This window comes from Bradyrhizobium oropedii, assembly GCF_020889685.1.
Classification (GTDB): Bacteria; Pseudomonadota; Alphaproteobacteria; order Rhizobiales; family Xanthobacteraceae; genus Bradyrhizobium; species Bradyrhizobium oropedii.
Window position 1 is genome coordinate 1 of record NZ_JACMYO010000046.1, and the last position, 50,997, is coordinate 50,997.

42 protein-coding genes are annotated in these 50,997 nt (G+C 60.4%); 35 read left to right on the top strand and 7 right to left on the bottom strand.

Going from position 1 to position 50,997, the window contains the following annotated elements; all coding sequences use genetic code 11:
• Positions 1-112: 112 nt before the first annotated feature.
• Entirely contained in the window at positions 113-862 is a 750-nt protein-coding gene (locus H8A95_RS15150) for a hypothetical protein (RefSeq protein ID WP_163152927.1), read from the bottom strand.
• Positions 863-1,596: 734 nt separating this feature from the next.
• On the opposite strand from H8A95_RS15150, the gene H8A95_RS15155 reads away from it, so the two are divergent.
• Positions 1,597-3,741: a type I secretion system permease/ATPase gene (locus tag H8A95_RS15155; RefSeq protein ID WP_229183861.1), complete on the top strand. Its 2,145-nt coding sequence runs from the start codon at positions 1,597-1,599 to the stop codon at positions 3,739-3,741.
• On the top strand, positions 3,728-5,143 hold the full coding sequence (locus H8A95_RS15160) for an HlyD family type I secretion periplasmic adaptor subunit (RefSeq protein ID WP_229183862.1): 1,416 nt from the start codon (positions 3,728-3,730) through the stop codon (positions 5,141-5,143). Before H8A95_RS15155 ends, H8A95_RS15160 begins: the two co-directional genes overlap by 14 nt.
• A 141-nt stretch (positions 5,144-5,284) precedes the next feature.
• On the opposite strand, the gene H8A95_RS15165 is transcribed toward H8A95_RS15160, so the two are convergent.
• The 3 genes from H8A95_RS15165 to H8A95_RS15175 all read right to left on the bottom strand — a co-directional run bounded on the left by H8A95_RS15165 (position 5,285) and on the right by H8A95_RS15175 (position 8,150).
• The gene (locus tag H8A95_RS15165; RefSeq protein ID WP_229183863.1) at positions 5,285-6,385 is read right to left on the bottom strand and encodes a glycosyltransferase; all 1,101 of its coding nucleotides are present in this window, start codon (positions 6,383-6,385) and stop codon (positions 5,285-5,287) included.
• An 89-nt stretch (positions 6,386-6,474) separates the two neighbouring features.
• Complete coding sequence (locus H8A95_RS15170) at positions 6,475-7,779, bottom strand: glycosyltransferase family protein (RefSeq protein ID WP_229183864.1); 1,305 nt, start codon at positions 7,777-7,779, stop codon at positions 6,475-6,477.
• A gap of 194 nt (positions 7,780-7,973) precedes the next feature.
• Positions 7,974-8,150 (bottom strand): hypothetical protein, encoded by a 177-nt coding sequence (locus H8A95_RS15175; protein ID WP_163152925.1) that lies wholly within the window; start codon positions 8,148-8,150, stop codon positions 7,974-7,976.
• Here H8A95_RS15175 and asnB (H8A95_RS15180) point away from each other — a divergent pair.
• The 29 genes from asnB (H8A95_RS15180) to H8A95_RS15320 all read left to right on the top strand — a co-directional run bounded on the left by asnB (H8A95_RS15180) (position 8,130) and on the right by H8A95_RS15320 (position 44,298).
• The gene (gene asnB, locus H8A95_RS15180; protein WP_229183865.1) at positions 8,130-9,881 is read left to right on the top strand and encodes an asparagine synthase (glutamine-hydrolyzing); all 1,752 of its coding nucleotides are present in this window, start codon (positions 8,130-8,132) and stop codon (positions 9,879-9,881) included. The genes H8A95_RS15175 and asnB (H8A95_RS15180) overlap by 21 nt on opposite strands.
• A gap of 76 nt (positions 9,882-9,957) precedes the next feature.
• Complete coding sequence (locus H8A95_RS15185; RefSeq protein ID WP_229183866.1) at positions 9,958-11,181, top strand: glycosyltransferase family 4 protein; 1,224 nt, start codon at positions 9,958-9,960, stop codon at positions 11,179-11,181.
• A gap of 130 nt (positions 11,182-11,311) precedes the next feature.
• Positions 11,312-11,950: a winged helix-turn-helix transcriptional regulator gene (locus tag H8A95_RS15190; protein ID WP_229183867.1), complete on the top strand. Its 639-nt coding sequence runs from the start codon at positions 11,312-11,314 to the stop codon at positions 11,948-11,950.
• Between the two features lie 5 nt (positions 11,951-11,955).
• Positions 11,956-12,465, top strand: a complete 510-nt coding sequence (nusG, locus tag H8A95_RS15195) for a transcription termination/antitermination protein NusG (RefSeq protein ID WP_229183868.1) — start codon at positions 11,956-11,958, stop codon at positions 12,463-12,465.
• A 116-nt stretch (positions 12,466-12,581) separates the two neighbouring features.
• A complete protein-coding gene (locus tag H8A95_RS15200) occupies positions 12,582-13,520 on the top strand; it encodes a Gfo/Idh/MocA family oxidoreductase (protein ID WP_229183869.1) in 939 nt (312 codons plus the stop codon).
• Positions 13,517-14,110 carry an acyltransferase gene (locus H8A95_RS15205; protein ID WP_229183870.1) on the top strand — a complete coding sequence of 198 codons (594 nt, stop codon included), beginning with the start codon at positions 13,517-13,519 and terminating at the stop codon, positions 14,108-14,110. The genes H8A95_RS15200 and H8A95_RS15205 overlap by 4 nt, the downstream gene beginning before the upstream one ends.
• 5 nt (positions 14,111-14,115) lie before the next feature.
• A complete protein-coding gene (locus tag H8A95_RS15210; RefSeq protein WP_229183871.1) occupies positions 14,116-15,111 on the top strand; it encodes an NAD-dependent epimerase/dehydratase family protein in 996 nt (331 codons plus the stop codon).
• A 55-nt stretch (positions 15,112-15,166) separates the two neighbouring features.
• Positions 15,167-17,038 carry an asparagine synthase (glutamine-hydrolyzing) gene (gene asnB / locus H8A95_RS15215; protein WP_229183872.1) on the top strand — a complete coding sequence of 624 codons (1,872 nt, stop codon included), beginning with the start codon at positions 15,167-15,169 and terminating at the stop codon, positions 17,036-17,038.
• Positions 17,039-17,065: 27 nt separating this feature from the next.
• Entirely contained in the window at positions 17,066-17,929 is an 864-nt protein-coding gene (locus H8A95_RS15220; protein WP_229183873.1) for an ABC transporter permease, read from the top strand.
• A gap of 31 nt (positions 17,930-17,960) precedes the next feature.
• Entirely contained in the window at positions 17,961-19,232 is a 1,272-nt protein-coding gene (locus tag H8A95_RS15225) for an ABC transporter ATP-binding protein (RefSeq protein WP_229183874.1), read from the top strand.
• On the top strand, positions 19,232-20,062 hold the full coding sequence (locus H8A95_RS15230) for a class I SAM-dependent methyltransferase (RefSeq protein ID WP_229183875.1): 831 nt from the start codon (positions 19,232-19,234) through the stop codon (positions 20,060-20,062). The genes H8A95_RS15225 and H8A95_RS15230 overlap by 1 nt, the downstream gene beginning before the upstream one ends.
• Positions 20,059-22,596 (top strand): GNAT family N-acetyltransferase, encoded by a 2,538-nt coding sequence (locus H8A95_RS15235; protein WP_229183876.1) that lies wholly within the window; start codon positions 20,059-20,061, stop codon positions 22,594-22,596. The genes H8A95_RS15230 and H8A95_RS15235 overlap by 4 nt, the downstream gene beginning before the upstream one ends.
• Positions 22,597-22,598: 2 nt before the next feature.
• Positions 22,599-23,294, top strand: a complete 696-nt coding sequence (locus H8A95_RS15240) for a metallophosphoesterase family protein (RefSeq protein ID WP_229183877.1) — start codon at positions 22,599-22,601, stop codon at positions 23,292-23,294.
• Positions 23,291-24,346 (top strand): ATP-grasp domain-containing protein, encoded by a 1,056-nt coding sequence (locus H8A95_RS15245; protein ID WP_092115534.1) that lies wholly within the window; start codon positions 23,291-23,293, stop codon positions 24,344-24,346. Before H8A95_RS15240 ends, H8A95_RS15245 begins: the two co-directional genes overlap by 4 nt.
• A gap of 50 nt (positions 24,347-24,396) precedes the next feature.
• Entirely contained in the window at positions 24,397-25,551 is a 1,155-nt protein-coding gene (locus tag H8A95_RS15250) for a class I SAM-dependent methyltransferase (protein ID WP_229183878.1), read from the top strand.
• A gap of 64 nt (positions 25,552-25,615) precedes the next feature.
• Entirely contained in the window at positions 25,616-26,749 is a 1,134-nt protein-coding gene (locus H8A95_RS15255) for a DegT/DnrJ/EryC1/StrS family aminotransferase (protein ID WP_229183879.1), read from the top strand.
• A 54-nt stretch (positions 26,750-26,803) separates the two neighbouring features.
• The gene (locus H8A95_RS15260; protein WP_229183880.1) at positions 26,804-28,231 is read left to right on the top strand and encodes a glycosyltransferase; all 1,428 of its coding nucleotides are present in this window, start codon (positions 26,804-26,806) and stop codon (positions 28,229-28,231) included.
• A gap of 78 nt (positions 28,232-28,309) precedes the next feature.
• Entirely contained in the window at positions 28,310-30,256 is a 1,947-nt protein-coding gene (locus H8A95_RS44150) for a glycosyltransferase (RefSeq protein WP_229183881.1), read from the top strand.
• Between the two features lie 47 nt (positions 30,257-30,303).
• Positions 30,304-31,713: a glycosyltransferase family 4 protein gene (locus H8A95_RS15270; protein ID WP_229183882.1), complete on the top strand. Its 1,410-nt coding sequence runs from the start codon at positions 30,304-30,306 to the stop codon at positions 31,711-31,713.
• 101 nt (positions 31,714-31,814) lie between these two features.
• A complete protein-coding gene (locus H8A95_RS15275; RefSeq protein WP_229183883.1) occupies positions 31,815-33,152 on the top strand; it encodes a glycosyltransferase in 1,338 nt (445 codons plus the stop codon).
• A 25-nt stretch (positions 33,153-33,177) separates the two neighbouring features.
• Positions 33,178-34,764, top strand: coding sequence for a glycosyltransferase family 4 protein (locus tag H8A95_RS44155; RefSeq protein WP_229183884.1), 1,587 nt, complete (start codon positions 33,178-33,180; stop codon positions 34,762-34,764).
• Positions 34,765-34,800: 36 nt separating this feature from the next.
• Positions 34,801-35,601 carry a polysaccharide deacetylase family protein gene (locus H8A95_RS15285; RefSeq protein WP_229183885.1) on the top strand — a complete coding sequence of 267 codons (801 nt, stop codon included), beginning with the start codon at positions 34,801-34,803 and terminating at the stop codon, positions 35,599-35,601.
• Entirely contained in the window at positions 35,602-36,549 is a 948-nt protein-coding gene (locus tag H8A95_RS15290) for a methionyl-tRNA formyltransferase (RefSeq protein ID WP_229183886.1), read from the top strand.
• 72 nt (positions 36,550-36,621) lie between these two features.
• Positions 36,622-37,755 carry a glycosyltransferase gene (locus H8A95_RS15295; protein WP_229183887.1) on the top strand — a complete coding sequence of 378 codons (1,134 nt, stop codon included), beginning with the start codon at positions 36,622-36,624 and terminating at the stop codon, positions 37,753-37,755.
• A 6-nt stretch (positions 37,756-37,761) separates the two neighbouring features.
• A complete protein-coding gene (gene asnB / locus H8A95_RS15300) occupies positions 37,762-39,624 on the top strand; it encodes an asparagine synthase (glutamine-hydrolyzing) (protein ID WP_229183888.1) in 1,863 nt (620 codons plus the stop codon).
• A gap of 187 nt (positions 39,625-39,811) precedes the next feature.
• Positions 39,812-40,771, top strand: coding sequence for a class I SAM-dependent methyltransferase (locus H8A95_RS15305; protein WP_229183889.1), 960 nt, complete (start codon positions 39,812-39,814; stop codon positions 40,769-40,771).
• 6 nt (positions 40,772-40,777) lie between these two features.
• Positions 40,778-41,689, top strand: a complete 912-nt coding sequence (locus tag H8A95_RS15310; RefSeq protein ID WP_229183890.1) for an NAD-dependent epimerase/dehydratase family protein — start codon at positions 40,778-40,780, stop codon at positions 41,687-41,689.
• Positions 41,690-41,697: 8 nt separating this feature from the next.
• On the top strand, positions 41,698-42,753 hold the full coding sequence (gene wecB, locus H8A95_RS15315; protein ID WP_274617417.1) for a non-hydrolyzing UDP-N-acetylglucosamine 2-epimerase: 1,056 nt from the start codon (positions 41,698-41,700) through the stop codon (positions 42,751-42,753).
• A 240-nt stretch (positions 42,754-42,993) separates the two neighbouring features.
• Entirely contained in the window at positions 42,994-44,298 is a 1,305-nt protein-coding gene (locus H8A95_RS15320; protein WP_229183891.1) for a nucleotide sugar dehydrogenase, read from the top strand.
• 71 nt (positions 44,299-44,369) lie between these two features.
• On the opposite strand, the gene H8A95_RS15325 is transcribed toward H8A95_RS15320, so the two are convergent.
• Positions 44,370-45,731 (bottom strand): hypothetical protein, encoded by a 1,362-nt coding sequence (locus tag H8A95_RS15325; protein ID WP_229183892.1) that lies wholly within the window; start codon positions 45,729-45,731, stop codon positions 44,370-44,372.
• A gap of 349 nt (positions 45,732-46,080) precedes the next feature.
• On the opposite strand from H8A95_RS15325, the gene H8A95_RS15330 reads away from it, so the two are divergent.
• From H8A95_RS15330 to H8A95_RS15340, 3 genes are read left to right on the top strand one after another with little or no spacing between them, the layout of a single operon-like run.
• Positions 46,081-47,142: a Gfo/Idh/MocA family protein gene (locus tag H8A95_RS15330; protein ID WP_229183893.1), complete on the top strand. Its 1,062-nt coding sequence runs from the start codon at positions 46,081-46,083 to the stop codon at positions 47,140-47,142.
• A complete protein-coding gene (locus H8A95_RS15335) occupies positions 47,139-47,606 on the top strand; it encodes an acyltransferase (RefSeq protein ID WP_229183894.1) in 468 nt (155 codons plus the stop codon). Before H8A95_RS15330 ends, H8A95_RS15335 begins: the two co-directional genes overlap by 4 nt.
• A 10-nt stretch (positions 47,607-47,616) precedes the next feature.
• Positions 47,617-48,714 (top strand): DegT/DnrJ/EryC1/StrS family aminotransferase, encoded by a 1,098-nt coding sequence (locus H8A95_RS15340; RefSeq protein ID WP_229183895.1) that lies wholly within the window; start codon positions 47,617-47,619, stop codon positions 48,712-48,714.
• 31 nt (positions 48,715-48,745) lie between these two features.
• Here the strand turns inward: H8A95_RS15340 and H8A95_RS15345 are convergent, their stop codons facing one another.
• Positions 48,746-49,273: an HAD family hydrolase gene (locus H8A95_RS15345; protein WP_229183896.1), complete on the bottom strand. Its 528-nt coding sequence runs from the start codon at positions 49,271-49,273 to the stop codon at positions 48,746-48,748.
• Positions 49,274-49,376: 103 nt separating this feature from the next.
• A complete protein-coding gene (locus tag H8A95_RS15350) occupies positions 49,377-50,600 on the bottom strand; it encodes a phenylacetate--CoA ligase family protein (RefSeq protein ID WP_229183897.1) in 1,224 nt (407 codons plus the stop codon).
• 95 nt (positions 50,601-50,695) lie between these two features.
• Here H8A95_RS15350 and H8A95_RS15355 point away from each other — a divergent pair.
• The coding region (locus H8A95_RS15355) for an AGE family epimerase/isomerase (RefSeq protein WP_229183898.1) at positions 50,696-50,997 on the top strand (302 nt) is incomplete at its 3' end.

The following is a 50,997-nucleotide window of genomic DNA, read 5'->3' on the forward strand; positions in this document are numbered from 1 at the left end:
CCCTGTACGGAGAGATGGCCTCGTCTTGCCCGTCACTTTGCCGCTCGAATGTCCAAACGGCCATTCGACGGCAAAGCGCGGTGCATTGAAAAGTGTAGAGCTATCCGTTTCGTTATTCGGGTCGGATAAACTGCGCCTGCAGATCTCCTGTAAACGTCACCGGGCCGGTGTGGTTCAATTTGCTGAACGTATCGAGCCAGATCTCGCCGCCGAGATCGCGCCATCGCCGGCAGAACGCATAATCCTCCGAAAGGTATTCCTTAGTTTCGGGATCAATCATGCAGTCGAACAGGGCCCAGCGGGGGCTGTTTTCGGGTACGTGCCCCGCATAGACCGGAGCTATGTGACGAAGCTCGGGATAGGCGTCGCACATCCGCTCGATGACATTGCGTCGGATGAGGAGGAAACCTGTGCCGATGCGCTTCACGGGCGCGAAGCCGTCCCTCGCCGTGATTGCGGTGCTATCCTCCCAAGCCAGTACATAGTGCAGTGCCGCGGTTTGGACATTGGAACGACCGGCCTTGATGGCGCGTTCGGCCTTGGCCCAGTCGACTTCTTTCAAGGGATAGGCGCCCGCCGCAACGTCGACGTTGAACTTCAGAAGTCGCAGCACCTGGTCGGGCGAGAATCCGATGTCTGCATCGATGAACATCAGGTGCGTTGCGTGCTCGTGTGCCAGAAACTGGCGGACAAGCTCGTTGCGTGCGCGCGTGACCAGCGAGTCACTGAAGAAGCGAACGCCCATGCCAACGCCGAGCTCGAGGCACGTCGTTTGAAGCGTCAAAAGTGAGGTTATGTATGAAGTGGTCGCCAATCCTCCGTAGGTTGGGGTGGCGACAAGAATATAGGGCGGTTGCGACATGATACCCCTCGGTGGACGCGAACGAAGGAATTCAAGCTCTTTCGCTCGCGGCATTTACCTGATGCGGATCGTGAGTTACCGGCATCTTGCATTCGTCGTTTGAGATGGCCGGCCAAGATCCTTGATAGTTAAGCTAGCAGCCTAGCTTACCGAATACGGCCTTTGGGACACCAGCGGAAACGGACACTGGTTCGCAGGCAGCACGCTGGAGCCTGCCCTGCGAGACGGCGGCACCGGTGGCGTTCCGAGGCAGCACCGGAAGCTCAGGCGTTGCAGCTCCGCGAGCTTCAGTGGGAGCGTTGCGGGCAGGGCGGCGCCAAGCACCGTCCACTTCGCCGACATCAACTTCGTATCGGTCCAATCCCGCCCATACCGGGAATACTACGGGTGGCCCGCTGACCGGGACCGATGGTAGGCATATGGCGGCATTTCGCTGCTCGGCCGCTATCTGGCCTCGAGCTTTGCAGCCTCGCGCGACCGACACGTAGGAGCCTCGGTTGTCGCCACGTTCGACCAGCGGTGTGCTGACCACGCTGCATCACGCGTAGGGTGATCGCGCAATCTGTATGGAAAACCCGTCCCCCCCCCCGAGCGAAGGAGATCGCTCCAGGGGGACGGGCATTGAATTAAGTATTTTTGACAACCAGGGCTGGTAGCCTAGCTCAAATACTTGCAAATTAGGCCGTTCTCGCAATATCAGGGAGCTTATTGTTATTCATATTTCAGGAAGACAGGTGTCCGAAGGCCCGGACCAGCACAACGCAACCGACGAAGGGCTGATCGCGCTCGCCCGTCTGCTCCAGCTCAATGGCTTTGCTGCGGATCCCAAGCAGATTCAGCACGCGCTGGGAAATGTCGGCATTGGCGTCCCCGAGATGCTCCGCTTTGCGAGGCAATCGGGCTTCAAGGCGCGGGCCTTTCGAACGAGCTTCAAGCGGCTGCTCAAAACGCCGCTTCCGGCAATCGCCACCCTGCGCGACGGTGGATTCCTGATCCTGGGCAAGGCGGCCGAGGGCAAGGTTCTCGTTCAGTCCGCCAAGATTGCCGTGCCGCAGATCCTCAGTCAGGCCGAGTTCGAGAAGATCTGGGACGGCCAGATCGTCTTGTTCACGCGTCGTGCACGCCTGGTCGAACTGACGCGGCGCTTCGACATCACATGGTTCCTGGCCGCGATCGTGAAATATCGCGCGCTTCTGGCCGAAGTCCTGGTCGCATCCTTCTTTCTCCAGCTGTTTGCGCTGGCTTCGCCGCTGATATTCCAGGTCGTCATCGACAAGGTGCTGGTGCATCAGAATCTCAGCACGTTGGACGTGCTGATCTTCGCCTTCTTTGCGATCGTGCTGTTCGAAACCATTCTCGGCACGTTGCGGACCTACGTCTTCTCGCACACGACAAATCGCATCGACGTCGAGCTCGGAGCGAGACTCTTCCGTCATCTGCTGGCGTTGCCGCTGTCTTATTTCCAGGCCCGCCGGGTCGGCGATTCCGTCGCCAGGGTACGTGAGCTGGAGAACATTCGGAATTTTCTCACCGGCTCCGCGCTGACGCTCACCATCGACCTGTTCTTCACGTTCGTCTTCCTCGCCGTCATGTTCGTCTACTCGCCGCTTCTGACGCTGGTCGTCGTCGGCTCGTTGCCGTTCTATGTGGCCCTGTCGATGAGCGCGACACCCGTCTTCCGCCGGCGCCTCGACGAGAAGTTCAGGCGGGGAGCCGAAAACCAGGCTTTCCTGGTGGAGAGCGTAACCGGCATTGAAACGCTGAAGTCGATGGCGATCGAGCCGCAGGCGCAGCGCAAGTGGGAGGAGCAACTCGCCGGCTACGTCACGTCGAGCTTCCGCGTTTCCAACCTCGGAAATGTCACGAGCCAGGCGGTCCAGTTCGTCAGCAAGGCGACCACCGCGATCACGCTCTATCTCGGCGCCAAGGCGGTGATCGAAGGCAACCTGACCGTGGGCGAGCTGGTCGCCTTCAACATGCTGGCGGGCAGGGTCAGTCAGCCGGTGCTGCGGCTGGCGCAGATATACCAGGACTTCCACCAGGCGCGGCTGTCGGTCGAGCGTCTCGGCGACATTCTCAACACGCCGGCGGAGCCGACCTACAATCTCAGTCGGTCAACACTCCCCGAAATATCCGGAGCGATCAAATTTGATCGGGTCGGATTTCGCTATCAGCTGGATGGCAGGGAGGTTCTGAAGGACATCGATTTTGAGATTCCCGCAGGGCAGGTGGTGGGGATCGTCGGATCGTCGGGATCCGGCAAGAGCACCATCGCAAAGCTCGTGCAGCGGCTCTATGTGCCGGAGCGCGGCCGGGTTCTCATCGACGGCGTCGACCTCGCGGTGGTCGATCCGTCCTGGCTGAGGCGCCAGATCGGCGTGGTGTTGCAGGACAATGTGCTGTTCAATGCAAGCATACGCGAGAACATCGCGGTGGCCGAGCCGGGCATGCCGATCGAGCGCGTCGTGGCGGCCGCAAAGCTTGCCGGCGCGCATGAGTTCATCCTCGAACTGACCGATGGATACGATACGACCGTAGGCGAGCGAGGTTCGACTCTGTCTGGTGGTCAGCGGCAGCGCATCGCGATCGCGCGCGCGCTCGTGACCAACCCGCGGATTCTGATCTTCGATGAAGCCACCAGCGCGCTGGATTACGAAAGCGAGCAGATCATCCAGCAGAACATGCTTCAGATCGTGCGGGGACGCACCGCCCTGATCATCGCGCACCGGCTGTCCACGATCCGCCGGGCCAATCGGATTTTGACGGTTGAAAACGGGTCCATCGTCGAGGACGGCACGCATCAGCAGCTGATCAGCGTCAACGGTAGATATTCCAAGCTCTATCGCTTGCAGGAGGGGCGGGCGGATGGCGCGGATTAGAAACGTGCTTGCCCTGCGGTCCGGCACCGACGAGCGGGAGTTCCTGCCGGCGGCACTCGAAATCGTGGAGACACCAGCCTCGCCCGCCGGACGCCTCACCGGCGCGACAGTTATCGCGGTCTTCTGCGTCGCGCTCGCCTGGGCGGCCTTCGGCAAGGTGGACATCGTCGCATCTGCACAGGGCAAGATCGTTCCCATCGGCGGAACGAAGGTGATCCAGCCGTTTGAGACCGGGATCGTGAAGGCGATTCACGTTCACGAAGGTCAGCAGGTGAAGGCCGGTGACGTTCTGGTCGAGGTGGATCCGCGCATCAACCAGGCCGAACGGGATCATCTGGTCGTCGATTACCGGGCGGCGCGGCTCGAAGTCGCCAGAATTAACGCCGCACTCGCCAATGCGGACGACCCTCTGACCGCCTTTCATACGCCTGACGACGCCTCACCATCGGAAGTCGCGGTGGAGCGCGATTACCTGCTGAAACAGACGGCCGAGTTTCGCGCCAAGATCGAATCGCTCTCGCGTCAACTCGAGGAGAAAAAGGCCACGCGAGCGACCACCCAGGCGACGCTCGAGAAGCTCGCGGCCATCGTTCCCATCATCCAGCAGAGGGTCGATATCCGGAAGACGTCGTCCGAGCGCGAATACACCTCGAAGTACCAGTATCTGGAGATTTACCAATCGCTGACCGAGGCGCAGCGTGAAGTCGTGGTGCAGCAGAACCGTCTGCAGGAGGCCGAAGCCAGCATCGCCGCGCTCAGCGGATCGCGCGATCAGGCCATAGCTGAATTTCAGAGGACGTTGTTCGGGCAGCTTGTCGAAGCACGGCGCAAGGCCGACGGCCTGGCGCACGACATCGAGAAGGTGCAGAGCAAGATCAACGCACAATACATGACGTCGCCGATCGACGGGACCGTCCAACAGCTCGCGATTCACACCGCGGGTGGCATCGTGACGCCCGCTCAGGTGCTTCTGATCATCGCCCCCGCAAACGGACGCATCGAGATCGAAGCGATGGTGCCGAACAAGGACGTCGGATTCGTGCATCCCGGTCAAAAGGCGCAAATCAAGATCGACACCTTCAACTTCACCAAATACGGATTGATCCACGGCACTGTCGAGAGTGTCTCCCGCGACGCGGTCGTTCGCGAAAAGCCCCGGGACAAGTCCAACGACCAGGCGCCGGGCTCCACCAACACGACGAGCGAGCCGGCAGGGCAGCAGCTGGTGTTCACCGCACGTGTGTCGATGGATCGCACAGAGATGATGATCGACGATCGCGAGATCAACCTGTCCCCGGGTATGGCCGTGACAGTTGAGATTGCAACTGGAGCGCGATCCCTACTCTCGTACTTGCTGTCACCCCTGGTCAGATATGGGCATGACAGCATGAGGGAGAGATGATCTGTGAGTTGCTCCACAGTTTCGGCACTGCGCAGGGCCAGATGAGAGCTTGATCGCCGATGACGCCTGCAGTCGGTGGCGCGCTTGCAAGGGGTGTCGGCTGAGCTGAAATCTTGCGGACGACAGTTCGAACGTCCGGCCTCAGTTGGCGTCCGCGATCAGTTTGAAATCGCTGTTGGGATCTTCGTAGGCATCGAGCATCGCCTTGGCGATCAGCTTCGGGTTGTGCCACCGTTCGACATAGAGCCGCGATGCCTGGCCACGGATCTGCCATTCGGATCGCCGATCAAGAATGGCGGCAATGTCCTCGACAAGATTTCCTGGGTTCAGCCGGTAGAGAGGCAGCTCGCGCTTGATGGCGTCCGGCACGAACATCATATCTTCTTCTCTGATGTAACATGCGACCGGCTTTCCCATTGCCATCATTTCGACGGCAAAGCCTCCATACCAGCCTGCCAGCACCTGGTCGATCGCGAGATCGGCCGATCGATAGATCTCGAGCGCTCGCTCGTGGCTGGTGTTTTCGACAAGGACCAGGTCGAAGTCGTACCGCGATCGCAACTGTTCGAGGGCGTTCATGATCATCGGTGTGCCCTTGATCCGTCCGGCGGTCGGGGCATGAACGATCTTCGGCCGCCCTTGCTGGGAGGGCGGAGCAACGTCGAACTTCTCGATCTCGACGTTGGAATAGGGGAGGAATCGACCGTTCGGTACGACGTGCCCGAGCTCAGGATTGAGATAGAAGACGCGATCGAACAGCGGCAGGACCTTTTCGATCAGGAAGTGGCGTCGGTGGTCGAGAGCGTCCGTGCATCTTTGATACAGCTCGCAATGCTGCGGGGCGCACATCGTCCATTGGTTTCTCTTGTTGCCCTCATTCGCCAGTCGGACGTCACAACCTTGCAGTGTCATGAACAGCTTCTTGTTGAAGAAGCGCGCGACATGCAGGTCTGCAGCCGAAAGCCGGTTGATCGTGTCCGTCAGCAGCGACGCCCTGGAGAGCAATGATCCCGGTGCTGAAAGCGGAAAGCCCGGCGACAGAAAGGTCTGTCCAAAGTAGAAATGAAGAACGTCGTAGCGCCATTGGTTCTTGAGGCCGAACGCCGTGCTGCGAATGGCGGTTTCGAGAAATCCGGCGCTCTTTGCCGATAGCACCCGGTCCGCCGAGTATCCAAGCCATGTGTCGTTCCGAACGACGACGTCGCTGGATGCCCCCAGCTGCCGTTCGGCGCGGGATAGCACCCAGGGCTGATTGCCGACATTGACTGGTCCGTGCAGGATTCTCATGTGCGGGTATTCAGGTCCACCGAGCGGGACGAAGGTTACGCAGGTTACTTGGCATGATCGTGGCTCGCGAACTCGCCGATTTGCCTCGTCAGGCTTGTCTGCAGATCTTCGGGAAGATCGGCGGTTTCACAATAGAGCCTTCCGAGCCGGGCTGCGACGGCTTGCAGGCTATAATGTGCTTCTACGTAGCGGCGCCCGGCCTTGCCGATGGCATTCAGGTCGAGCGCACCGCTCAAGCATCGCTTCAGCACATCATAGATCTCGTCAGGACGCGTGTTGATGATCGGGCAGGTTGCCGGATCGATCATCATCTGGTCGCCGCGCAGAAAGCACAAGACCGGCTTCGCCATGGCCATCGCCTCGAGGGCCGTGTAGCCGTGAAAGCCTGCGACGAACTGATCAGCAACAACGTGCGATGCGCCAAAGAGCTCGAGGACCTTCTTGTTGGGAACGCCCTGGACGGAAACCAGCTCGATCTTCTCTCCTTCCTTCACCAGCCGATCAATCGCCTCGATCAGAAGCCTCGTCCCCTTGAAGTGTCCGTGGTTCGGCGCATGGGCCACCTTCAGCACGTCGCCGGCCTTGTAGACCGGCGGCTTCGCGGCGAGCGTGCTTGCGTCGATCGGCCAATAGTGCATGTCCCGGCAGCCAGGCACATACGTCACCATGTCCCCCATCGCGATCTGCGCGGTCGCGCGGCCTGTGAGGCGGTTGATCGATGAGGCGTGCATCTCTGTCGTGCAGACACAAAACTTGCCCGGGGCCGGGCATTCCTCGCACAGGTTCGGGTGACCGAGTGCGAGCGTTGCTTCCCGTGCCCGGACATCGGCGCCGTAGGCGTAGGTGTACAAGCGCTTTCCCGACTGGAACAGGAGGTCGAGTTCCTCAGGGTTGATGCCATAGCGTCCATCGCTCAGCATCAGGCCACGGTCGTAGAAGTAGTTGAAGATATCGTAGCGCAGCAGGGCCCACGCCAGGACCACGCGACGAAACAGGCCGAGACCTCTTCGGCTGCGCAGCAGCCGAAGGAAACCCTCGAACAGGATGAGATTGATGTCGAATGATCTCGTCACGTAGTACGTGTTGAAGACCAGCGACGAGGAGCGAAATCCCAGCAAGCGATCGCAGCGGGCGAGAAGCGGCAAGGTGAGGATCGGGGTGGCGGCCCACAAGGTACGCACCTTTCCCTTGGCCAGACGCTTCTCGGTGGCGCGCCGCGCCGCGCGAACAAGCACGCGGGTGACGAAACCTGCGATGGCAGATTGGGCCGGCAGGGGAGATGCAATGCCGTCGGGGGGAAGCGGCGCTTCCGTCAGGGACGTCGGTCCGATGGGTTCAATCTTGTTCACTCAGGGATCCGATGGATGCCAACTCAACATCAGCCAGCGGTTTCTAGCACAGGTTTGGTCCGAAGCGGCCATGTGATGCAGGCCCGGAGAGGCGGTGCAGAGCTGGCGGCCGAGCCTCGCTATCTCAGGTTTCAGCAGCGCATGAAGGCAGCTTCGATTGGTCCGGGAACGTTGACGCTCAATACATGAACAGGCTAAGACAGCGGCGGTTTGTTCCAAATGCGCACATATTCCGACGCGGCGGTTATACCGAGCTCCGCCATCGAATCAATCTGGATAGGCATTTCGTGTGCGGCATATTTGGCCTCGTAGATAAGACCGGGCCCGTCGATGCCCGCCAAGTGGACCAGATGACCGATCTCGTCGCCCACCGCGGACCGGATGGGCGTGGGGTGAGGGTCAACGGGAACGTCGGGATGGGACACCGGCGACTGGCCATCATCGATCTGACCGACGACGGCGCACAGCCGATGCGCGACAGACGGCTTCCCATCTGGATCACCTACAACGGCGAGATCTACAATTACGTTGAGCTCCGCTCGGAGCTCGAGGCTCTCGGATATACCTTTCACACGGCCTCGGACACCGAGGTCCTGCTCACAGCCTATGTTTGCTGGGGTGCTGGGTGCCTCGAGCGCTTCAACGGCATGTGGTCGTTTGCGATTCACGACGAGCGCGACAACACGCTGTTCTGCGCCCGGGACAGGTTCGGCGTGAAGCCGTTCTACTACATCAATACGGCGAGGCAGTTCGCGTTCGGCTCGGAGATCCGCCAGCTTCTTCCGTTGGTCGAGCGCCCGATCGCGGATGACGATCTGATCAGCGATTTCCTCGTTTGCGGCATGACCGACCATACCAGCCGGACCTTCTTCAAGGGCGTCGAGAAGTTGCCTCCCGGGCATCGGATGCGCGTCGACGTGTCGACCGGGCAGATCGAAATCGAACGCTACTATTCGCTTGCGCCTGGGGCGGCCGTCTCCGACGAAGGCGGCGCAGCGAAATCGTTGCGAGAGCTGCTTGATGACGCGACGCGTCTGCGGTTGCGTTCGGATGTCCGTGTCGGAACCTGCCTGTCGGGTGGGCTGGACAGTTCGAGCGTCGCGACACTGGCGGCGCGGCGCTATGCGCCAGGTTCGAGCGAGCGCTTCTTTGCCATCACGGCCGTGAGCGAGCAGGCGTCCAACAATGAAGAGGAGTACGCGGCGGAGGTTGCGGAAAAGGCAGAGTTGAACTGGCTACGCACCAAACCGTCCTATCAGGACTTCGCATCCACGGCCGAGACCTTGCTCGACGTCCAGGAGGAGCCGTTCGCCGGCCCTTCGATCATGATGCAGTATGCGGTGATGCAGGCCGCGCGATCAAACGGCGTCATCGTGCTGCTCGACGGTCAGGGCGGTGACGAAACGTTGTTGGGGTACCATCGCTACTATGCGGCCTGGTTGCTCGACCATCTTCGCAGCGGTGGCTTCCGTGGATTTCTGTCGGCCTTCGGCGCCGCCACGCGGGCAGGTGTTTCGCGCGGGCGGTTGCTGATGTATCTGTTCGGTGCCAGTTCGGCAGGGCTGCGCGCTGCCTATTACCGGCTGCGTTACAGTTTTCTCAGAAATCCCGGCTTGCCCGAGCCGCTTCGCCGCTTTGCCTCGAAGACGAGGGATGCGCAGGCCATGCAAGTGCTGGAGATTACCGAGACCAATCTGCCGATGCTGCTGCGTTTCGAAGACAAGAACTCGATGCGGTTCGGCATCGAAACGCGACTTCCGTTCCTTGACTATCGCTTCGTCGAGTTTGCGTTGGCGCTGCCAACACGCATCAAGCTGAACAAGGGGTGGGCAAAATGGCCGCTCCGTGCCGCCATGAGCGATCTGCTGCCGGCCAGCATCAGCTGGCGGAGGGACAAGATCGGTTTCGCTGCTCCGGACCGGATCTGGCTCACGCGACACTCGGCTCCGATGTATGACAAGGTGATCGCAAGCGAGCTTTTGGCCCGTTATGTCGACATGCCGAAGCTCAAGAGAAAATTTCATCGGCTCGATCTTGGGATGCGCTGGAGGCTTTATTGCGTTGCGCTCTGGGGTGAGCGCTTTCGGGTCGAAGCGCCATGAGGCCTGGGGATTCCTGGATGTCATCGTTGCTGTCCGCAATTGACGGCTTGCTGGCTGCTGCTTTCCGGGCGGCCCCATGAACATCTGGCTATTGCATCCGTTCGCCGGGGGGCCGGGCCTCGGCCGTCACTGGCGGCCGTTTTGGCTCGCCGACGCTTGGGGAAGAATGGGGCATCGGGTCGTCGTGGTCAGCGCCGGCTTCCATCACCTGCACCGGGAGGCGCGCGCTGCGGGGCCGCAGCGGATCAACGACGTCGACTTCTGGTTCCTCGACACCCCGCGCTATGGCAGTGGCAGCTTGGGGCGGCTTCGGAACAATCTGAGCTTTGGGCCGGCCGTTCGCTCGACCGCGAGCGCAATTGCCGCGCAGTTCGGCAAACCGGATCTGATGATCGCGTCGAGCCCGCATCTGTTCTTCATCTCAGCGGCGCACCAGATCGCCCGGCATTTCGATGCCAGGTTTTGGCTGGAGGTCCGCGATCTCTGGCCGGAAAGCATCGTGGCGCTCGGAATGACGCCGGCATGGCATCCCCTGATGAAGGTGCTCGGCTGGAAGGAGCGCGCCGCCTATCGCGCGGCTGATCGCGTGATCTGCCTCTTGGCCGGAGCCGAAGCCCACATGCGCGCGCGTGGCTTGCCGGCGGGCAAGTTCTTGTGGGTCCCCAACGGGGTGTCCGACGGTGAAATACAGAGCGCGCTTACTATCGAGAAGCTTGATCACCCCCTGATCGACCGCATCAACCTGCTCAAGCAGCAGGGCGTGCGCGTCGTCCTCTACGCCGGCGGCATGGGCCCGCCCAATGCCGTGGAGGCTATTCTCGACGCGGCCTCGATCCTCGGCGAAGCGAACTCCGGGATCCATTTTGTGATGATTGGTTCCGGCACGTCCCGGGTCGCGCTCAAACAGCGGGCGGCGGGGCTCGCCAACGTCGAGTTTCACGACGAGGTCGATCGATCCATCGTGCACGGTATGCTGCACGCGTCCGATTGCGCAGTGGTCGCCTTCCACAAGAACGCGCTCTACCACCACGGCATCAGCCCCAACAAGCTGTTCGACTACGGTTTGTTCGCGCCGCGCAGCGTCATTGCCTGCGAGGAGCGGGCGCTGGTTGGGCTCGAGGATTTGGTGACTGCCCGATGCGCGCCGGACGACCCCGGCGCACTCGCCGCGTCGCTGCGCGCTGCGCTCAACGGTCCGGTGCGTTCGCGGGCCGAGCGCGTCGCCATCGCAGAGCGGTACAGCTATTCGACGCTCGCTGCGCAATATCTGGCCGAGCCGGGGGATCCTGCCCAAGTGTGACCCCAGCGACACATTGGCCTCAAATAAATCCTTTTATTATCAGTAGCTTGCTACGTTCATGGCGTGAACGAATTAGCTTGACGTTCATCCAGTGAACGCGCTATCAGCCCCTCCAGTGGGGATGGGCGTGATGGCAGGCATTCTACCAACGGATGAGAACGACAGCGACCGGCTGGTGCTCGGGCTGCTCACCTCGCTCGAGGCAGATGGTGCGCAATCGCAGCGGCGGATGGCAGCCGATCTCGGCGTCGCGCTCGGCCTGGTCAACGCGTATCTCAAGCGGGCGATCAAGAAGGGTTTCGTCAAGGTCGGGCAGGCACCGGCGCGGCGTTATGCCTATTACCTCACGCCGCAAGGCTTCTCCGAGAAATCGCGACTGACCGTCCAGTTCCTGTCGGACTCCTTTTCGCTCTTCCGCAAGGCGAAGGAGGAATACGGCAGGCTGTTCGAGCGCGCTCAGGCGCTCGGCTTCAGGCGGGTGGTGCTCGCCGGGCAATCCGACCTCTGCGAAATCGCGATCCTGTGCGCGGTCGATGGGCCGGTTTCGGTCCTTGCGATCGTGGATCCCGATGCAACCGCGACCCGGTTCATTGGTGTCAAGGTCGTCTCCTCCTATGCGTTGGTGGACGAGCCGTTCGATGCGGTCGTTGTGACGCATCTGACGGCGGCGCGAAGCGTATTCGAGCAGGCAGTCAGCAATTTCGGCGCGGAGAAAGTCCTTGCGCCGGATCTGCTGGGCCTGCGTCCAAAGCAGTCGCTGGGAGCGTGATGACCATGGAACACGATTCACGCTGGTACGTCGTCCAGACGCAAGTCAACGCCGAGGCAAAGGCGGCCGCCAACCTCGAGCGGCAGGGCTTTTCGATCTATTTCCCGCGTTACCTGAAGCGCCGCAGCCACGCCAGGAAGGTGGAGACTGTGCCGCGTCCGTTGTTTCCGCGCTATCTCTTCGTCGGGATCGATCTCGCGTCGCAGCGATGGCGTGCCATTCAATCGACGCTCGGCGTGTCGCACCTCGTATGCGTCGGAGACCGGCCGGCCATGGTGGAAGACCGCGTCATCGATGCCTTGAAGGGGCGCGAGGACGACGCCGGCTTCATCACGCTTGCACGCAGGCCGGCGTTCTCGCCCGGGGATAAAGTGCGAATTGTCGAGGGTGCGTTCGTCGACAGTCTTGCGCTCGTTGAAGACGCCAGCGATCACCATCGCGTTGCGGTTCTCTTGAACCTGTTGGGCCGCAAGGTCCGTGTTCTTGTCGGGACGGACCTGATCGCTGCGGCGTAAGTGCGTCTGCCCTCGGGCAGGCGTGATGGACATGTTTGGCTTGGGTGTGATGCTCGATTCACCCCGAGTGCGGTAGCTTGCCTGAAACAGGCAGAAAACGTTTGAGAGAGGGGCCCATGACGACTTACGCACTGATCGGCGCTGCCGGCTACATCGCGCCGCGGCACATGCGGGCGATGGCCGAGACCGGCGGCAATCTGGCGGTGGCGTACGATCCCAACGATTCCGTGGGCATCATGGATAGCCATTTTCCGGATGCGGATTTCTTCACCCAGTTCGAGCTGTTCGATCGTCACGTCGACCAGTTGCGCAGGGGCGGCAAGAAGATCGACTATATGTCGATCTGCTCGCCGAACTATTTGCACGACGCGCATTGTCGGTTTGCGCTGCGATCTGGCGTGGATGCCATCTGCGAAAAGCCGCTGGTCCTCAATCCCGGCGACATCGACGAACTGGCCGCCATCGAGCAGGACACCGGCCGCCGCATCTCGACCATTCTGCAATTGCGCCTGCATCCGGCGATCATCGCGTTGCGCGATCGCTTCGCCAATTCGCAGAAGCGCCACAAGGTCGAGCTCACCTATATCACGTCGCGCGGGCGCTGGTATCACACCTCCTGGAAGGGGGCAGACCCGAAGTCGGGTGGCGTGGCCACCAACATCGGAGTGCACTTCTTCGACATGCTGAGCTTCGTGTTCGGCCCTGCCAGCCGCAACGAGGCGCATCTGCGTGAGGCGGAGAGGGCGGCCGGCTCTCTGGAATGCGAACGCGCGGATGTGAGCTGGTTCCTGTCGCTGGACCGCAACGATTTGCCCGACGGCGTGAAAGGCAAGAAGACGACCTATCGCTCGATCACCGTCGACGGCGAGGAGGTCGAGTTTTCCGAAGGGTTCACCGATCTCCACACGCGGAGCTATGAGGAGATCGTCGCCGGTCGCGGCTTCAGGCTGGACGAAGTTCGCCCCTCGATCGATATCGTCTCCACGTTTCGCCATGCGCCGATCGTCCGAAGCAATGGCGTTCACGCCTTCGCCCAGAAGGCGATGCACAAATGAGCGAGATGCGCGAGGATCCGCGCTTTCCAGGCGTCTTGATCCATCAATCGAGCTACGTCGACGATGGAGCAGTGCTCGGGCGCGGCACCAAGATCTGGCACTTTTGCCATATTTTGTCGCGCACGGTGATCGGCGAAGACTGCTCGATCGGCCAGAACGTGATGATCGGTCCGAACGTCAGGATCGGAAACGGCTGCAAGATCCAGAACAACGTCTCGATCTATGATGGCGTCGAACTCGAGGACGACGTGTTCTGCGGCCCGAGCTGTGTCTTCACGAACGTCAACAATCCGCGCGCCGGTGTGTCGCGGAAGGACGAGTTTCGCAGGACGCCGATCGGACGCGGCGCCAGCATTGGCGCCAATGCGACCATCGTCTGCGGACATTCGCTGGGCGAGTACAGTTTCATCGGAGCAGGTTCCGTCGTCACCAAGAATGTCGCCGCCTTTTCGTTGATGGCGGGCAATCCGGCGCGACGGATTGGCTGGATGAGCAGAGCAGGCGAGCGACTGGGCAGCGACCTGGTCTGCCCACGCACTCATCGTCGTTATGAGCTTCACAATGAAGCGCTGGTTGAAATCGAGGGTTGAAGAAGATGGATATTCGCGGAAAGAAGGTTGTCGTTATCGGGGGCGCCGGGCTGATCGGGTCGCATGCGGTCGATCAGCTGACGCAGACTGACGTCGGCGAGATCGTCATTTACGATAATTTCGTGCGCGGCACGCATGAGAACCTTGCAGGCGCCTTGCGCGACCCCCGCGTCAAGATTTTCGAGGCCGGCGGCGATATCACCCAGGTCGATATCCTCGATGCTGCCCTGAAGGGAGCCGACGGCGTCTTCCAGTTCGCTGCGCTCTGGCTGCTGCAGTGCCACGAATTCCCGCGGACGGCCTTTGACGTCAACGTCAACGGAATGTTCAACGTGCTGGACGGCTGCGTGCGCAACGGGGTCAAGCGGTTGGTCTGGTCGTCGTCGGCGTCGGTGTACGGCGATGCCGTCGAGGAGCCGATGACGGAGGACCATCCGTTCAACAACAAGAACTTCTATGGTGCGACCAAGATCTGCGGCGAGGCGATGGCCCGTGCCTACCACTTCCGCTATGGCCTCGACTATGTCGGCCTCCGGTACATGAACGTGTACGGACCGCGTCAGGATTACCGGGGAGCATACATCGCAGTGATCATGAAGATGCTCGATGCCATCGACAAGGGAGACGGGCCGACCATTCTCGGCGATGGATCGGAAGCCTTCGATTTCGTCGCGGTGGAAGACTGCGCGCGAGCCAATCTGTGCGCCATGGGCGCGACCGCGACGGATCGCTTCTACAATGTCGGCACGGGCCAGCGGACCTCGCTGAAGCAGATCGCCGAAAAGCTCCTGAACCTGACCGGTTCCAATCAGCCCATCAACTATGCGCCGCGCAGCCAGGCCACGCTTGTGCGCAATCGGATCGGTTCGCCGAAGCGGGCGCAGGAAGAAATCAGCTTCACCGCCGCGATTGACCTGGATGACGGGTTGCGGCGGCTGATCGACTGGCGCAAGAGCCATATCGATCAGGTCGATCAGCGTCGTGCCAAGGCCCAAATCTGAAGGGCTCAGATCTGAGTTCGCATCCGAGATCATGGAATAGATCGGCCAGAATCACATGTGCGGCATAGCCGGAATTCTGCACCGCGACGGGCGGCCCGCTTCAATAACCACGTTGACGGCAATGACCGATATCATTGCCCATCGCGGGCCGGACGGCGAAGGCCACTACTGCAACGGTCCCGTCGGACTAGGCCATCGCCGGCTCTCGATCATCGATCTGACCGACGCCGCGCGGCAGCCGATGGAGACGCGGGACGGGCGCTTTGTGCTGACCTACAATGGGGAAATCTATAATTTCAAGGAATTGAAGATCGAGCTTTCGGCCAGGGGGCGCGTTTTCAACTCCTCCGGCGACAGCGAGGTGTTGCTGCATGCCTTCGCCGAGTGGGGCCTTGGAGCGCTGCTCAAGTTCAACGGCATGTTCGCCTTTGCGATCTGGGACAATCAGGAGCGGAAGCTCACATTGGCCCGGGATCGCTTCGGCGTGAAACCGCTTTACTACGCGGAGCTTGGCCAGACATTCGTCTTCGCTTCCGAGCACAAGGCTTTTCGGGCATTTCCGGAGTACAAGCCGCGTGTCGACATCAGCGGACTGTCGGAATATCTGAGTTTTCAAAACTTCTTCGCCGAGCGGACACTGTTTGCCGGCGTGAAGTTGCTGCCCGCCGGCTGCTACCTGCAGATTTCGCAGGACGGCAGGGCCGTCGAACCGGTGCAGTACTGGGATTTTCATTTCGAGGAACCGGAGTACGCGGTCGACGAGATTGAGGCGACCGACGAGCTCGATCGCTTGTTCAGGCAGGCCGTTAACCGGCAACTCGTGAGCGACGTCGAGGTCGGGTGCTATCTTTCCGGCGGCATGGATTCCGGCTCCATCACCGCGCTCGCATCGAGCCAACTGCCGTTCATGCGGACGTTTACGGTCGGCTTCGATCTCAACTCGGCCTCGGGCGTCGAACTAGGATACGACGAACGGACCAAGGCCGAGCATATGTCGTATCTGTTCAAGACCGAGCACTACGAAATGGTCTTGAAGGCCGGCGACATGGAGCGCGCGCTGCCTCAGCTGGCGTGGCATCTGGAAGAGCCTCGTGTCGGCCAGTCCTATCCCAACTTCTACGCGGCGAAGCTCGCGTCCAAGTTTGGCAAAGTGGTGCTGACGGGGACCGGGGGAGATGAACTCTTCGGCGGGTACCCCTGGCGCTACTATCGCGCTGTCGTGAACGATGACTTCGATCACTACATCGAAAAATACTTCGGGTTCTGGCAGCGTATGGTCCCGAGTGGAACGATGCCGCGGCTTCTCGGACCGGTATGGGATGAAGCCAGGCAGACCTCGCCGATCGATATTTTCAGGGGCGTGTTCAAGGAGCACGCCTCGGAGCTGCGGCGGCCCGAGGATTATGTCAATCACTCGCTCTACTTCGAGGCCAAGACGTTCCTGAACGGACTTCTTGTCGTCGAGGACAAGCTGGCCATGGCACACGGGCTCGAGAGCAGGGTGCCGTTTCTCGACAATGATCTCGTCGATTTCGCAATGAAGCTCCCGGCCAAGATGAAGCTCGGCAATCTGACGGAGGTCATTGGCCTCAACGAAAACGAGCCTGGAGGAAAGGCGCAGCGCTATTACGAGCGCACAAGGGATGGCAAGCTGATTTTGCGGAAGATGATGAGCCGGCATATTCCGGACGAGGTGGCAGAGCGCGAGAAGCAGGGCTTCTCGGCGCCGGATGCCAGCTGGTTCAAGGGAGAAAGCATCGAGTATGTCAAACGAAGACTCTTCAGCAACACCGCTCGGATCTACGATTTTGTCGACCGGAAGACCGTTCGCTCGCTGGTCGATGAACATCTGGAAGGGCGGGAAAACAGGCGGCTGCTGATCTGGTCTTTGCTCAATCTCGAGCAGATCATGGAAAGCAGCTTCTAGGCACGCACAGATGGGAACGCGCTGCAGATGAATGGTATCTTCCCGGCAGCAAGATGGGTGCGGGTCGGCTTGTCGCCATACCGCAACTCTCAGGCCTTATGGACGACGATCGAGCAGATCCGGCGGTACCCCGATCTATTGCGGGAGATGGTGGATCGTGACCTGAGCGCTGCGCATGCCCGGCACGGGTTTGGTGCCTTGTGGGTCTTCATTCATCCCCTCGTGGTCGTTGGGACATACCTGCTCATCTTCGGCTTCGTGCTGGGAAGCAAGCTGTCAATCAGCGCGGATTTTCCCGGCGATTTCTCCGCCTATATCCTGGCAAGCCTGGTTCCTTGGCTGATGATGCAGGCTGCGCTGGTGCGCGGACCCGGAGCGTTGATCGGGAGTGCAAGCCTGGTCAAGCAGGTCGTGTTTCCGATCGAGCTGCTTCCGATCGCGTCGACCATTGCTGCAACGATACCTCATCTGCCGGCCCTCGCACTCGTCATTGTCTACAAGGCCTATGTGGGAGGCCTCAGCTGGATGGTCCTGCTGCTGCCGGTCGTATTCGTCATTCATGCGATCCTGGCTGTCGGATTGAGCTTCGCCCTTGCTGCGATCACGCCGTTCTTCCGCGATCTGCGCGAACTCGTCACCGTGTTCACGTCGATCGCGATGTACCTGATGCCGACGGTGTACCTCCCTGACTGGATGCCGCGTGCCCTCCGTCCATTGATCTATTCGAATCCCTTCAGCTACCTCGTCTGGGTCTACCAGGACGTTCTCTTCTTCGGTTCGTTCAGACATCCGTACGCCTGGGCGATTACCCTCTTGTTCGCGCTGCTGAGCCTGGGGCTCGGATACCGCATGTTCGAAAAGCTGAAACCGTACTATGGCAATGCTCTCTAACGATCGAGACGCCGGCGAGCTGATTCCGCCTGTGGTCTCAGCCGAGCCGGAATTCGCTATTCGCGTCACTAATCTCGGAAAGGCCTATCGGCTCTATCAGCAGCCGTTGGATTTCCTGAAGGAGATCGTCACCGGAAAGCCTCGGCACCACGAGCACTGGGCGATCCAGAATGTTTCCTTCGAGGTGTTGCGCGGACGCGTGGTCGGCATCATCGGGCCGAACGGCGCGGGAAAAAGTACCCTCCTGAAGATCGTCGCCGGACTGCTGGATGCCACGACCGGGCGTGTCGAGGTGGCCGGCAAGCTGTCGGCGATCCTGGAGTTGGGGACCGGCTTTCATCCGGATGTGTCGGGTCGCGACAACATCGTCCTCGGTGGCATGTGCCTGGGTATGACGCGGGCGGAGATCGAGGCTAAGGTTCCCTGGATCATCGATTTCAGCGAGCTTGCCGAAGTGATCGATCAGCCGTTCCGGACCTATTCGAGCGGCATGCAGGCGAGGCTCACCTTCGCCACGGCGATCAGCGTCGATCCGGAGCTTTTCATCGTCGACGAGGCGCTCGCAGCCGGCGATACCGCCTTTGTCAACAAGTGCATGAAACGGGTTCGTCAGATCTGCGAAAGCGGCGCCACCGTCCTGTTCGTTTCGCATTCGAGCGGATTGATCAGCGAGCTGTGTGACGAGGCGATCTGGATCGACAAGGGGCGGGTGCTGATGCACGGAAATGCTCAGCGCGTCAGCAAGGCCTATGAGCAGAGTGTTTGGGATATCGAGGAAGCGCGCAATCTCCGGGAAACCAAGAAGCTGAGCGAGTCGATTGAGAGTACGGCCGAAACCGGAAAATACGAGCTCGGCGGCGGTACCTTGCAGATCACTGCCGTCGAAGTGCTTGACGTCGACGGCAAGCCGATCGGCGTTGTCAAGAACGGGGAACCGCTTCGGATACGAATTTCGTGGTCGGGCTTCTCCGAGCATAAGCAGATTTACGCAAGTTTGCGGATCGATACCGCACGCCTCCAGGCGGTTGCCGGAATTGAAGGGTATGACGGCGGCCTGTTTCTTGATGCGGTCAATGGTTTGCCGGAACGCGGAAGCGTCATCTACGAGGTGCCCGAGCTCGCTCTTGGCGAAGGGCAATATTACATTTCTGCCGCTCTGTGCCGTCACATGCTGCCGAAGGGCTCCGAAGCCATCCTGCACTACGTGGAAAAGGCGGCGCAGTTCTCGGTAGCCCGTAATTCTCTGTGGCATTTCAACTATCTCTACGACCCGAAATTCACCTGCAGTATCGAGCGAAGCTGATGACGACGATGACAGATGGTGAATGGCAGGACAGGCTCGAGGCGTTCTTTGAGCTGCGCGCGCGCCAGATATCGGAGAAGCCGACGCTGGATGACCTGTGTTACGTTGCCGGCAGAAATCCGTTTCTCTGGACCGACGAGCGCCTGCTTGCCGATCTCAAATCGCACATTTTGAGTCTGATGCAGATCGACCAGAACAGCAGGGTTCTGGAGGTGGGATGCGCAGCCGGTCTTCTCGCGCTGCTCGTTGCGCCGAACGTGGGCAAGTATGTGGGCGTCGATCTGGCGGAGACCCCGCTCGGCGTTGCGCGACGGCTCGAGCTCCACAATGCCGACTTCCACCAGGCCGCTGGGGAGAATTTGCAGTTCGGTGACCGCGAGTTTGACGCCGCCCTTTGCTATGATGTGTTCTCGAACTTTCCGAAGTTTCGGACCGGCGAACAGGTCATTCGAGAGATGCTTCGGGTCGTGCGCCCAGGCGGGCGCGTTCTCGTCGGCTCGGTGCCTGACCGGAGTAAACTTGAACAGTCTCAGCAGATCGCGGCTCAACTGGCGGCTGGATTCGGCGCACAGCTAGCCGCCCGCCCGCCGCTCGAAACCATGGTCAAGCAACGGAAGCTCAATTCCTTGGCCAAGCTTGCAAGCTATCTCGGAGTTACCAAAGATGCGACTGCGGCGCAGATCAGGCCGGAAATCGTATCGTATGACTTCCTCAAGGAGGATTTCATCGATCTCGGAAAGCGACTTCGGGTCGAGACAAAGATTGTCGACATCCACCCGCGCAATCCCTATCTCGGCACGCGCTTCAACGTGATCTTTGTCGCTAAATGAAAATCGTCGGATTTCACGACGTCGATCGTGGCCGCTGGAATTCGCTGGCGGCCTCTTCGCCCGAGGCCTGGTTGAACCACGATACCGCGTGGGTCTCGATCGAGGAGCGTTTCTTTGTCGACGCCAACCTGTCGTTTGCCCTGATCAACAACGACGACATCGTCGGTATTCAGCCGCTGTATCTGAGCGATGGGACAGGTACGCCGTTTGGTGAGCGCCTTCTGCACTCGGGAATCCATCGTCATGCCGGCTTGGCTACGAGTGAGCGGATTGACCGCGGTACCAAGAAAGCGCTCCGCACCGCGGCCATGGACGAGATATTTCGACTGGCCGAGCTGTACGATGTCGATCGGATCCAGCTCAATTCGCACAATCTTGCGCCGAGCAATCGCGCCGCCTCGCGCGAGGAAATACCTTTTTGGGTGACAGATTTTGGATTCCATCTGGGAATCTCGTTCGGCCCAAATGGAATGAGCCCTTTCCCGGGTCTCTCGACGGTCAATGCCGATCAATTGATCGATCTCGACCAATCCGAAGACGATCTGTTTTCGAATTTGGACGAAGGGTGTCGAAGGGCAGTTCGGAAGGCGCTCAAGGCGGGCCTCACGTTTGAAGTCGCCACGGATCGATCGCCTCTGAAGGACTACCTGGAAATAGCCGAAGAGTCGGCCGTGAGGACGGGAGAGGCGCTGCCGCCGGTTTCCTACTACGAGGCGGTCCTTGACGGCTTTTTCGCGCAGAGCCGGGCGCATCTGCTCTTCGTGCGTGAACGAGATACCCGGTTGGCTGGATTGATCGTGCTCAGCGACAAGATGGCCGTGCACTTCATGGCCGGAGCCGCCCGATCCGATGCTCTGAAGCTCCGTCCCAACGATTTTCTGCATTGGAACGCGATGTTGTGGGCCAAGCGTGCCGGATTTCGAACGTATCGTCTTGGACCGTGGTTTCCGGAAGTGCCGCGCGATTGGCCGATCTCGAAAGTATCCTACTTCAAGACGAAGTTCGGATCGACGTCGTTGCCGATCATTCAGGGAAGCATGTTTCGTCGCCCGGAAAGATACCGTCGGGAACCGCCCGCGTTAGAAGAGCACCTCAGAGGCGTGGGCTATCGCGCCGCGGAGTCCTTTGTGTCCGCGCGAGCCGGTAGCGAATTTGTTGCCCACCTCCTGCGCGTTTTCGGATTTCCTGGTGCTTCGCCGTCGTTGGACGGCGGGCCTTTGGTTCTGTATCGTCCTCAGAGCGAGGACGTGAGCCGAGCGTCCGACTTTCTTGGTCGCGGCGGTTCCGTCGTGGCAGTATTGCCGGCCGTTGGGTTCGCGAAGGCATTCGCCGTCAGGTCGGAAGCGAGGGCCGTCGATTCTCCGCGGGTCCTGCAGGCCGAAGTGGCGGGGCCGAAGCCCTGGAAACGGCTACGGACCCTGCACTCGTATATGCGATTTGTGGCCGCGGAAGGCGTGCCTGTCGTCACCGATGACGAGGGGCGCGCTGCCTGGCTCTGCTTATGCACCTCCGCAGGCGGCTCGATGATATTCGCCGGCACCGATATCGTTTCGGACCTCGTTCGATATCGCCAGGGCGATCCCGCGGCCGCCGACAAGCGGCCTACGGATGCGATGTGGGGCTTCGCTGGCGAGCGGCCAAACTATCTCTTTGAAGGCCAGCTTGCCGGTGAGAATCCGCGTGAGCGTCACGCGGACTGGTGGTGCGAAGCCCTCTCGGATGCGCTGACGCGCCTATGTGGTGAGACCAGGCGTCCGATGTTGCCGAATGGAGCGCCGGGTGCGATCGTCATCACGGGCGATGACGATCAAGCCGCGCTCGGTCGGTATGCCGCGCAGCTGGAAGCACTCGGCTCGCTGCCGGTTACATATTTCCTTCATCCGCTTACCAAGCATACACCGGAGACGTTGGCGCAACTCAAGTCGCGCGGGCGCGTCGAACTGGGTCTGCATCCCGATGCGCTTGAAGAGCCGCAAAAATATGCTGAGCTGTTCTCGGAACAGGCGAACTGGTTCAAGCAGCTGACGGGAGAGGACGCGCGGACTGTCCGAAACCATGGATTTCTGAACGACGGGTATTGGAAACATGCCGAGCCATGGAATGCGCACGGCGTGAGGGGGAGCTCCAACCTGCCCGGGCTTGATGGTCGCATGCTCAACGGCTCGCTGCTACCCGGAAGACTTTTGCTCGATGACAAGCTCACGGATCACTGGAGCATCCTGACCGCCATCGGCGACGGGATCGTGTTTGTGCACGGCTGGGATGATGATCAATCGGCGGATTGCATTTTCGGACTTGCGGACGATATTCGGAAGAGCGGCGTCCCCGGCGTGATCGTCGTCAATCTGCATCCGGAGAACATCGACAAGACCCGAGGAATGCATCACGCGGTTCGCAAGGTCGTCGACGACGGATTCTTTCCGTGGACGATGAGCGAATGCCTCGCATGGTTCGAGAGCCGTCCCGAGCAGCGGCAGGCTGACGTTCGGCCGGCTTTCTCCTGGGCGCGGCTTTTGGGCCGACGGAGCAGCTGAGTATGCGCCTCGGCGTTCTGTCCGACGCTCACGGGAATATCGAGGCGTTCGAGCTGGCGCTGGCCGTTCTGGCAGACGCGAAAGCTGACGTGATCTACTTTCTTGGGGATTCGGTGGGATACATCCCGGAGAAGGGAGTGGTCAGCGCACTCCGGGCCGGCGGCATTCACATCGTAAGAGGAAATCACGATGACATGCTGGTCCGGCAGACGACGACTGCGGACCGTGAGGCGATCTATCGGCATCGCGAGACGTTTGCGCTGCTGAGCAACGATGAGCGCGACTTTGTTCGGAGCTGGCCGTCGAAATTGACCGTCCGTGATGAGCGTGGAACGATCCTGTTCGTTCATGGCAGCCCAACGGACCCTTTGGAAGGTTACGTATATCCGGACAGCAGCCTGTCGGACTATGCGGAGACGGACGCAGATGTCGTCTTCATGGGACATACACATCATCCCTTTGTGCGGCAGCACGCGGACAAGCTCTTTGTCAATGTAGGGAGTTGCGGCCTACCGCGAGGAAGTGACCTTCGGGGATCGGTCTGCATCTACGATCCAGGCGAGCGGGCCGCAGAGATCATCCGGTTCGATATCTCAGGCCCCTGTCGTCGAATCCTGTCGCGCTATCCGCTTGCGCCCCCGGTCGCTTCGCTACTTGAGAGGTGCGCCGATTTCAAAGCGAATGAGGTACAATCTTGAAGAGTAGACGCGCAAAGGTTCTGCTGACGGGCATCGGCGGAGGCGGTCACGGCGAACAAATACTCAAGGCTCTCCGGTTGGGCGAGCTCGAGTACGACATCGTGGGCACGGACGTGAGCGATCTGTGCGCAAACCGAAACCTCGTCAATAAGTTTGTGCAATTGCCGCGGGCGAGCCACCCCGCGTATCTGGATGAGCTTCGATCACTGGCCCTGTCGGAAAAATGTGTTGCCGTCTTTCATGGATCAGAACCCGAGATGGCTGTTCTGAGCCGAGCGCGATCCGCGCTCGAGGCTGACGGCCTGTACGTGCCCGTCAATCCACCGACCGTTCTTGAGATTTGCCAGGACAAGACGAAAACGATGGCTCACCTGGCCTCGTGCGGATTGTCGGCGCCGAGCTTCATGGAAGTGCGCGCGCTGTCGGATCTCGACCAATGGGAGACATTGCCGGCAATCCTCAAGCCGTCTGTCGGCGGTGGTGGGTCGGCGAATGTCTTCATCGTTCAATCGCGCGAAGAACTGTTGGCCTTCGCGCGTTATCTGCTTGCGACCTGTGAAGCCTTCATTATCCAGGAATACATCGGAACCTCGGACGACGAATATACGGTCGGCGTGCTGTTCGGTGCGGATGGTACCCTCCTCAATTCGATTGCGATCAGGCGGGTCATCAACAACGCCCTGACGATCCGTACTCAGGTCCCCAACCGGTCGGGCCGTCCCGATCTCGGGTCGCGGCTTGTGATATCGACCGGCATTTCTCAGGGACATATTGCCGACTGGCCCGACGTGCGAAGCGCGTGCGAGAAAATTGCCGGCTCACTCTCGCCGAGAGCTCCGATCAACGTGCAATGCCGTGTCGTGGACGGTGCCGTGATCCCGTTCGAGATCAATCCCCGATTTTCGGGAACGACCTCGCTGAGGGCAATGGCTGGATACAACGAACCGGACATTCTCGTCCGAAGAGATGTCTACGGAGAGAATATCCCGGTCCGGTTTCCATACAAGGAAATGACAATCCTGCGGGGCTTGCAGGAGCACCCGCTTGGCTAATTGGCGATCTGAACTCGACAGACGGCAGCGGATCAACAAGGAGTGAGCTTATGACAGCACAATGTCCGGTGTGCGAATCGACGCACCTAAGCGATATCTACCCGTCCTTTTCCGGGACCTGCATCACATCCGACATGATGGTGCTTCGAGAGGCGTCCCTTGACAATCGGCTGTGCAAGGAATGCGGCCTCATATTCAACGCCGGCGGGACGAGGGGGCGGGCCGAAGCCTTCTACAAGGATAGCTACAATCTTATGATGAAGAGCCCGGACGCTGCAATCCAGAGCTTCTCGGGGCCGGCTCCCATCTCGCAAGCGGAGCGCACGCACCAGATTCTGAGGGAAATGACCAATCTGCCGACCGGCGGATCGGTGCTGGAGATAGGCGCCGGAAAGGGCGACTTCCTAGGACATTTTCTTGAAGAATCTCGCGACTGGCGCGCGGCGGCATTCGAGCCGAGCTCGGCATTCGACGTGCTGCAGAAGAGATTTCCGGCCGCTCGGCTTCGACGCTGCGACTACAAGGATTTTGACGCCGAATCGGCAAGCTTCGATCTGATCGTCGCCCTGGGCGTTCTGGAGCATGTCGAGAATCCGCTCGACATGTTGAAGTGGGCGCATAGGCACCTCAAGGAGGCAGGCTTCTTCTACATTCGCGTTCCCAACTTTGCGAAGAATCCGAACGATCTGTTTTGCGCAGACCACCTTTCGAAGCTTACCTTGCATTCATTGGAATCGCTGGCGCACGCCGCTGGATTTGACGTGGTGTCATCGAAAGAGGCAGGTGTGCCGATCTTTGTTCTGCTAAGAAGGATTGCTGCTCCGAAGCCGCATGCGGTGAATGTGGCAGAGCTCAACCAGCACACTGTCGATCAGAACGCGATGGTGGCCAGGAGCGCGATGGATGCGATCGATCGGTGTCGCAAGGCCGCTGATGCGTCCGGAGAGCCATTCGCCATTTTCGGCCTCGGGTCGTCGGGCTTGTTTGCACCGTTCTACCTTGGCTTCGACGCCGGGAAGATCGCGGCCTATCTCGATGAAAATCGTTCCACATGGGGAAGCGGCTTGAACGGACGTCCGGTGGGCGGTCTCGACAAGATCAAGGAATTGGGGATCCGGCACGTGGCGTTGGCGATTAGCCCGGTCTATTTCGATCAAGTGAAGGCGAAGCTGGTACCTTACGGAGTGGAAGTGTATTCGGCCTAAGGTCAGGTCAAAGACCTGTCCCTCAGCGCACCGCCGGATTCCAGGCATCGAGAGTAGCGATCCAATGAACATCACAGAACCGAGTTTCGACGAAGCTGAAATTGCGTTGCTGCGAGAGTGCCTCGACTCGAAATGGGTTACGCAGGGGCCGCTCACAGAACGATTCGAGCGGCTCATTGCAGAGAAGCACGACGTCAAGCATGCCCTTGCGTGCACGTCTTGCACCGCCGCGCTGCATCTGGCGACCATGGCCCTGAAACTTGGGCCGGGAGACGAGGTGATTGTTCCCGCTTTCACGTGGGTCACAAGCGCGCACTCGGCTGAATACGTCGGCGCCAAGCCTGTCTTCGTCGATGTCGATCTGTCGACCTTCAATATCGATCCGGAACGGCTGGAAGCCGCGATCACACCACGCACGAAGGCCATCATCGCGGTCCACCTGTTCGGCCTCGCCGCGCCGATGGATGAGATCCTGGCCATTGCGCGGCCGCGAGGCATTCAAGTGATCGAAGACGCCGCATGCGCGATCGGCACGACCTACAAGGGCAGACTGGTTGGCGCGATTGGCGACATCGGCTGCTTTTCGTTCCACCCGCGTAAGGCCGTCACGACGGGAGAGGGCGGCGCTGTAACCACTAACCGCGATGATCTTGCGGAACGCGTGCGATCGCAGCGCAACCACGGCTCCACAGGCGCTCCGGATCCGTCGATCGAGCCTCACGGCCCGTGGACGATGGCGACGTTTGACAATCTCGGCTTCAACTTGCGCTTGTCCGACATTCAGGCAGCGGTCGGCGTGGCGCAAATGGGCAAGCTCGAGCGGCTGCTGGCAGAACGCCGGCGTCTTGGGCGCCGCTATTCCGAGTTGCTGGCAGGAAACAATTCGATTGCGCGACCGCTCGGCGGGGACGTCGATGGGCATGCATTTCAATCCTACGTTATCCGTATCGTTGACGGGCATCGCGAGCGCCGCAACGCGGTGATGGCGGCGCTGGCTGCCGCAGGAATTCAGACCCGACCGGGCACGCATGCGGTGCATCGGCTCGGCTACTACAAGAACAAGTATGGCCTGCGCCCTGAGCGGTTTCCGAACGCGGCACTTGCGGAGGACACGACGATCACATTGCCGATTTTTCCGAACATGACGGAGGAGGATCAGCGCCGGGTGGTTGATTGCATCAATCGAGCCAGCGCTTGAGACAAGTGCGGAACGCAGTCGGTGTCTTCGAAGCTATTTCGGTCGGTTCGTTACATGTTGGGGGGCTCGCGCTTTCCCAGGCTCTCCCAGCTCGCGCGAAAGAACCACAATTTTGGCGCGGCTGTCTCTGCGCTTTCCCCGACACCGCAGCGAAGACGCGTAGATCAAGCGATCATCGAGAATGTGAACCGGGTTGCTGCCGAGGGCGACTACGAGCTCCTCACTTCCATGCTGGATGCGCTGCGACCGTTTCTAAATCCCGATCAATCCCCTGATGCGCGCGACTTTTGGGATGCTCTGGTGGCCGATTGTCGCGTGATCGCTGCGGATCGATTGCTACGAGGCGAGATGAACTCTCTCTGGGGGGTCACGCCGATCGTCAATCTAAGCGCGGGCGTTGCTGCAGATCGCGCCCTGGGCGTGAACGCCCGCTCGCTGGTGTTCACCACCTACCACACTTCGTCGAACTTTGATGTCGTATGCTCGGAAATTCAGGCGCGTCTTGTAGCTGAGCGTGGCGAGGATTGGTTCCTGTTTCGATGGCTCATGCTGATTTGGGCCATTGCCAACTTCGATTTCTTTCATCTCTACAATGATCGCGGCATCATCGAACCGGCCGGTGGCTATGGCAGTCCCCGCTTTGGAATTGCGGTGCGCGAGATGGAAATATATCGCCAGGCTGGCAAGCGGCTCTATACCTACGCATACGGTGCCGACCACAGAATGCGCGAGAAGAACCTGGCGCTTGGAAAATGGAACTTCTGCTCCGAATGTCCTGATCCGGGGGTTTATTGTGTCTGCGACGATGCCGGCGGCGCTGCCATGCTGCAGATCATCAGAGAATACTCGACTGCCGTGGTGGCGCACGGGCTGGCCATGAAGCTTATCCCTGGCGCTCGAAACGTGCCGTACCTGACGGTCGATATTAATAAATTCTCTCCCCGACGATCCTGGTCTCAAGGGGATGGAAAGCTGGTTGTGGGTCACTTTCCGAACCACGGCTATTTCAAGGGGACAAAATATCTGGAAGGCGCAATCCACTTCCTGCAGGCTGAAGGTCATGCAGTCGAGCTCTTGCTACTGAGCGGAAAGCCGCACCATGAAATACTGGAGGCGATGCAGAAGATCGACGTTCTTGTCGACCAGCTGATAAGCGGATCCTTCGGTCTAACTGCCGTTGAAGCAATGGCATCTGGCTGCCCCGTCATCTGCTATTTGCACGACGGAGTGGCGATCGCGGATCGTAAAGCCTGCCCGATCATCGAGGCAAATCCAGAGACGATCAAGGAAGTGTTGCGCCAGCTGGTCTCGGACCGCGCGCGGCTTTCCGAAGCCGGAGCCGCCGGCCGACAATATGTCCGGAAGAACTACTCGGTAGAGGCGCTCGGTGCGCATTTGGCGGATCTGTATGTGGCGACTGCAGACTTGCCTAAGTCGCTGAATGCAAGACTCGCCGAACGCGCGAAGGTGCTGAATTCGTGACGTCCTCGAAGCGATCCCTGTTCGAACATTCGAATTGGTCATGCCGGCTCGCGACTAATGCACGGAGCGCCTAAGCCAGTGTCAGTTTCCTATGTTGAAGTCGACTCCGAGAGTCATCCGAGTCAAGCTGGCTCGGCACGGGCGATTGAGGCTGAAAACGTTCGCGCGTTGCGTCTGATCAGCGACTTTCATCAAAAGACGGGCCGACCGCTTCGCGTGCTTCACATCGGCAATATCGCCAACAATGCCTACAACAATGCCCGCATTCAGCGGAAGTTCGGCATCGATGCGGACGTGCTGTGCTACAACTACTACCACATCATGGGATGCCCCGAGTGGGAGGACGGCGCGTTCCAAGAGGGGACCTCGGCGCTTGGGAAGGATCCCTTCAGGCCGGATTGGTGGGCGACAAGCCTGAAGGGCTGGAAGCGGCCCCGTTGGTTCGTCCAGGGTCCAGCAGGGCTCTGCATCGAGTACCTTCGCGCGAAGAACGCGGGCTGGAGAACGACGACATATCTGAAATGGCTGGATCTGGAGTTGGCGGCTCTTCAGGATGCACGTTCCGGCGACGATGCGGGATTCCTCGCCAAATATGTTTCTGGGCATCTGAGATTCCGCCTTTGGCTGGGCGGGCCGGTTCGGTCATCGTACGGAGACAGGCAACCTCTCAGCCTGTACAGAATATGGCTTGGGACGCTCGTGGCAAACGGCGTGCTCGGGCGCGAATCCAAGACGGGGCGTTCCGAGGCGAACTGGTTGGATCGGATATCGGCCGCCGCGTGGTTGAGGATTACGCGCCGAGGTCCGCAGGCTGATGCGGAGGCTCGCGCTGCGCTCGGTACGTTGCGGGAAGATGTTCGCCGCCTGCGCTCTGGCGGAATCTTTGAGAAGTCGTCTTCGTTTGCCCGCTCGCTGGTGCACAGCTTTCTGGCGCTCCTGGAGCGCATCATGCTCAAACTCGTTCCGGTTTCGGAATCCGGTTGCGTGGCGCGATCGATGTCGGATCCCGTTACGCGAGCCCAGGAAATCGAGACGCTGCTGGCCGAAATCAGGAAGGACCCCGCCGAGCTCGACGGCCAATCACTTAAGTATCGCGAGGAGTACATCACGCAGCATCCAAGGGCCTTCGAGGATATCCTCCCGCACTATGACGTCATTCAGGGATATGCCATCGACGGCCTGATACCCATGATGAACGGCGTCAAGAACTTCTGCTGCTACGAGCACGGAACGCTTCGCGACATTCCGTTCGAGAACAACCTGACCGGCTTGATATGCCGCATCTCGTTTCAGCATGCGCCGGCCGCGTTCGTCACGAATTCTGACGTGCTTCCGCAGGTGGAACGGCTGGGTTTGAAGCCGGAGCGGGTGTTCCACCTGCCGCATGCATTCGACGACCGAAAACTGGTTGAGTTTCGGGCGGCGCATCCTGAACTCGCCCCGCCGAAGAGCGGACCCGTCATTTTCTTTAGTCCCTCGCGTCACCATTGGAAGCACGGAGCCGCATCGTGGCGGAAGGGCAATGACGTCGTCATTCGCGCGGCGGCGGAGATCGCGCGCGAACGAAGCGACTTCAAGCTTGTATTCGTCGAATGGGGTCAGGAAGTCACCGACAGCAAGGAGTTGATCGAGGAACTGGGCCTGTCGAAGTTGGTTGAATGGGTTCCGACGATGTCGAAACGGGAGCTCTGGCAGCGCTACTGCACGTCGCATGCGGTTGTTGACCAATTCGTCATTCCGGCTCTGGGCGGCGTCGGATTCGAGACAATGGCGTTGGGCGTCCGGCTGATCTCCGCTATCGATCGAGAGCAGACAGCTTTGTTCTTCGGTCAGGAGCCGCCGTTGCTCGTGGCCGGCAACGTCGCTGAGTGCGCCGCGCGAATGCGGGAGGTCATCCAGGATCCACTTGATTCCCAACGCAGAGGTGCAGCTGGGTCGCAATGGATGTCGACGTTCCATTCCGCGGAGAGAATTGTTGCTCTCCAGTGCAAGGCATATAGCAATTTGTTGCTAGGTCAGTGGTGACGGCGCTTCCCGCCACGCCGATGCTGATTTCTTAGAGTTACCGCAGAATGCTCAAGCAGATATCATCTTTCATCAAGAAGTTCCCTCCTGTCTTCCACGCGTTGCGGCCGGTGTTCTATTTTCTTTTCGGCCTGTGGAATGTGTCGGTCACACGGTTTGCGAATTATCGCGCGCGGCTCGCGCAGGCCCGCATCCCGAAGATGGCTGCTGCGGGAGATGCCAGGTCGAGAAGTCGACAGATTGGGAGATCTGCCTCCGGTCGCGAAGTGGTAATGCTTGTCGTCTCCGATTTGCGCGTGGACCCACGAGTTGAAAGGGAAGCTCGGGCGCTTGCTGCTGCCGGATACGACGTGACGGTGATCTGTCCCGAGCCATCGAAGGGCGTCGGGATATCCTTCAATCTCGATTGGGGACCGCGGGTTCACATCAAGTACGCTGATTGGACGGCTGCGACTTTCATCAGCGAGCAGCCGGGCTACCTTGCCGATCAGCTCTACTGGGAAGCCGTGAAGCGAAAGCCATTCGCATTCCATGCCCATGATCTGGCCACGGCATATGCCGCGATGGCGGCCGCAAAATACCGGGGTGCTCACCTGGTGGTGGATTTCCACGAGTGGTTTTCCGAAAACGTTCATTGGGATGCACAAAAGTCCGCCTGGGCGCCGTATCCCGCCGACTGGAAACGCGCGCTTCAGGAGTTGGAAGTTCGCTGTCTTACGGAAGCATCCGCGACCATCACCGTATGTGATTCAATTGCCGATGCGATGAAGGAAGAACTCGGTGGTACCCGTCCGGTTGTGATCCGTAACATTCCCGACATTGCGGTTACTCCCTCACGCGATTATCCGCCGCTGAAGCAGCAACTGGGATTGCCCGAATCGACCTTCGTTCTGCTCTGGCAGGGAGGGACCGGACCTACTCGCCTGATCGAGCCGATCATTGAAGCCCTGGCTTATGCGCCGGATTGTACTTTCGTCATTCGAGGCCCGTCTCTGGATCTGTTTGGGCCCGACTATCTGGCGTTGGCGCGACGCACGGGCGTCGAGGGCAGGGTTATACTCGCGCCGCCGGTTCCGTCGAAGGACGTTGTGGCGGCCGCCCGGGGGGCGGACGCCGGGATTTGGACGTTGCCGGCTCTATGTCGCAACTTCACCTTTGCGCTCCCAAACAAGATTTTCGAGTATCTGGCGGCGGATCTTCCGGTCCTTGTGGCGCACTATCCTGAGGCGAAGCGTCTTGTGCTTGAGCATGAGGTCGGGCTGACGTTTGATCCGTATGATCCGCGTTCCATCGCAGAATCGATCAACCGCCTGACACAAGATGCGCAGCTGCGAGCGAGTTTCGCTGCCAGCACGCGAAAGGCCCTCGCAACGCTGGATGCAAAGTCGGAGTGGCAGAAGGTCGTTTCGCTCTACGACAGCCTGAGAAAATCCCGGACCTACAGGTCCGTGCAATGAGAGATCTACTGAGATCGTTCGCGCGGCTGGTATTGCCGCGGAGCGTTCGAGAGTGGATGCTCACGTCATGGTCGCTTGCAAGATCACCGAAACGAGGGCTGTTGCCGGCGCTCAAGCGAATGCTTCGAAGCTTTGCCGTGCGCGGCGCGACTGCTCTATCCCGGGGCATTCTCAGGCTCGCGGTTTACGCCGCTCGAGGATTTGGAGCCGTGCGGCTGTGGCGCGGGCAACCCAGGACCTTGTGGGGCGTAACGCCGATCTTGACCCTGGACCTCAAGGCGAGGGCGGATCGGTTGCTCGGCTTTCGATCGGCTTCTCTTGTCTACGCAACCTACGTCATCACGTCGCGCTTCGATCTAAATCTTCAACGCCCGTACCTGCTGGCACTCAGGCATGGACTTGGACCTGCGTTCCAGCGGGTGGTGCTCGCATGGGCCTTGATCCGGTATGATGTGTTTCACTTTTTCGCCGACCGCGGTTTGCTCGATTCAACGGATCGTTTGCAGATCAGTTTTGAGGAGCTTGCGGCTCTACGGCGGGCTGGAAAGCGCGTCTATATTTATGCGTATGGTGCCGACGTTCGTACCAGGCAAGCGACTCTGGCCCTCGGCAAATGGAATTTTTGTGTCGATTGCACGGAAGCGCCCAAATATTGCACATGTCACGACGCTCAGGCTCAGCGTTATGTTTCCGAACTGACCAAGAACGTCACCGCGTTGGTCTCGCTCGGCGACATGCTGACCTACATGCCGACAGCAAAACATATCAACTACTGGCCGTTGGATCTGGATCAGTTGAGTGCAGTTCTTCCGGATACGCCGTCCGGTCCCCTTCGTATTGCTCACGCGCCAAATCACACGCACTTCAAGGGCTCAAAGTACCTGGAGCGGACGATCGACGGGCTGAAGGCGCAGGGATACGATATCGAGTATTGCAAGATACAAGGCGTTCCCAACAGCGAGGTTCTCGCGCTTTTCGCGCAATCCGACGTCGTGGCGGACCAGTTTATTGGCGGCGCTTACGGCTACACCGCGCTCGAGGCGATGGCGCTCGGGAAGCCGGTCCTAAGCTTCGTTAGAAGCGCGGATCTGGTTGAGGCGCCCGAGGAGTGCCCGATCATTAATGCAACTCCGGACGAACTTGAGCAGGCATTGTTGTGGATCATCCGCAACCGCAATTGCCTTCGCAAAATCGGTGAGCAGGGCCGGCGCTATGTCGAGCGATGGCATGGCATATCGGCGGTCGCCGCACGGCTGGGGCAGTTGTATCGGGACACTGCAAACTTTCCACCGATCGTCGTCGACCGCATTCGGTCCGCGCAGGATCGCGAGGAAGTTCGACGCAATGCTCTTCCTGTTGTCGGGAATTGGCAGCATCCATTCCAGATTGCCAGGCTGCCTGCGTCAGATGGCCTCGATGCACTCATGAAGGCGCCCTGATGATCGCGCCGCTAGGGAATCTCCGGTGACATCGGTCGACACGTTCGGCACAATCACGCCTTCGCTTCAGTCGCAGTCGCGCGGCCTCGATTGGCATCGGCGTTTTCGGGAGGATCGCGGGCGAGCTCTGCGCGTGCTGCATCTCGGCAACATTGCGAACAATGCGTTCAACAATGCCAGGATCCAGCGCCAGCACGGCATCGATGCCTACGTCATCGCCTATGAAACTTACCACATTATGGCTTCCCCCGAGTGGGAAGAGGCGACGTTCGAGGGCGACCTCGGCGATCCATTCTACCCAGATTGGACCAAGGTTGATCTCGGCGGCTACCAGCGGCCGAGATGGTTTGCCTCCGGGCCCCTCGAGTTGTGCTGCTCGATGATCTCCGCTGAGGTTGACGGACAGGCCGGCCTAGCCGACGGATTTCGACGCTCGCTCGATCGGGCCCGGCAGTCGGTGTCTGGAGAGACTGCCACCGCCTGCGCGATCCGTCTCGGCCAGAAAATCAAACGAAGGATTCGTCGGTCACCGGCGATGGCTCGCGATATCTTCATGCGGCGCGTTCTGGCAAGGGATGTTGATCCGGAGCAGAAACGGCTTGTTGCCGTTTGGAGGCAAGGGAATGCACCGGCCTCTCCGCCTAGCGCCGCGGATTTTGCCAGCTACCGGGCGCGGCTCGCGCCGCTCGTGAATTTGATGGATCGGTTTGACGTCGTCCAGGCCTATGCAACAGATGGTGCCTGGCCGCTGCTCGCCCAGCGCCCGTATTTTGGGTATGAGCATGGGACGTTGAGGGCAATTCCCTTTCAGGACGATAGCCTCGGGCGACTAACCGCCACCGTGTTCCTCGGAGCTGACCACGTCTTCGTCACCAACATCGATTGCGTACCTGCCGCACGACGGCTTGGCGTGCCGCCGGATCGGATTACCCCGCTTCCGCATGCGTTCGACGATACGAGGCTTGCCAAGTTCCAAGCCGCAAACGGCGCAATTCGTCCCCCCGATGACTGCGTCGTCTTCTTTCATCCAGCGCGCCATGACTGGCTGGATGCGGACCCCAGCCTGGTGAAGGGCAATGACAGGTTGATCAAAGCCTTTGCGACGGTCTCGCGGGAAAATGATCAGTCGCGGCTTGTCATGATCGAGTGGGGGCGCGACCTCGACAGGTCGCGCGAACTCATACGCAGCTTGAACCTGGAGGCCAAGGTGCAATGGCTTTCACCGATGCGGAAGCCGCAGCTCTGGCAAACATATTTGTCGAGCCATGCCGTGCTGGATCAATTCGTTCTTCCCTCATTCGGAGGGGTTACCTTCGAAGCGCTGGCGCTTGGAAGGCGCGTCATCACCAACGTCGATTTTCAGTCAGCGGAAGAATTCTTTTCGGAGGCGCCGCCCATTCTGTCGGCTTCAACAGAGGACGAGATAGCCGAGGCGTTGCGGAAAGTCATCGCGGACCGAGATGACAGGCGCGGGATCGGTGATGCCGGGCGCTCCTGGATCCAACGCTATCATTCGGCCCAGAGGATCGTTGAGCTGCAACTGGAAGCCTATCGAACCCGCATCGCAGTTGAGCCGCGAACGATCTCTTCTGCAAAGGGCATCCAGCCATGAAGCGAGCCTTGCCTGAACCGTCTGCAAGTTTTGGTCATGTCTTCGCAGGACATGCGCCAGGTGAAATTGCAGATGGGCTTGTCGACCTCACACGCATCTCGATCTGAAGAAACCTCTAATTCCGGGTGGTCCACCTCAATGTCTAGCCCTTCAAGTCCTAAGCCATTCACGTTTGAGTACTATCGGCACCTCCTGCGCACCGCTCTCGACAACGGCTACAAGGTCAGTTCGTTTGAGAAATATGATGCCGCGAACGAGCGTACTTTGATCATGCGGCACGATATCGACTACACTCTCAATGGTGTGAGTCAGCTTGCTTTGATTGAGTCTGACCTCGGGGTTACGGCAACCTACTTCTTCAGGGTTCATGCGCACGAGTACAACTGCTTCACCCCGCATGTGTATCGTCTCATCCATGCGTTGCGCGGAATGGGACACGAGATAGGCCTGCATTTCGAGGCCATGACCATCGGACGAGCCCTTGAGATGCCGCCGGTTGAGTTGCTGCGTAAGGAGAAGGCGGTGCTCGAAGCAATCACCGGGCTTGAAATACACTCGGCCTCCGAACATCGCGACATCAGTCAGGTCGTCCACCAGACGGGAAATTACCACGATAGTTTCGATCCCCTCGACGGGGGCTTCCGGAACTATGCGCTTGAAAAGCGCTTCTTCGGGGGCATGAAATATCTGTCGGACTCGAACGGCTTTTGGCGGGAGGGAGATCCGACGGAGCATTTCAACAAGCACTCCCGCTTTCAGGTATTGGTCCATCCAGATTGGTGGTTCGAAAAGGACCTTCTTCTGAAGGGGCCGTACTTCCATGGATTGGGCAACTAGATGTCCCTTCAAGGTGCGAAGGTTCTTTATGTGACTTGCGCCGAGAACGGCCTGCACGGTCTCGCGCAGTTGACTAAGGCCGGCATTGACGTCGCAGCGGTTGTGACTATCCCACCGCAACTGGCGACGAAGTACCTCGTGTCCGGATATGTTGATGTATCGCCTTGGTGCCTGGAACACGGACTGAGATGTATTCAGCTGCGTGAATACAAGATCGAAGTTGCAGATGTGGAAGCGATAGACTTCGACCTGCTTATCGTGAACGGATGGAATCGGCTGATTCCGCCTGACGTGTTTTCGTTGGCCCGGTTGGGTGCGCTGGGGATCCATGCGGGCCATCCGCCTCTCGGGCTGGGGAGGGCGCCGCTGGTCTGGAACATCATACATGGACAGTCGGATATCGAGGTCTTCGTATTCCGCTTGACCGCCCAAGCCGACGACGGCGACATCATGGCTGCCCAGGTCGTCGAGATAACAGAGCATGACGACGTCAAGACCCTCTATGAAAAGGTGATGGATGTCGGGGCGGACCTGTTTCTAACGGCAATTCGAAAGCTGCAGGCGGGGGAGGGCGGGTACTCCCAGGATCGCCGGTTCGCATCCCACTACCCGAAGAGAACGGAGGCAGACGGACTCATCGACTTCACGATGACCGATCGCCAGATTTGCGACTTTGTCCGAGCGCAGGTGCCGCCGTACCCGGGCGCCTTTACGTATCTCGGCTCTGAGAAATGGAAAGTTCTTAGGATTCAGCGATACGACCGCTTCTTGTTCCGGGATATTCCTCGCATTCCCGGTCGCATCTTGCGCGTCCTTCCATCCGGTGTCGTTGTGCAAACCGGCGCGGCTCCGATTTGGATCAGGCGTGCCGAGGTCGATGGGGCAGACGTCGATCCGATGTCTCGACCAGACATCGTCGGACAACGGTTCGGCGACAGCGTCGATTGATTTGATCAGCAAATGGACTGACCGCGGGCGGTCTGTTCTCTAGGCCGCACACCGTCATAGTCGCACAACAAGATGAAAATCCTTCACGGCCCTTTCAATATCGGTAATCAGCCCTGGTCGCTCTCGCGTGCCGAGCGCCGGCGCGGCAACAAGAGTGACCTGGTCATTCGAAGCGGGACCTGGTTTCGATACCCGGCCGACGCGGTTCTGTATGACGAGACGACAAGCGACTTTCGAAAAGTGGTCCGAAGCACGTGGTTCGGGCTGTCCGCTCTTCTTCGCTACGATGTGCTCCACTACTATTTTGGAACGACGTTTCTGTATCCGGGCTATGCGTTCGAAGGTGTAGGCCGGATGGGGCCGCTGCTGAATCGGCTCGTGACCGTGGACCTCCAGTTGGCCAAGGGGTTGGGCAAGAAGAGGTTCATGACCCTGCAAGGGTGCGACGCAAGGCTGGCCGGGGAGGGCAATCGGCGGAATGAATGGACCATGTGCGCCAGCGGCCGTTGCTCCGCCTACGAGACCTGCGTCACGTCGTTGGATGCGCGCCGGTCCCGCCTGATCGATCGCGTGCTCCCGCTGTTTGACCGCGTCTTCTATCTCAATCCGGAGCTGGGACACGTCGTTCCGGGAGGGCAGTTCCTGCCCTACGCCAATGTGGAGATCGGTCATTTCTCGCCCGAGTATCCCCGTGCCGAAGGCAGGCCGAGAATTGTTCACGCGCCGAGCGATGCGAGCATCAAGGGCACTCAGATGATCCTCGATGCGCTGGAGCGCCTGAAGTCACGGTTCGACTTCGAGCTGATCCTGGTTGAAAAGAAAACGCATGAGGAGGCGATGGCCATCTACAGGTCCGCTGATCTTGCCATTGACCAGGTGCTTGCGGGTTGGTACGGCGGCTTTGCCGTCGAGATGATGGCGATGGGAAAGCCGGTGGTGTGCTATGTCAGGGAAAACGACCTGCAGTTCGTCCCGCCGGCCATGCGGGATGATCTTGCGATCCTGAACGTCGATCCCGGGCGGCTCACGGAAGATCTTGCGGCCATTCTCGAGCGCCGAGCCGAGTGGACAGAGCTCGGAAAGCGAGCTCGTCGCTATGTCGAGCGATGGCATGATCCTGATCATATTGCCGGGGCGATGATCGAAGCCTATCGCAGCCCCGACAGTACGTTTGTGCTGGCGCCGGCGGGCGCCGAGGTCGAGTAGGTTCAGATGTGTGGCATTGCTGGCATTCTGCATTTTGGCGCCTGTCCGGACGTGAACGCCCGGATTCGGAAGATGGCGGCCAGTATCGAGCACCGTGGCCCTGATGACAGCGGATTCCATCTGTCGGCAGACGTCGCATTGGGCTTCCGCAGGCTTGCGATCGTCGACCTGGCCACCGGCAACCAGCCGATGGGCAACGAGGATGCAACCGTATGGGTGGTCTTCAATGGGGAGATCTACAATCACCGCGAGCTGAGAAAAGAGCTTGAGGCCGCCGGGCATGTTTTCGCGACGGACCACTCGGACACCGAGGTTCTGGTCCATGGCTGGGAGCAGTGGAGAGACGGGCTATTCAGCAGGCTGAACGGCATGTTCGCCTGTGCCATCTGGGACGAAAATCAGCGTGAGCTGGTGATCGCCCGCGACCGATACGGGATCAAGCCGGTCTACGTCGCGGAGTTGCCCGGCAAGGGTCTCGTGTTCGGCTCGGAGGTGCGTGCGCTGTACGCCAGCGGATTGCTGAACAAGCAGTTCGATGCATCAGCGACCCTGGAGTACTTCACGCTCATGAACAATTGGGGAGGGCGCACGCCATTCCGCGGCGTCCGTCTCCTCAAGCCCGGCACGTTCGAACGAATTGCGGCGAGTGGACATTCCAGCGGCACCTATTGGTCGGCTTCTTACCACCGCAAATATTCGCCTGGCCTAGCGCGGGCTGCAGGCGAATTCGGCGAAATATTGCAGGCGGCCCTGCGCAGGCAGTTGGCCGCGGATGTGCCTGTCATGGCCTATCTGTCGGGTGGTATCGACAGTTCTGCGATCACGGCAGGTGCGCATCAGATCGATCCGGTCGTCCGCGCCTATTCGTGCATCTTCGATCTCGAGAATGTCGGTGTCGACAAATTCGTCGATGAGCGCGAGTTCTCCCGCGAGGTCGCCAAGCAGCTCAACATCGAACGTGTCGAGCTCATGGTGCCGCAGGATGCCCTGGCCCGCCATCTCGATGCAACGGTTGGAGCGATCGAATATCCTCGGATGGGAATGGCCTATGTGAACTATCTGATCGCGCAACGTGTCGCTCAGGACGCCAAGGTCGTCCTGTCGGGAACGGGCGGTGACGAAGTCACCGGAGGGTATGTCGGCAGATACGCCATCGTGCCGCGGGCGACTCCGGCTTCCCTGATGCAGCGTGTCATGCAGCGTTTTCGTGCTGCGGCGGGAGATCAGGCGGCCTCACGGGATGCCTTTGCGCTCTACCGGGCAAGCCTTAGCGTCCCGGTATCGGCCGAGAAGATCGGCGATGCCTTTACGCCGGAATTTCTGAGAGCCGCAGGAGGTTTCGATCCGATCGCGGCGATCGGAGATGCGATCGAGGCGGTTCCGTCGCGGGACCCCTGGGATGCCGTCATGCACGTCGACCTGACCACCTATCTTCCAGGTCTTTTGTCGCTGGAAGACAAGCTGTCCATGGCGCATTCCCTTGAGACCAGGGTGCCGCTTCTGGATAACGAGCTGGTCGACTACCTGCTCGGCGTGGATTGGGGCCTGCTGTCCGACGGCACCACGGGCAAGATCCTGTTTCGCGAGGCCGTCCGGCCGCTGGTCCCCGACACGATTTACCGGAAGCCGAAGATGGGATTTGGTCCTCCGGACGCGTCTTGGTACAGAGGGATTCTGCGCCCATGGATCGAGGAGCAACTCTCGGAATCCCGTATTAGGCAGCGAGGCGTATTTCAACACGACTTCGTACGTCGGATTTTGGACGAGCATTTCGAGCAAAGGGCGAACCATGTCGCGTTGATCTGGTGCTTGCTCAGCTTCGAGACCTGGTGCAAGCAACATGGTGCCTATGGCGGCGCCCTCCATTAGTTGCAGTTGTAGGAGCTAGTTTATGCGAACCGTTGCGTCTTCACGTCTCCGTCCGAACGGAATGGAGCTTCAGCTCGAGGCTTTCACGCAACAGGATGGCCAGGTCATCGAAGGTGTCCTCCGGACGCCCGATGCATCGCTTTGGTATCCGATTCTGCACGGGGTTCCCTGCTTCCTGAGCGGGCCGATGCAGCCTGATCTGACCGATTTCTGCTCACGGTACGGCTTGCCGAAGCCGGCGACCGCGCAGAGCCGGCCGGAAGCCCATGAGCAGGCCAAGACAAATCAGACCTTCTCGGACAAGTGGCGCCGCTTCAAGCAGTACGGGCTGCAACCCGAGCATAAGGAATTCCTCTTCGGTTGGTACTGCAAGAAGCTCGGGCTGGCAGATCTCGACGCCTTGAAGGCTTTCTACCGATCCAAGCAGCGCGTGCTCGAGGTCGGCCCAGGGTCGGGCTTCAACACGAGATTCATCGCCGAGAATTGTCCGGGCGAGGTGTTTGCGCTCGACGTATCGGATGCCGCGTTGACGACGTTCGAGAACACCCGCGATCTCGAAAACTGCTCGGTCGTCCAGGCCGATTTGATGGAAGCTCCGTTCCCCGATGACACGTTTGACTTCATCATCGCGGACGGGGTGCTGCATCACACGCCCAACACCAGGGCGGCGGTGGAGGCCTTGTACCGAAAGGTCAGGCCCGGCGGCCAGTTCTTCTTCTACGTCTATCGGAAGATGGGCGCCGTGCGCGTCTTCGCCGACGATCATGTTCGCCAGAATTTCATGCCGCTTTCCGCGGAGGAATGCTACGCGGCCTGCGAAGGGATCACCGAGCTCGGCCGCGAGCTATCGCGGCTGAACGCTACGATCACGCTTGAGAAGCCGATTCCGGTGCTCGGAATTCCTGCAGGAACGCACAACGTTCAGCGATTGCTGTACTACAACTTCCTGAAGTGCTTCTGGAACGAGGCGTTCGACTATGAGACCAACAATATGGTCAATTTCGACTGGTATCATCCGCACAACGCCTGGCAGCACAGCGATGACGAGGTTGCGGGCTGGATGAAGGAGCTCGGAGTCAAGGACTATGCCTTCAATGACTCCAATCCGAACGGGATTTCAGTCTTGCTGACGAAGCCAACGGTCTGACACGGCATGCGGATATTATTGACGGGCTGTAGCGGTTTCGTAGGCTCTGCTCTCGGTCCCCGGTTGGTGGCCGAGGGGCATGAGTTGTTCAGCGTCTGCCGGCCGGGAACGTCGGTCGCCTTCGGAACGAAAGTGGTTTGGGATGGAGCGGCTTCGATCGAAGCTGCCGACTTTCCCAAGACGATCGATGTTGTTGTTCATGGCGCTCAATCGCGCCGCTACCGCGATTTCCCCGCGGATTCGCTGGAGATGTTTGACGTCAACGTCGGCATGACAATGCGGCTGCTGGATTGGGCGGCTCGAGCGTCGGTTAAGCACTTTTGCCTGCTTTCGTCAGGGGCGGTCTACGAGCCGTTCGCGGGAGTGCTGAAAGAGGACGCCGGCTTGGCGCCCCCCGGCTTCCTTGGCGCGAGCAAGTTCGCTTCCGAGGTCGTTGCGAAGCCGTTCTCTAGCATTTTCTCCTTGAGCATTCTGAGATTGTTCTTTCCCTACGGTCCGGGCCAGCGTGATCGGCTCATTCCGCAGCTTGTCCGCAGGATCCAGGACGGCGGGGCGATCCAGCTCTCCGGCGGAACGGAAGGGATTCGCCTCGCTCCCACCTTCATCGACGATGTCGTCGAAGTCATCCTCGCCAGTATTGCTTCGTCGTGGACGGATACGCTCAACGTGGCAGCCTCCGAGATGCTCTCGATCCGGCAGATCGCGAACACGATCGGTCAGCAGCTTGGCCTCGAACCGAAGTTCGAGACCGTGAACCCGAACACTCCTTCCGTCGACATTGCTCCTGATCTGAGCCGTCTTGCATCTCGCTTGGACTTGCGGCGGTTTGTGCAGTTCAAGGAAGGGCTTCAAAGGACGCTATCCGCGAACCCTGTCGACGCACCGGATCATCGCCTGGTCGAATCCCAACACCGTTAGTGAAGTCCATGGCGCTGAAGATACTGACCATTGTTGGTGCCCGGCCGCAGTTCATCAAGGCCGCGGCCGTCAGTCGCGCGATCCGGGAGACCGATGGGCTCTCGGAAGTGATGGTGCATACCGGTCAGCATTTCGATCCGAACATGTCCGACGTGTTCTTCGAAGAGCTGGATATCCCGAAGCCGCGACATCATCTCGATATCCATGGCGGCGGCCACGGCGACATGACGGGACGGATGCTGATGGCGATCGAGCCGATCCTTCTCGCTGAAAGGCCGGACTGGGTCGTCGTCTACGGTGACACCAATTCGACGCTCGCGGGTGCTCTTGCGGCGTCGAAGCTGCACATTCCGGTCGCGCATGTCGAAGCGGGGCTTCGATCGTTCAACCGCCGCATGCCGGAGGAGATCAACCGGGTGGTGACCGACCATCTCTCCGCTCTGCAGCTCTGTCCGACGACGACCGCCGTCGCCAATCTTGCCACCGAAGGGGTGACGGCCGGCGTGCATCACGTCGGTGATGTGATGTACGATGCGACCTTGTTCGTGACCGACAAGGCCGAGAAGAGCTCGACGATATTGGTCGATCTCGGGCTGGCCGCGAAGACGTATGCGCTCGCTACGATTCATCGCGCCGAGAACACGGGCGATCGGCAACAGCTTCTTGCTGTTGTGCAGTTCTTGCAGGAACAGTCGCGAAAGTCTCCTGTTGTGCTCCCGCTGCACCCGCGCACCCGACAGGCTGCCTTGGCGATGGGGGTCAGTCTGGACGGCTTGCGGGTCATCGATCCCGTGGGTTACCTCGATATGGCGAAGCTTCTGCACAACGCCGTTGAAGTCTACACGGACTCCGGAGGGGTGCAGAAGGAGGCCTATTTCCATCGCGTCCCATGCATCACGTTGCGTGATGAGACCGAGTGGACGGAGACGATCACGCACGGGTGGAACCGGCTCTGGAAGCAGTCGGCGCAGGCCGTTCGGCGTGATATCGACGAGTATGGCACGGGTCGTGCCGCCTATGACGTCGCGCGCTTGTTGATTTCCGGCAGCTCGCCGGGCATTTGACCAGGCTGCCGCCTCTCAAATCTGAACGCGGAAGATGGGTGTTCCGGGCTCTCCGGCGCGCGACGCCGGACGCTGCGGATGGTGTGCCGCGATAGCCAATAATAGCCCCGTTTGGCTGCGCGCCATGGTGCCTGACGAGGCTCCGGCATGGCTTCCAGGGTTGTGGCTTTGCCGCTATGACGCTATCAGAGACCGAAATAGATCCTTTTCAGGCCGTAACAACCCCGTACGAGTGATGAAATGAATTCCGAATTGATCGCGAAGCTCAACGACAAAACGGCCAAGATCGGCATCGTCGGTTTGGGCTATGTCGGCTTGCCCTTGATGCTTCGCTATTGCGAGGTAGGCTACAAGGTGATCGGCTTTGATATCGACCAGACCAAGGTCGATGCGCTTCGCGCAGGCCGCTCCTATATCGAGCATATATCGAGCGCCAGCATCAAGAATGCGACGGAGCTTGGGTTCGAGCCGACTACTGATTTCTCACGCGCACGAGAAGTCGATGCACTTATCCTGTGCGTTCCGACGCCGCTCAACAAGTACCGCGAGCCTGATCTCAGTTTCGTGCTGAACACGACCGAGTCGTTGCTGCCTTATCTGCATCAGGGAATGGTGTTGTCGCTCGAAAGCACGACCTATCCCGGCACGACGGAGGAGGAACTGAAGCCGCGCGTCGAGAAGTGCGGCCTCACCGTCGGCCGCGACGTATTTCTCGTCTTCTCGCCGGAACGCGAAGATCCCGGCAATCCGAATTTCACGACGCGATCGATCCCGAAAGTCTGCGGTGGCTGTACGCCCGCATGTCTCGAAGCCGGCATCGCCCTCTATCGTCAGGTGATCGACAAGGTCGTGCCGGTGAGCTCCACGCAGGCTGCCGAGCTGACGAAGCTGCTCGAGAACATCCATCGATCGGTGAATATCGGCCTCGTCAACGAGATGAAGATGGTTGCCGACAAGATGGGGATCGATATTCACGAAGTGATCCGCGCGGCGGCGACCAAGCCGTTCGGGTTTGTCCCGTACTACCCCGGTCCCGGCATCGGCGGCCACTGCATTCCAATCGACCCGTTCTATCTGACGTGGAAGGCGCGGGAGTACGGCATGCACACCCGCTTCATCGAGCTCGCCGGTGAGATCAATTCCTCGATGCCAGACTACGTCGTGTCGAAGATCTCGTTGGCTCTCAATCAGAGGCACAAGTCGATCAGCGGCAGCTCGATCCTGGTACTCGGCATTGCCTACAAGAAAAATGTCGACGACGTTCGTGAATCGCCTTCGGTGCTGCTGATGGAGAGGCTGCGTGATCTCGGCGCCAAGGTCGCCTACAGCGATCCGCACGTCCCCGCGTTCCCGAAGATGCGGGCGCACTCGTTCGATCTGTCGAGTGTTGCGCTGACCGAGGATAATCTGCGGCGCTTCGATTGCGTCCTGCTCGCAACTGATCACGACAAGTTCGACTATCAGCTGCTCGGCGCGCATGCTCCGCTGCTGGTCGATTGCCGTGGCAAGTTTCCTCAGCCGGCAGACAACATCATTCGCGCTTAGGCAATCGCGTAAGCGCTCTGGCCATCCCTCGTGCCGGATAGCCGGTCTGAGAACGGGTTCGGAGCGGCGCGTTAGCCGGCGCGCGCTGGTTGTCGATTTCTGCTCTCAGCGGCTGTCGACGCCGGCGCCTGGTCGAAGGCTGACCGCGGCGCTATGTACCAGAGCAGGAACAGCAGCCCGGTGCCGTTCGTCAGCAATGCCGTGGAAAGCGGCACGTTGAGGAGAACCTGGGGGAGAAGTCCGGCGGATAGCAGCACAAATTGCGACGGCAAGCCGGCCGACAGGCGATTGCCGAGGGCGATGATGAGGCCGCAGCCCAGCGCGGACACCGGAGCGAACGCCAGGCCGACCGAAGCAACTCCTTCGGTGGCGAACAGCGAAGCATTGAAGGCGCCGAGATCGTAGGCCTTGGCCATGACGGCCCATATTGGCTCGTTGTAGGCGCACGCAATCACGGGCTTCAGCGCGTTGATCTGGCAGAAATGGGTCAGCGGGTGCGCTGAGAAATAGTTGTTGTAAACCTCAAGGGCGAGCGATGGGATCGCAACCATCCTGGTGTTGACGGTGCCGAAATAAACCAGGCCGGGGGTGAGTGGAAACACCTCGGCCTTGACCAGGAGGAACAAGATGGTGCCGATCAGGACAGGCAGGAAGAACGACAGGATCGTTGCAACCCTGGCCTCGGCTAGCTTGCCGACGAGCGCGAGAAACAGCAGCCAGACCGGAGCAAACAGCGCCATCTTGGTCAGCATGATCGGGTAGAACAGAAGCATCAGAAGCAGGGCGATCCCTGCCTGCCAGAACCGCTTGCTGGCGACGAAGCAGGCAAAGGCGAACGGCAACAGCGCGTTTGAGGTGATCCAGACGGCGTATCGCAGGAAGCCTGGAAACGCCGCCTCCGCGCGATACTTGTACATCTCGTTGAGACCGACCAGCTTGAGGTTATAGAGGGAGCCGACGCCGACGATGGCGGCTGAGGCAATCAGGATGACCGAAGGCAGCATGTGAAAGGCGCGTGCCGGCATCACGACGGCCTGTCGCACTGGAGCGGTGATGAACAGGGCGGGGACGAGGAACGCAAATGCCGAAAGCACGATCGAGGCGAGCGCCAGGCGGTGATCGTAATCAAGCAACGAAAATTCGGCTAGCCAGAGATATCCCAGCACCATGATGTAGAAGTAGAAGCCGACGAGGTAGCCAAAGCTGAAGCGCCCAAACGCGAACAGGATCACGACCGGGCTGAACGCCACGACATTCAGGATTGCCGCTGCCAGGTGCGACTTTTCGAAACCGATGATGCCCGGGAAGGAATTGGTGATCGTGATGCAATACAACGAAACGGCGCAAACCACGACGTGGGCATAGGCGAGCATGCCAAGCTTGGCCTGGGGCCAACCGAAACCGGGCTCCAGCTGAATAACGCGATCGTTCATTCTCATTACCGCCGTGTCGGGCTTTGCGTCTGGACTGTTTCGCTGGTGGTCATCGGGTTCGACAGTGACATGGCACGGCACCGGTAGGACGACAAGAATTATGCTTGTGTTTCATTCTATGAATCTTGCCCAATGACGCAAATGCCGCCTGCACCTCCGATGGGTCGGCGCCGCGAGCCTCCGGCAGCAAATCCGCTGCGGACCGTGCCGCCTGATCGGCGCGCGGCCTTGCCTTACCCCGGGTTTTCTGGGTAATGGAACGCTATCGTGCGGCTCGCAAGGCCGCTTGTTCCCTCGGTTCTTCGGTCGGCTGCTAGGGCCGGTCACGAGACAAGACAGGGCCTGTTGCATGATCAGATTTGGCCTGCTCGGGTGCGGGCGTATTGCCAAGCGTCATTCCGATCTCCTGGGTGGCAATCATATCGCGGGAGCGAGCCTGGTCGCGGTTTGCGACCCGATCCGCGCGCGCGCCGATGCGGTCGCCGGGAAGTTCGCCGTTCCGGCCCATTACGACATGGACGAGTTCCTGGCGCGCAAGGATATCGACGCGGTTGCCGTGCTGACGCCGAGCGGGCTGCATCCCGCGCATGTGATCGCCTGCGCAAGGGCCGGCAAGCACGTCGTGGTCGAGAAGCCGATGGCGCTGCGTCTGCAGGACGCCGACGACATGATCCGGGCCTGCGACGAGGCAGGCATCAAGATGTTCATCGTCAAGCAGAACCGCTTCAACGTGCCGGTGGTCAAGGCGCGCGAGGCGCTCGATGCCGGCCGCTTCGGCAAGCTCATCCTGGGGACGGTCCGGGTACGCTGGTGCCGGGATCAGGCCTATTACGACCAGGACGATTGGCGCGGCACCTGGGCCTATGACGGCGGCGTGCTGACCAATCAGGCGAGCCACCATGTCGACATGCTGGAGTGGTTCTTCGGCGACGTTGTGAGCGTGCATGCGCGCGCGACGACGGCGCTGGCCAATATCGAAACCGAGGACACGGCCGTCGCAACGCTGAAGTTTCGCAACGGCGCGCTCGGGATCATCGAGGCGACCACCGCGGCGCGTCCGACCGATCTCGAGGGCTCGCTGTCGATTCTCGGCGAGAAGGGCACGGTCGAGATTTCCGGTTTCGCGGTCAACCAGATCCGCCACTGGCGCTTTGTCAACGAGCTGCCGTCGGACAAGGACGTGGTCGAGAAGTTCTCGGTCAACCCGCCCAATGTCTACGGCTTCGGCCATCAGGCCTACTATCATCATGTGGTCGATTGCCTGGAGAACCAACGCGCTGCGCTGGTCGATGGGCTTGAAGGCCGCAAGAGCCTGGAGCTGATTTCGGCCCTCTATGAGTCGATCGAGACCGGTGAGGAAGTTGCGCTGCGCTTCACGCCGCGCTTGAGCCGATTGGGTGTCGTTTCGTGAATCGGCCGGAAGTGCATCAGGCCAGCGTGCGCGATGTCGCGTTCGGCGAGCGCGTCAAGATCGTCGAGCCCTGCAATCTCTATGGCTGCAAGCTCGGTGACGACTGCTTCATCGGGCCCTTCACCGAGATCCAGAAAGGCGTGGTCGTCGGGGCGCGCACCCGCGTGCAATCGCATGCCTTCGTCTGCGAGCTCGTCACCATCGGTGACGATTGCTTCGTGGGCCACGGCGTGATGTTCGTCAACGACACGTTCGCAACCGGCGGCCCGGCGCGCGGACGCAAGGAGCTGTGGCGCGAGACCGTGATCGGCAATCGGGTGTCGATCGGCTCCAACGCCACGATCATGCCGGTCAGGATCGCCGACGACGTCGTCATCGGCGCGGGATCGGTTGTCACCAAGGACATCACGACATCAGGCACCTATGCCGGCAATCCGGCGCGCCGGCTGCTGGCGAGCCAATAGGGGAACATCGATGGCTGTGCCGTATGCCGACCTGCAACTGCAATACCAGTCGATCAAGGGCCAGATCGATGCGGCGATCGCCGGCGTGATCCGCGACAACGCCTTCATCCGCGGCAGCTATGTCGACGTCTTCGAGCGCGAGTTTGCGGCGGCTGCGGAGGTCGCTCACTGCGTATCCTGTGCCAACGGCACCGACGCGCTTTACCTCGCCATGCGCGCGCTGAAGGTGCAGCCGGGCGACGAGGTGATCACGACGGCGCATTCCTGGATCTCGACCGCGGCGATGATCACCCATTCCGGCGCCACCGTCGTATTCTGCGATACCGATGATGCGACGTTCACGATCGATCCGGCTGCGATCGAGGCGGCGATCACGCCGCGCACGGTCGGCATCATCCCGGTGCATCTGTACGGCCAGCCCGCGGATATGGACGCGATCATGGCGATCGCGCAGAAGCACAAGCTCTGGGTGATCGAGGACTGCGCGCAGGCGCATCTCGCGCGTTACAAGGGCCGCATGGTCGGCACCTTCGGCGAGGCCGCGACCTATTCGTTCTATCCCGGCAAGAATCTCGGCGCGATGGGTGATGCCGGCGCGGTCGTCACCAATGATCCGGCGCTCGCGGAACAGATGGCCATGCTGGCGCGCCATGGCGGCCTGGTGAAGCACCAGCACCACATCGAGGGCATCAACAGCCGGCTTGACGGCATGCAGGCCGCGATCCTCTCGGCCAAGCTGCCGCATCTCGCCGCCTGGACTGAGGCCCGGCAGGCCGCAGCCGAAATCTACGACACCGGCCTCAACCAGATCGAGGACGTCGTGGTGCCCGAGGTCGCGCCGGCGCGCAGCCACGTCTATCACCTCTACACGATCAGGCATCCGCGCCGCGACGCGCTCGCCGCACACCTCAATGCCAATGGGGTGCAGACCGCGATCAATTACCCGACGGCGCTGCCGTTCCTGCCGGCCTACGCCCGCTTCAATCACCGGCCGGAGCAATTCCCCAACGCGCATCGCGATCAGGGCCGGATCCTCTCGCTGCCGATGTTCGCCGAGATCACGCGCCAGCAGCAGGATGAAGTGATCGAGCTGGTTCGGAAGTTCTGATCGCGATCGTGGCCTCGCGCCGGGCGCGGGCTCAGCCTCGCAGCAGAGGCCGCAGGAACAGCTCGAGATTGGGGCCCGAGAACAGGTGGCCCTTCAGGCCGGCTGCGCGCGCGGCCTCGAGATCGGTCAGCTGGTCGCCGACCAGGAAGCTTCGCTCGACGTCGACCGGAAAGCGTTCCAGAAGATCGTTGATCATGCCCGGCGAGGGCTTGCGGCGATGACTGACCTGCCGATATCGCTCCACGGTACCTTCAGGATGGAACGGGCAGTATTCGAAGGCGTCGATATGCGCGCCGATCCTGCCGAGTTCGGCCGCCATCCAGTCATGGAGCTGCTGGATGTGGGCCTCCTCATAGAGGCCTCTTGCAACACCGGACTGGTTGGTCACGACAAACGCGAAATAGCCCATGTCGTTGACGGCCTTCACCGCCTCGCGCGCGCCGTCGATCCAGATCAGTCTGTGGCTCTCGAAGAGGTAGCCGATGTCCCTGTTCAGGACGCCGTCCCGATCGAAGAAAACCGCCGGTCGTCGCGGCTGATTTCCTGAAACGTTGTTCATGAGCTGGTGATCCGTATGTCTCCGCGAGGCACGAACTAGCTCAATAGTTCACAATGCCGCGCGCGACAAATCCGGACCGACCACGCTCCGGGTGCTTTTGCGTTTATCGCTCGTCCGCAATCACTTTGCCGTCATTCGGCAGCGAGCTGGTCCCGACCAGCTCGACGGCTCCGCCAAGTTTTGTCACGGCGCGCAGCGTCGCCGCGACTTCATTCAGCAGGGCCTCCGGCGCGGACGCGCATTCGGCCCTCAGCGTCATCGCGTCGGCCTCGCCGGCACGCGTGACGACGAGGCGCAGCCGTCCGAGCTCGGGATGGCGTTTGCCGATTTCTGCGATCTGCTCGGGGCGCACGAACATGCCCTTCACCTTGGTGGTCTGGTCGGCGCGGCCCATCCAGCCCTTGATGCGCATATTGGTGCGTCCGCACCGGCTCGCGCCGGGCAGGGCCGCGGTCAGATCGCCGAGCGCGAGGCGGATCCAGGGATGATGCGGATCGAGCGAGGTCACCACGATCTCGCCCACGTCACCCGGCGCAACGGGATCGCCGGTGCCGGGCTTGACGATCTCCAGGATCAAATCCTCATTGACCGTCATTCCCTCGCGCGCCGGGGTCTCGAACGCGATCAGTCCGAGATCGGCGGTGCCGAAGGCCTGATAGGCCTCGACGCCGCGCGACTTCATCTCCTCCTGCAGCGATTTCGGAAATGCGGCGCCGGAGACCAGCGCGCGCTTGATCGAGGAGACGTCGCGGCCACCGGTGGCGGCCGCATCCAGCAGGATCTTCAGGAAATCAGGGGTGCCGCTATAGCCGACCGGGCGATAGGCCTCGATCAGCTCGAACTGTTGCTCGGTGTTGCCGGGGCCCGCCGGGATCACCGCGCAGCCGAGCGCCCGCGCTGACGCGTCGAAGATGAAGCCGCCGGGGGTCAGGTGGTAGCTGAAGGTGTTCAGCACCACGTCCCCCTCGCGAAAGCCCGCCGCAAACAGCGCCCGTGCGCCGCGCCACGGGTCCGTCTGGCGGCCTTCGGGCTCGAAGATCGGTCCGGGCGAGGTGAACAGCCGGGCGAATGAGCCGGGCTTGTCGGCCACGAAGCCGCCGAACGGTGGGGCGGCCTTGTGCAGCGCCGGGAGTTCCGACTTGCGCAGCACCGGCAGCCCCGCCAGGGCCTCCCGGCTGGTGACGGAGGCGGGATCGATGCCCCTGAGCAGGTTGGCGTAGGCCGGCGCTGCCATCGCCTTGCGCAGCACCTCCGGCAGCCGGGCGAACAGGGCGGCCTCACGCTCGGCCGGATCGCGCGTTTCAAGGGCATCGTAATGGTCGGTCATGGCAGGTCCTTGCGAGGAGGTGCGCAGCTTGCGTGCCGGTCCGCCCGTGCTATCAGACGGTGACCGCTGATATTGGGACGGTTCCAGGAAGCACGATGGCTGAGGCAGAGAGCGTTGCGGCGGACGGGGCCGCCGATGTCGTCGCGAGGTTGAAGCACCGCATCATCGACCATGCGCTGCCGCTGTGGTCGACCACAGGCTGGGACAGCACCGCCGGCGGCTTTGTCGACCGGTTGCATCAGGATGGGACAGCCGATCACGCCGCGCCGCGCCGGACCATGGTGCAGGCCCGCCAGATCTATTGCTACGCCAAGGCCCAGCTGGGCTGGTATCCCGACGGCCGCGCGATCGCGCTGAAGGGGCTCGAATTCCTGCTGGCCAAGGCCAGGGCGCCGGA

What these genes read in the sequence shown, in the direction of transcription:
- H8A95_RS15150 (WP_163152927.1), bottom strand. Translation starts at nt 862, where the DNA reads ATGTCGCAACCGCCCTATATTCTTGTCGCCACCCCAACCTACGGAGGA.
- H8A95_RS15160 (WP_229183862.1), top strand. Translation starts at nt 3,728, where the DNA reads ATGGCGCGGATTAGAAACGTGCTTGCCCTGCGGTCCGGCACCGACGAG.
- asnB (WP_229183865.1), top strand. Translation starts at nt 8,130, where the DNA reads ATGACCGATCTCGTCGCCCACCGCGGACCGGATGGGCGTGGGGTGAGG.
- H8A95_RS15185 (WP_229183866.1), top strand. Translation starts at nt 9,958, where the DNA reads ATGAACATCTGGCTATTGCATCCGTTCGCCGGGGGGCCGGGCCTCGGC.
- H8A95_RS15190 (WP_229183867.1), top strand. Translation starts at nt 11,312, where the DNA reads ATGGCAGGCATTCTACCAACGGATGAGAACGACAGCGACCGGCTGGTG.
- nusG (WP_229183868.1), top strand. Translation starts at nt 11,956, where the DNA reads ATGGAACACGATTCACGCTGGTACGTCGTCCAGACGCAAGTCAACGCC.
- H8A95_RS15200 (WP_229183869.1), top strand. Translation starts at nt 12,582, where the DNA reads ATGACGACTTACGCACTGATCGGCGCTGCCGGCTACATCGCGCCGCGG.
- H8A95_RS15205 (WP_229183870.1), top strand. Translation starts at nt 13,517, where the DNA reads ATGAGCGAGATGCGCGAGGATCCGCGCTTTCCAGGCGTCTTGATCCAT.
- H8A95_RS15210 (WP_229183871.1), top strand. Translation starts at nt 14,116, where the DNA reads ATGGATATTCGCGGAAAGAAGGTTGTCGTTATCGGGGGCGCCGGGCTG.
- asnB (WP_229183872.1), top strand. Translation starts at nt 15,167, where the DNA reads ATGTGCGGCATAGCCGGAATTCTGCACCGCGACGGGCGGCCCGCTTCA.
- H8A95_RS15220 (WP_229183873.1), top strand. Translation starts at nt 17,066, where the DNA reads ATGAATGGTATCTTCCCGGCAGCAAGATGGGTGCGGGTCGGCTTGTCG.
- H8A95_RS15230 (WP_229183875.1), top strand. Translation starts at nt 19,232, where the DNA reads ATGACGACGATGACAGATGGTGAATGGCAGGACAGGCTCGAGGCGTTC.
- H8A95_RS15235 (WP_229183876.1), top strand. Translation starts at nt 20,059, where the DNA reads ATGAAAATCGTCGGATTTCACGACGTCGATCGTGGCCGCTGGAATTCG.
- H8A95_RS15240 (WP_229183877.1), top strand. Translation starts at nt 22,599, where the DNA reads ATGCGCCTCGGCGTTCTGTCCGACGCTCACGGGAATATCGAGGCGTTC.
- H8A95_RS15250 (WP_229183878.1), top strand. Translation starts at nt 24,397, where the DNA reads ATGACAGCACAATGTCCGGTGTGCGAATCGACGCACCTAAGCGATATC.
- H8A95_RS15255 (WP_229183879.1), top strand. Translation starts at nt 25,616, where the DNA reads ATGAACATCACAGAACCGAGTTTCGACGAAGCTGAAATTGCGTTGCTG.
- H8A95_RS15260 (WP_229183880.1), top strand. Translation starts at nt 26,804, where the DNA reads ATGTTGGGGGGCTCGCGCTTTCCCAGGCTCTCCCAGCTCGCGCGAAAG.
- H8A95_RS15270 (WP_229183882.1), top strand. Translation starts at nt 30,304, where the DNA reads ATGCTCAAGCAGATATCATCTTTCATCAAGAAGTTCCCTCCTGTCTTC.
- H8A95_RS15285 (WP_229183885.1), top strand. Translation starts at nt 34,801, where the DNA reads ATGTCTTCGCAGGACATGCGCCAGGTGAAATTGCAGATGGGCTTGTCG.
- H8A95_RS15290 (WP_229183886.1), top strand. Translation starts at nt 35,602, where the DNA reads ATGTCCCTTCAAGGTGCGAAGGTTCTTTATGTGACTTGCGCCGAGAAC.
- H8A95_RS15295 (WP_229183887.1), top strand. Translation starts at nt 36,622, where the DNA reads ATGAAAATCCTTCACGGCCCTTTCAATATCGGTAATCAGCCCTGGTCG.
- asnB (WP_229183888.1), top strand. Translation starts at nt 37,762, where the DNA reads ATGTGTGGCATTGCTGGCATTCTGCATTTTGGCGCCTGTCCGGACGTG.
- H8A95_RS15305 (WP_229183889.1), top strand. Translation starts at nt 39,812, where the DNA reads ATGCAGCCTGATCTGACCGATTTCTGCTCACGGTACGGCTTGCCGAAG.
- H8A95_RS15310 (WP_229183890.1), top strand. Translation starts at nt 40,778, where the DNA reads ATGCGGATATTATTGACGGGCTGTAGCGGTTTCGTAGGCTCTGCTCTC.
- wecB (WP_274617417.1), top strand. Translation starts at nt 41,698, where the DNA reads ATGGCGCTGAAGATACTGACCATTGTTGGTGCCCGGCCGCAGTTCATC.
- H8A95_RS15320 (WP_229183891.1), top strand. Translation starts at nt 42,994, where the DNA reads ATGAATTCCGAATTGATCGCGAAGCTCAACGACAAAACGGCCAAGATC.
- H8A95_RS15325 (WP_229183892.1), bottom strand. Translation starts at nt 45,731, where the DNA reads ATGAACGATCGCGTTATTCAGCTGGAGCCCGGTTTCGGTTGGCCCCAG.
- H8A95_RS15330 (WP_229183893.1), top strand. Translation starts at nt 46,081, where the DNA reads ATGATCAGATTTGGCCTGCTCGGGTGCGGGCGTATTGCCAAGCGTCAT.
- H8A95_RS15340 (WP_229183895.1), top strand. Translation starts at nt 47,617, where the DNA reads ATGGCTGTGCCGTATGCCGACCTGCAACTGCAATACCAGTCGATCAAG.
- H8A95_RS15345 (WP_229183896.1), bottom strand. Translation starts at nt 49,273, where the DNA reads ATGAACAACGTTTCAGGAAATCAGCCGCGACGACCGGCGGTTTTCTTC.
- H8A95_RS15350 (WP_229183897.1), bottom strand. Translation starts at nt 50,600, where the DNA reads ATGACCGACCATTACGATGCCCTTGAAACGCGCGATCCGGCCGAGCGT.